The sequence below is a fragment of the Brachybacterium massiliense genome, assembly GCF_900184245.1.
Lineage (GTDB): Bacteria > Actinomycetota > Actinomycetes > Actinomycetales > Dermabacteraceae > Brachybacterium > Brachybacterium massiliense.
On sequence record NZ_FXXB01000008.1, the window covers coordinates 847,939 to 905,609 of the forward strand.

Below are 57,671 nucleotides of genomic sequence, written 5' to 3' on the forward strand. Positions count from 1 at the left end.
GCCGATTTCGCCTCCCGCGGCTGGATCCGGCTCGAGGCGCGCGCCGTGCTGATCGCGGACGTGGAGCGCCTGCGCCGCCGCGCCCGCTGACCCCGCCGCCGCGGGGTGCGCGACCCTCGCGGGGCACGCGCATCGAGACCACCGATCCCTTCCCGATCTGGAAGGGATCGGTGGTCTCGCCGTGTCCGGCCCGCGTGTCGGGGCGGGGCGCCGCGGCGCGCGTGTCGGGATGGGAGCGCAGCGGCGAGCGGTGGCTCAGTGGCCCTCGGCGAGGTGGTCGAGAGTGGCGCGGAGGTTCCAGCGCGCGGCATCCCGCAGCTGCTCGGGCAGCTCGGGCCCGTAGACCACGCGCAGCAGGCGGTCCATGGTGAGCACGCCCGCGGTCCGGGCGCGACGCACCTGCTCGATCCGCTCGCGGCGGTGGGCGAGGGACTGCTCGAGAGCCTCGATCACATCGAGCGGCGACTCGTAGGCGGGCCCGTGCCCGGGATGGATCGCACCGATCCGCCCGTCGACCGCCATCGCGCGCAGGATCGCGAGGGACTGGAGGTACTCGGTCAGCGAGCCGCCGTCCTCGGGCACGATCACGGTCGAGGAGCCGCCCAGCAGCGTGTCCCCGCTGAGCAGGCGCCCGCCGTCCACCAGCACCCCGACCGAGTCGGAGGTGTGGCCGGGCAGGTGGATGACATGGCCCACGGTGCCGTGATCGCCCTCGAGGGTCGCGGGCAGGGGCCGGGAGCCCGGCACCGCCTGCTGGTCCGCGGCCCACAGGGGCACCTCGAGCCCGCTGCGGGCGGCGAGCTGCCGGGCCAGGGTCGCGGCGCCGGCGGTGTGGTCGGCGTGGCGGTGGGTGACCAGCACCCCCTGCGGGCGTGCGCCGTCGCCGCAGGTCATCAGCAGCTCGGCGAGGTGCTCGGGGTCCTTGGGGCCGGGGTCGACCACCCACACCTGCGCCCCGTCGCGCAGCACATAGGAGTTGGTGCCGTGCAGGGTCATCGGGCCGGGGTTCTGCGCCCGGACGGTGATCAGCTCGACCGCGTCGGCCTCGGGGTCGCGCTGCGGGACGTGCTCGCTCACGGCATCTCGCTCAGGCCGCCGGCGCGGCCGGACCGTCGAGCTCCACCAGCAGATCGAGCTCCACCGGTGCGTCCATGGGCAGCACGGCCACGCCCACGGCCGCACGGGCGTGGGACCCGGCCTCGCCGAAGACCTCGCCGAGCAGGGTGCTGGCCCCGTTGATCACGGCGGGCTGGGCGGTGAAGGAGGGGGCGGAGGCGACGTACCCGGTCATTTTCACCACGCGCGTGATCCGGTCGAGGTCACCCACGAGCGCCTCGATCGCCGCCAGGGCGTTGAGGCAACAGGTCGCGGCGAGCTCGGCGGCCTGCTCCTGGGTGACGGCCCCGCCGACCTTGCCGGTCAGCGGCAGCGCGCCGTCGACGAAGGGCAGCTGCCCGGAGGTGTGCACGTGGTTCCCGGTCGCGACGGCCGGCACATAGGCGGCGACCGGGGCGGCGACGGTGGGCAGGGTCAGCCCGAGCTCGTCGAGGCGGGCGCGGATCCGGGCGCTGCCACGGGGTGCGGCCGTCATCGGCTCAGCCCTCGCCGAGGGGGCGCTTGAGGTAGGCGACCAGGTTCTCCGGGTTCGGTCCCGGCACCACCTGGACCAGCTCCCAGCCCTCCTCGCCGTAGTTGTCGAGGATCTGCTTGGTCGCGTGGATCAGCAGCGGGACGGTCAGGTATTCCCAGCGGGTGTGAGTGCTCATGGCGCGAGCCTACCGGGGCCGGGGCCGGTGCGTGCGGGCCCGGACGTCCCGTCCGCAGGCCCGGGCTCGCACTGGCGGATCAGAGAGCTTCCGCCGGCCGGGGGCTCAGCCTCCGACGGCCTGCTTCTCGGCACGGCGCAGCGCCTCCGACCAGTCGCGCACGTCGGGGTTGCGGCGCAGCAGGCGGCGGCGCTCACGCTCGGTCATCCCGCCCCACACCCCGAAGTCCACCCGGTTGTCCAGCGCGTCGGCCAGACACTCGGCCCTCACCGGGCAGGCGCCGCAGGCGGCCTTGACGGCGTGCTGCTCCGCGCCCTGCACGAAGAACCCGTCCGGGTCCATGCTCACGCAGGCTCCTCGCGTCGCCCAGCTGGAGTCCGCCGTGATCGGAGTTGCCCCGATGGTCATGCTCGTCCCCTCTCAGGTCGAATCGACGTTGATCCGTACACGTGCCCAACTGTATGGAGACGACCGCCACAGTGCAAAACGGTGCGATATCCGTGCGGGATGCGCCGGTGCGTGATAGTTCGCCCAGCACGGCAGAGACCCGGGAGAACCCCGACAGGAGCACGGGGGATCCGACCTCGCGAGCCTCGCGGATCTCGGTCGCGCATCGGGTTCGTGAAGATTCCGCAGTGGTGGCATGCCTCATGGCCTCCACCACCGGGCTCCCCGTACTGTGTGACCATGGCCCGCACCACGTCCGCGCCCACGTCCGGTCGCTCCCTTCCCGTCGCTCTGCTGCAGACCGTCTACCTGCTGCTGGGGCTGCTCGCCGTCTCCGCCCTCGCCGGGGTGCTGCTGGCGGCGTTCTTCCTCCCGGTGGTCTCCGCGAGCTCTGCGGTCGCCAAGGACGGCGTGGACCTGTTCGACTCCTACCCCAGCGAGCTCGAGGTGGAGCCGCTGAACGAGGCCAGCCGGATCGAGGCGGCCGACGGGTCTCTGCTGGCCACCTTCTACACCGAGAACCGCATCATGGTGCCGCTCGAGGAGATCTCGCCGCACATGCAGCATGCGGTGATCGCCGTCGAGGACCGCCGCTTCCACGAGCACGGCGGCATCGACCCCCGCGGCATGCTGCGCGCCTTCGCCTCGAACGCCGCCGGCGGCGCCACCCAGGGCGGTTCGACGCTGACCCAGCAGTACGTGAAGAACGCCCTGCTGATGGACGCCGTCCAGCGCGGTGACCAGGAGGGCATCAACGAGGCGACCGAGCACACCTACGGCCGCAAGCTGCGCGAGGCGAAGCTCGCGCTCTCGCTCGAGAAGCAGTGGTCCAAGGACGAGATCCTCAACGCCTACCTCAACGTCGCGCAGTTCGGTCCCTCGCAGTACGGGGTCGAGACCGGTTCGCGCCACTACTTCTCCAAGAACGCCAAGGATCTGAACCCGGGCGAGGCCGCTCTGCTGGCCGGCATCACCAACGGCCCCAACCAGTACGACCCGGTCTCCCACCCCGAGGCCGGGGAGAAGCGCCGCAACGAGGTGCTGCGGGACATGCACCGCGACGGGCACATCACCCAGGAGGAGCTCGACCAGTACACCGAGCAGCCGGTCGAGGAGATGCTGGAGATCCAGAACGTGCGCGCGGGCTGCGCCGACGCCGGCACCAGCGGCTTCTTCTGCGACTACGTCACGCGCTCGCTGCTGAACGATCCCGCCTTCGCCCCCACCTACGAGGAGCGCCGCAAGCTCCTGTACGGCGGCGGCCTGACGATCCGCACCACGCTGGACCCGTCCACCCAGGCGGAGGCCGTGGACATCCTCCAGCGCAAGGTCCCCGGCGATGCCCAGCACGGCTTCGGCCACTCGATCGTGACCGTCGAACCGGGCACCGGCAAGATCCTCACGATGGCCGAGAACCGCTCGTTCAACCCCCACCAGGAGGTGTCCCCGGGCGAGACGGCGATCAACTACAACGTCCCGCAGGCGCTCGGCGGCGGCAGCGGCTTCCCCGTCGGCTCGACCTTCAAGCCCTTCGTGCTGCAGCAGTGGCTGGAGTCCGACCGCTCCATCTACGACCGGGTGAGCACCAAGCGCGAACCGATCACCTATGCCCCCGCCAAGTGCCTGGGAGGCGGCGCCTGGCGCGAGTCCTCCGGCTGGAACCCGGACAACGCCGTCTCGGTGCGCATCGCCCCGATGGAGACGGTGCTGAACTCGACGAAGTTCTCGATCAACACCAGCTACACGGACATGGCCAGCCAGCTGGACCTGTGCGAGATCGCCGATACGGCCCGCAACATCGGCGCGGTCCCGGCGACCTACAACCCCTACGATCCGACCACGTGGGAGATGCCGATCGAGGACATGTACGGCACGGAGCTCGCTCCGGCGGTGCTGGTGCTCGGCGAGCTGCGCGTCTCGGCACTCGACATGGCCGGCGCCTACGCCACCTACGCCGCGGGCGGCACCTACTGCAAGCCGCAGTCCATCACCGAGGTGATCGACCGCAACGGCGATCCGATGGAGATCTCGGGCGCCGAATGCCATCAGGCGGTCGAGAAGGAGGTCGCCGACACGATGGCGTGGGTGCTCCAGCAGGATCTCGAGGATCCGCGTGCGACCGGCAAGGGTCGGGTCGTCGAAGGCCATACCGCCGGCGGCAAGACCGGCACGTCCGGCGAGCAGTTCCACACCTGGTACGTGGGCTTCACCCGCCAGATGTCCACCGCCGTGTGGTTCGGCCATCCGCAGGCGAACGTGCGCCCGGGCGGCTTCGCGGTGGACGGGCAGATGCTCCGCCGCGGCAGCGTCTGGGGCAACACCGTCTCCCTGCCCACCTGGCAGGAGTACATGTCGCGCGTGCACCAGGGCCTGCCCAACGAGCCCTTCCCCTCCGCCCCCGGGCGCCCGGCCGCCCCCAGCGGGGACGTGGTCCAGGAGGGTGTGGTGCCCGACGTCTCGGGCATGGTGCTCAGCCAGGCCACCGCCACGGTCGAGGCTGCGGGCTACCAGGTCCAGGTGCAGAACGAGCCGAGCAGCTCGGTGGAGCAGTGGTACGTGATCGGCACCGATCCGGCCGCCGGCACGAACCTGCCCGAGGGGCAGACCGTGACCATCCGCCAGTCCACCGGACGGGGCTGAGATGCGCCTGGCCTCCCCCGCGGCACGGGCCGCGGGCGCCCTGGGCGCCCTGGGCCTCGGCACCGCCGCGGCGGCGCACGTCTGGGCGCGCCACATCGAGATCCACCGCTACACGCTGCGGGAGCTCGCGCTGCCGATCCTGCCCGCGGGCGCCCGCACCATCCGGGTGCTGCACATCAGCGACATCCACCTGATGCCGGATCAGCATCGCAAGCTGGCCTTCCTCGACCACCTGGGGACGCTGCGGCCGCACCTGGTGATCAACACCGGGGACAACATCGCCTCCGCCGCCTCGGTGCCGGTGCTGGCCGAGGTGCTCGAGCCGCTGCTGCGCCGACCCGGCGCCTTCGTGCTGGGCTCGAACGACATGTTCGCCCCCATGCCGAAGAACCCGGCCCGATACCTGCTGCCGGATCCGCGCCCGGAGGGGATGACCGAGCCGCGCGAGCCCACCCTGCCCACCGCGCAGCTCGTGGCACGGCTGTCCGCGCACGGCTGGAAGGACCTGACCAACACCCGGGCCAGCATCGAGCTGGGCGGGCTGGAGGTGCGCCTGTCGGGCGTGGACGATCCCCATCTCGAGCTCGACCAGATGCCGCAGCGAGCCACCCCGTCAGCGCCTGCGCCCGCGCACGGGAACGTGCTGCGCGTGGGGGTCGCGCACGCGCCCTACCGGCGGGTGCTGGACTCCTTCGTCGCCGACGGTTCGGACCTCATCATGGCCGGGCACACCCACGGCGGCCAGCTGCGCCTGCCCGGCATCGGCGCGCTGGTGACCAACTGCGATCTGCCCCGTCAGCAGGCGCGGGGGCTGTCCGACTGGGACGGTGTGCCCCTGCACGTCAGCGCCGGGATGGGGGCCAGCCCCTATTCGAACTACCGCTTCCTGACCCCTCCGGAGGCGACGTTGCTCACGTTGCGCGCTCCGGAGCGCTCACGGGGGAACTGAGCACGGCTGGAGCCTGCTAATGTTGCTCCTCGGTGAACCGCTTCGGCGGAGAGCCTCCGGGGTGTGGCGCAGCTTGGTAGCGCGCCTCGTTCGGGACGAGGAGGTCGCAGGTTCAAATCCTGTCACCCCGACCGGAGACGAAGGGCCGTGGGATCGAGAGATCCTGCGGCCCTTCGGCGTTCCGGCCCTCCTCTCCCCGGCCGGCACGACATTCGTCGGCACGGCACCGGGCAGCGGGAGGACCGAGCGGCGGGAGCACAGGGAGACGCACGGCACCGGGCGGCGAGGGCGCGGCGAGGCGCGCCGCAGCGGACTCCGCCGACGAGAACCACCCCTGAATAACAGTCGCGTAACTACCGCAGCGCAGCACCGTTATTCAAGGGGAACACAGGGCAACATCCCGGTTTTTCCTAAAATCTTGGCAAAGAGCTGGACGGCGACTGGCAATCCCCCCTGTGGGGTCCTGATGACCTGCACATACAGTGGCGGACGGTGCCGCTGTACTCGAGCGGCGCTCACCGGGTTGCCGCCTTCCCGTCACCGGCCCGGTCGCTTCCTCCGCTTCCCTGGGTGACGGGCGCCGACCTCGTGCGCGACGCTCACGCCGCCGCACGGTCCCCGGCGTGGCGACAGAGAAGGAGATCACCACTGATGTTCCGCTCAGCACCACGAGGCACGCACCGGGCCGCCGGCCGTGCCGTGATCGATTACCGGGGCCTCGCCGTCCCGGTGGGTCGGGGAGTCGGAGGGGCCGCCGTGATCGGCGCCGTCTCCGCCACCGCGGCGCTCGCCGGAGGGGCCACCGCCACGGCCCAGGGGCCCGCCTCCTCCGCCGTCGGGACCGTACGCGGCGCCGCACCGTCCATCGCTCCTGCCTCCCAGTCCCAGTACACCTCCGTGAAGCTCCGCCTCGGTGCCCGCGGGGCCGCTGTGACCTACCTGCAGAAGCAGCTCAACGCCCACGGCGCCTCCCTCACCGCGGATGGCGTCTTCGGCTCCGCCACCCTGCGGGCCGTGAAGAACCAGCAGTCGCGCGCCGGGATCGGCGTGGACGGCGTGGTGGGCCCCAAGACCTGGAGCGCCCTGACCGGCGCCTCCTCCGCGCCTGCGAAGCCCGCCTCCGGCAGCTCGCAACCCAAGCTCCGTCCGGGCAGCCGCGGCGCGGCGGTCACCGATCTGCAGAAGCAGCTCAACGCCGCCGGTGCCTCGATCTCCGTGGACGGCGTCTTCGGCAACGGCACCGCCGGTGCGGTCCGTGCGCTGCAGTCCGCCGCCGGCATCGGCGTGGACGCGGTCGTGGGTCCCAAGACCTGGGCCGCGCTCAGCAACGGCACCCGGATCGGAGGGTCCGCGCCGTCGGCCCCCTCGCAGCCGTCCAAGCCGTCGTCCCAGCCCACGCTCCGCCAGGGCGATCGCGGCGACGCCGTGCGGACCCTGCAGGGCAAGCTCAACGAGCGCGGCGCCTCGATCTCGGTGGACGGCATCTTCGGCCGCGGCACCGCGAACGCGGTCCGTGCGCTGCAGTCCGCCGCCGGCATCGGCGTGGACGCTGTGGTGGGTCCCAAGACCTGGGATGCCGCCAACAGCAATGTCCGCATCACCGACTCCGGCGCGAGCCGTGGCGAGGGGCGCCCCAGCAGCGGCACCTCGGTCAACGGCCAGGCGATCATCAACGCGGCCCGCTCGCAGCTGGGCGTGCGCTACAAGTGGGGCGGCTCCTCGCCGTCCTCCGGCTTCGACTGCTCCGGCCTGGTGTACTACGCGTACAACCAGGGCGGCACGAGCATGCCCCGCAAGACCGCCAAGGGCTACACCTTCGGCGGGCGGATCATCTCGCAGTCCGAGGCGCAGCCCGGTGACCTCGTCGCCTTCACCGGCAACGACTACGGCCACATGGGCATCTACGTCGGCAACGGCCGCATCATCGATGCCTCCGGCTCGCGCCAGCAGGTGGTCGAGCGCTCCATCTGGAACGCACCGCACGTGTTCGTCACCTACCGCTGATCCCCTCAGCGTCCGGCAGACGGATATAAGGCCACGTGGGCCTGCTCGACGCGACAGCGTCAACGGGAAGGAGCAGGGCGACGTGAGGGAGCCCGGTCGGCATCGCCGACCGGGCTCCCGTGCATCTGCCGGCGCGCCACGTGATGCGCGTCTCCGTGGCACACTGGGGCCGATCACGATCGCTGTCATCGATCCAGGAGTTCGCATGCCCGACCCCATCGCTCTCGTCCCGCTGCCCCGCTCCGTCGTGTGGTCCGAAGGCGTCTGGCAGACGGATGATCCGTGGGAGGGGCTGTCCGTCGGCCTGAACGACGCGCTGCCGCCCACCGAGTACGCGCTGTCCATCTCCCCCACCGGCGCCTCGCTGAGCGCCGGCAGCGAGGCCGCCCTCGCCGACGGCCGCAACACCTTCGCCCAGATCGTCACCGGCGCGAGCGGCCAGATCCCTTGCGTGACGATCTCCGATCGGCCGAAGTACGCTTGGCGCGGCCTGCACATCGACGTGGCCCGCCACTTCCTGCCGATCGAGGAGCTCGAGACCTTCCTCGATGCGATGGCGCTGCACCGCCTGAACGTGCTGCACCTCCACCTCACCGACGACCAGGGCTGGCGCATCGAGATCAAGGGCTACCCGCGGCTGACGGAGGTGGGCGCCTGGCGCGACCAGACTCTGATCGGCTCGATGGAGACGCCCGAGGAGTCCTGGACCTTCGACGGCACGCCCCACGGCGGCTTCTACACCCAGGCCGAGCTCGAGGGCCTGGTCGAGTACGCGCGTCGGCGCGGCATCATGATCGTGCCGGAGGTGGATCTGCCCGGCCACATGCAGGCCGCGGTCGCCGCCTACCCCGAGCTCGGCAACTTCCCCGAGAAGCAGGTGGGGGTGCGCGAGGTGTGGGGCATCTCCGACCACGTGCTGGGCGTCTCGGACGAGGTCTTCGACTTCCTGCGCGATGTGCTCACGCAGGTCGCCGGGATCTTCCCGGCCCCCTACGTGCACATCGGCGGGGACGAGTGCCCGCGCACCGAGTGGGAGCGATCGCCCGCCGCGCGTGCCAAGCTCAACGAGTGGGGGCTGACCCGGATCTCCGAGATCCAGGGCCGCTTCACCCAGTTCGCCTCCGAGGTGCTGCGCGAGCACGGCAAGCGTGTGATCGCCTGGGACGAGGTGCTCGAGACCCATCTGCCCGATGACACGATCATCATGAACTGGCGCGAGGCGGCGGGGGTGCGCACCGCGGTGGACCGCGGCTTCCAGACCATCATCTCCACCCACGACCAGACCTACCTGAACTACTCCCAGGCGGATCCGAAGGACGAGCCGGTGGCGCTGGGCTCCCCCCACACCGTCAAGGACGTCTACACCGCGCAGTTCGAGCCCGCGAAGCTCTCCGAGGACACGCAGAAGCTGGTGCTGGGCCTGCAGGCGCAGCTGTGGTCCGAGTACCTCCCGGACGCCGCAAGCTTCCAGTACATGGCCTTCCCCCGCCTGTGTGCGCTGGCCGAGCGTGCGTGGGGCTCTCCCGAGCAGAGCTGGGAGGAGTTCGAGGAGCGTCTGCGCGGTCATCTCCCCCGCCTGGACGCCTTCGGCATCCGCTACCGCCCCCTGGACTGAGATGGCCTCCTCCCACCGCGATGCCCACCCGTACGGACGCTCCGCCGATGACGTGCGGCGCCGGGATCAGCGCCTGCGCCGCACGCGGCGGATGCGGGCGATCCAGCTGACGATCTTCTCCGCCCTGACCGTCGCGGTGATCGCCGTCGGCGTGTACGCCGTGGGCGAGCTGCAGGAGCCCTCGCAGGAGCCCGGGGTGATCGCCCAGAAGACCTTCGGGGCGGCGCCCGCCGAGCTCGCCTGCCCGGAGCCGGGCTCCGTGCCGCTGCCGCCCGAGGAGGTGTCCGTGACGGTGCTGAACGGCACCACCCGCGGCGGGCTCGCCGGGGATGTCTCCGAGGAGCTCGCCGAGCGCGGCTTCACGCTCGGGGACCCGGGCAACACCAACCAGGCCTCGGGCCCCGCCACCATCGTGCACGGCCCCGAGGGCTATCTCGCCGCGCAGTCGGTGCGGGTGCAGGTGCAGGAGGCGCAGCTGCGGCTGGACGAGGACCGTGAGGGGGCGGCGGTGGATCTGCTGCTGGGACGCGGCTACACGGGGCTCACCGAGGAGACTGCGGCCACCGCGGCCCTCGAGGAGCCGGTGGCGATGCCGGAGAGCTGCTGACCCTCCCGGGCGGGCGCACCTCGGGCGCGGCGGGCGCTGCAGGCTGGGCGCGGTCCCCGAGGTCAATCCTCCCAGGCGCGGCGGTCGGCTTCCATGCGGGTGCCGATCCACAGGCTGACGCTCCCGGCGAACAGCAGCAGCGCCACGATCGTGCCGAACACGGCGGCGGTGCTCGGGGAGGAGGGCAGCAGCCCCACCATGAGGCTGTTGATCCCGGTGACCTCCGGGCCGCTCTCGGCATCGGCGCTCAGGCTCGGGTCGACGTCCACGGCGAGGCTCGCGCTGACGGGCACGCCCTCGCTGTCGAGCACGTGATATGTGATCGCGGAGGTGCGTCCGGTGAAGCCCTCCTCGGGGGTGAAGGTGATCGCGCCGTTCTCCGCCACCTCGTACTTCCCCTGACCGGGCACCAGCAGCCGCTTGCCGCGTCCGTTCTCGAGCTCGGTCAGGTTGGTGGCGTCCAGCGAGCTGATCTCGACCGAGGCGGGCACGAGCGGCTGCGAGCCGTGGCCGGCGGTGTCGTTGCCGAGCACGTCCACGGTGAGCGGGGTGGCCGGTGCGGTGCGGCCCTCGTCGTCGCGCAGCGTGGCCACCACCGGGGAGAAGACCGCCTCGAGGGTGGCGTCCGCTCGGTTGTCGGCGTAGACGCCGCGCGCGGTGACGCCCACCGAGGCCGTCGGCTCGGCGAAGCCCCCTGCGGGGAGCATCCGCACGGTGCCGGTGGCGAGGTCGATCTGCCAGGTGCCGACGTCCGGGATGGTCACCGAGGTGCCGTCGTCCGCGAGCTCGGCGTCGGCGGGCAGGGAGGCGGGGTCGAAGGCCAGGGAGTCCTCGCGCACGTCCCGCAGGCCCGCGCCGAGGTCGAAGCTGATCTCCTCCCCCGGCGTCCCGGCCTGCGCGCGGGACATCATGATCGGGTAGGCGGTGCTCAGCAGCGCGGTCGCGGCGCGGGAGCCTTCGCCGTCGCCTCCGGTGATGCCCATCGGGGCGGTGGCGCGCACCTCCGCGCTCTCCGGGGAGAAGCGGACGGTGGCGGCTGAGCGGTCCAGCACCCAGGTGCCCTGCCCGGGCACGACGACCTCGGCGCCGTCCTCGGAGATCTCGTGGGAGTCGGGGTCGCCGAGGGGTTCGAGGCGCAGCGTGCGCGGGTCCACGTGCTGCTGCCCCTCGCCGACCACGAACACGATGTCCTCCCCGTAGGGGGCGGACCAGTCGAGGTCGGAGATGATCGGGACGGTGAGGGTCACGCGTCCGGCGCGCTCGACCGCGCCCTCCTCGTCCTCGACCACGAAGCGGACGGGGTCGATCTGCCGGCCCATGCTGGGGCTGGAGGGGGTGAAGGTGAGCGCGCCGCCGTCGGCCGCGAGCTGCCACACCCCCTGGTCCGGGACGGTGACGCGGCTGCCGTCGGAGAGCACGGTGGAGCCGGCGGGCAGCCGCACCAGCTCGAGGCGCAGCGCGCCGTCGGCCGGGACGTCCCCGGTGACGTCCACGCGGATCGGTTCCCCGGCGGAGCCGTGGGCGGTGATCTCCTCGAGGTCGAGCGCCTCGGGGGTGAGCACCACGGGCAGGGAGCGGGTCTCGTGATGGCTCGCGATGGTCAGCGCCACCGGGGTCGTGGGGTGCTCCGCGCCCGGCTCCGTGGTGAACACCAGGGAGTCGCCCAGCAGCGACCAGGTCCCCTCCCCCGCGATCTCGAGGCTGCGGCCATCCTCGGCGAGGGTGATGCTCTCCACGAGACCGGCCTCGAGATCCTGGGGCACGGCCAGGCGGGCGGTGGCGAGGTCGAGCTCGGATTCGAGGCCGTCCTCGATCAGCGCCACCAGCGGGGTGCGGGTGACGGAGCCGGGGACCGTCTCGAGGGTGGTCGTCTCGGCGGGGAAGTCGAAGGGGCCGTTCTCGCCGAGCGCGGCGGCGGGCAGGGCGGTGGACAGGGCGATCCCGACGGCCGCGCACAGCGCGGCGGCGCGCGCGGCGAAGTGTTTCGATCGCGCGCGCGAGGGGCGATGCGACCGCGGCTCGAGCACCGGGCCAGGGTAGCAACGCCCGCCGGGAACTTTACTTTTCCGCCCCGGGGTCGGGCGCCCGATCGTAGAGTGCACGCCATGGACGAGATGCGCTCCCCCGCCGCGGCGCCGGCCGGTGCCCTCGACGTCTCGACGCTGCCGCCGCTGGGTGAGCTGCTCGAGATGCTCACCGCGCAGCTCACTGCCTGGATGCCCGCGCAGCGCTGGTACGCCCACAAGGGGGCGGGCGCTCCCGAGATCGGCATCCGGGGCTGGGCACCACTGCGGGTGGCGCCGGATCACGTGGTGGTCCTCGCCGCGGTCTCGGTCTCGCTCGCCCCTGCGGAGGGCCGGGCGCAGGAGGCGCTGTACCAGGTGCCGCTGGTGCTGCGGCATCCCGAGGCGCCGACGGGAGGGCGCGAGGAGGGGTCCGAGGTGGGGGTCCTCGCGGTGCCCGGCGGGCCGCTGCGGGTGGACGACGCGGTGCGCGACGCCGACGGCCGGGCGGCGCTGCTGGCCGTCCTGCTCTCCGGGGACGGGGCGGCGGGCCCCTCGCTGAGCCTCGCCTCCCATCGCGTCCGGCCCGCCGCGCCGCTTCCGCTGGGGAGGCCGATGCGCAGCAGGCCCCTGCGCGGGGAGCAGTCCAACAGCTCGATGATCGTCGAGACCGAGGGCGCGGCGCCGCTGATCGTGAAGCTCTTCCGACTGCTGCAGGACGGCGAGAACCCCGACGTGCTGCTGCAGGGCGCGCTGACCGCCGCAGGCAGCGAACGGGTGCCAGCGCTGGTGGGCTCGGCGACGATCGCGGTCACGGGGATCCGCACCCATGCGCTGCTGGTCCAGGAGTTCCTGCCGGACGTGCAGGATGCCTGGCGAGTGGCGCTGCGCCGTGCCGCCGCCGGCGAGGGGATCGAGGAGCCGGCCCGCCAGCTGGGCGAGGCCGTCGCGGAGGTCCATCGCGGGCTCGCGGCCGCGCTGGGCACCGTGCCCGCTGATCCCGGCACGGTGCAGGCGGCGGTGGCGCGGATGCGCGAGCGCCTCGAGGCGGTCGCCGCGGAGGTGCCGCAGGTGGGCGCTCACCGGGAGCGGATCGCGGCGCTGCTGGAGGTGGCGGCCGGCGTGCCCTGGCCCGCGCTGCAGCGCATCCACGGGGACCTCCACCTGGGCCAGGTGCTGCACGTGGCCGAGCGCGGCTGGGTGCTGCTGGACTTCGAAGGGGAGCCGCTGCGGCCGCTCGCCGAGCGTAACCTGCCGGACTCGCCGCTGCGGGACGTGGCCGGTCTGCTGCGGAGCCTCGATTACGTCGCGGGCGCAGTGCGCCTCGAGCACGGCCGGACGGCGCAGCAGTGGGCCGCGGACGCCCGTGCGGCGTTCCTGCACGGCTACGCCGAGAGCAGCGGCTGGGCGCTCGAGCACGGGCCGCTGCAGGTGCTGCTGGCGGCGTTCGAGGCGGACAAAGCCGTCTACGAGGCGCTGTACGAGGCGCGGAACCGTCCCGACTGGCTGCCCATCCCGCTCGCGGCGCTCGAGCGGATCAGTGCACCAGGCGCGGCGGAGGGGTCAGCGGGCTGAGCGCCGAGACGGGGCTGGTGCTCGCGATCGGGGTGAGGGAGCCGGGCAGGAACGGGGCGCTGATGGCCCGCACCGCGACCCGCACGCCCACGAGCACCTCGAGCAGGTCCCCGCTGGGGTCGATCCAGGTGGTGCCGCGGGTGCCGTGGGCGTCCTGCTCGGAGCGCCGGCGCATGCCGCGCGCGTCGGCGATTCGCTGCACCGCCGCGAGCAGGCTGGTGGTCGCACTCGCGGACTCCGCGGGCGCCCCGGAGCTGGTGAGCAGAGCGCTGACGTGGCAGAGGGTCTGCAGGCCGTGCCAGGAGTCCCCCGAGGAGCGGTCGCGCTGGGGGCGGTGGTCCTCGAAGGAGAGCAGACCGGGCTGCTCCTCGAGCACCGCGCCGGTGACGGCGCCGAGCAGGTCGCGGATGCGGGAGTGGGTCTCGTCCTGGCCCGGGATGCCCTCGGAGGGGTGCGCGGGAAGAGCTGACATGTCCACCTCTTCCTTCTGCGCCTCACCGCGGCCTGGGACGGCCCCGCACCGTCCCATCACGACGGTGGCGACCAGGGTACCGAGCCCGGGCCGTGCTGCCGATGGGGAGAACTCCCCATGCCCCGCCCGGCAGGGGGCGGGGCGCCCGGCTCACTCCTGGACGGGCACGAACTCCACCGGGGCCACCGAGGAGTAGCGGTCCTGCCGGATGGAGACCACGCCCACGCCGCCGATGAACGGGGCGAGGGCCTGCGGGTTCTTGCCGGGGTTGGCGAGGATGACCTGGAAGCCGAAGTGGCGGAAGGACTCCATCGCCGCGGTGATGAACTTGCCGGCGCCCTTGGAGAAGGCCTCGTCGATGATGATCGGCGCGTAGCGGGGCACGTCCTGCCCGGTGCCCGCGAGCTGGTAGCGCAGCGCCGCGGCGAGGCAGAAGGTGGCCAGGCGCTCGTTCTGGCCGCCCGAGAGCGGACCGCCGGACTCGTGGGCGTGGACCACGGTCCCGGCCGCATCGACCTCCTCGGCGTGGAAGTGGACGTGCCGGCGCACATCGAGGATCACCCGGGAGACCTGGTCATCGCGCGTGCGAGCCGCACCGATCATGTCCATCAGGTGGCGCAGGGACACGAAGCGCTCCTCCGCGAGCTCACGATCGCGGGAGATGTCGTGCAGAGCGGTGCCGGCCACGGCCTCCTCGAGGGCGCGCTTGAACTCGTCCAGCGCCGCCAGGTGCACCGGGCGCATCGACAGCTGCAGGTAGCGGCCCGAGTGGAACTCGACCTGGGCGAGCAGCGCGTTGATCCGCTGCAGGCGCTTGCGGATCTCGGAGGGCTCGCGGGCGATCGCGGTGGCCAGCGCCTGCACGTCGCCGAGGGTGTTGCCGGTGAAGAACTCGAAGAAGCGGTCCTCGACCTCGGGCAGCTTCTCCTCCTCGATCCTTTGCAGGATCGCGAGGTAGTCGGCCACACCCTCGAGCGTGGGCGCGGTGTCCCCGGCGGTCGCGGGCCAGCGGCGGGAGAACTCGCGCATCGCGGTGCGCATGTCCTCCTCGGCGCGGGAGGTGCGGCGGGTGAGGTCCATCAGCTCCGCATCCAGGGTGGCCGAGGCGTCCTTGGTGACCTGATCGATCGTGGAGAGCACGAGGGTGGGGGCGATCGCGGCGAAGCGCTCGGCCAGCTCCTGCTCGACCTCGGGGTCCAGGCTCGAGCCCTCGACCCGCTCGCGGGCCTCGGCCAGGCGCTCCTCGGCCCGCTCGGCCTGCTCGGCGAGCTTGCCGGCGCTGCGCACCACCTCGAGCAGCTCCTCGTCGCTGCCGGCGATGGACTGCTCGATATCCTCGATCTGGCGGGCCAGCTCGGCCAGCGCCGCGGAGCCGTCCTCGGCGGCGCGCACCATGTCGCGCAGATTCGCCACGCGCCGCGCCACGGAGGCGGCGTCGATGTCGTCCCAGGTGACAGCGCTGATCATCTGGAGGGCGTAGAGCCGTTCGCGGCGGCGCTCGCGCTCGTCCTCGACGTCCTTGCGCCGGGCCTGCGCCTCGAACAGGGCCTGCTCGGCGCGGGTGCGCTCGGCCTCGAACACGGCCCTCTTGGCGCGGTTGTCGAAGCCGAGCACCCACTGGGAGCGGTCGTTGATGTACCGGTCAGCGTTCTTCTCGTGCCGGGCCGCGGAGTGTTTGATCTGTCCCGAGCGCAGCACCGCCCGGTTCAGCCGGGTGAACTCCTCGAGGCTCTCCGCGCAGGTGTAGTCCATGCGGGAGGCGATCTCATGGGAGAGCCAGACGTGGAACTCACCGTCCTTGACGTCGAGCTTCGCGGCCAGAGAGCGCTCGTCGATGTTCTTCGCGGGGCGGCGCAGGTCGGTGTTGACCCGGTTGTAGGAGATGCGGCGGCGCAGCTTGGTGCGGTCGATCACCGCGGCGACCTCGCGGTAGATCCGGTCCGGGACCAGGATCGAGCGGGCGAGCCCGCGCAGGGCCTGCTCGGCCGCGGCGGTCCACTCCTCCTCGCCCTCGCGCACCTGCAGCAGCTCGGCGGCGAAGGGCAGCTCGGTGGGGGCGATGCCCACCTCGGAGGCGATGTGGTCGCGCAGGGCCACGTCCTCGGAGTGGAGGTTGGAGGCGCGAGTGGTGAGGGAGGTGAGCTCCTCGCGGGTGCGGGCGAGGGTCTGGGCGAGCTCGCGCACGGAGGCCTCGGCCTCCCAGCGAGCGACGTCGGCGCCCTTCTCCTCGCTCTCGAGGCTCTCGCGCAGCGCGGAGACCTCGCGCTGCAGGGCGAGGAACATGTCCTCTCCCGCCGGGGTGCGCAGCTCGACGGTCGCGAGCTGGGCGGCGAACTCGGTGCCCCGCTCGCGGCGGCGCTCCCGCTCCACCTCGAGGCCGGCGATCTGCTGCTTCCAGTCGTCGATCTCGCCGCCGCCGGCGCGCCGACGCTGCTCCTTGAGCTGGGCGAGGTCGGCGCGGGCCTCGGCCACGTCCTGGGTGAGGCGGCGCTGCTGGGCGGCGAGGCGGTCGCGCTCGAGCTGGAGGTTCCCGGTCTCCTCCCCCAGCAGGCGCACCAGGTGCTGGGCGGCGAAGACGTCGATGTCGGCGCGGCGGTCCACGAGGGCGCCGCCCCGCTCGCGCATCGCGGTCCAGTTCTCGTGATCGGTGCGCAGGCCGCGCAGCAGCTCGCGCTGCTCGCGCGCGGTCACCAGCGCCTCGTACACCTCGGAGAGGTTGTGGAAGTTCGCGAGCGCCTGATCGGCGAGCTCGAAGGTGCGGGGGGCATCGAGCATGTAGTCGCGCAGCAGGGCGTTGACGTCGCCGAGCTCCTTGGCGGACTGGATCTTGTGCAGCAGTCCCAGCGCCTTCTCGTCGGGGATGCCCAGGAGCTGGCAGAAGGCGGCGCGGTACTCACGGAACTGGCGGAAGGTCTGGGTGCCGGGGTGCGCGGCCTCGAGGGCCTTGCCCTCGATCTGGGTGGAGACGAATTTGCGCAGGTCGGTGACGTCCAGCGGGGTCCGGGCGATGACGTACAGGCTCTTGACGTCGGAGTCGGCGGTGTGGCCGGCGTGCAGCAGGAGCAGCCGGGAGAGCTGGACCGTGCCGCCCTGCCCGTCGCTGTAGCGCAGCGTGAGCACGGACAGGGTGGTCTTCTCCCGCAGCACCTCCTGGCTGAACTCGCCGGTGGCCTGGTCGTAGTGCATCGCCCAGGCGCCGCGCACGTAGCTGGCCACGGTGCGGCGGTACTTCGAGCGGTTGGGGCCAGCGTCGGAGGCGGCCGCGTTGAACTGGAGGGTGCGCGGCGGGGTCAGCAGGGCGCTGATCGCATCGAGCAGGGTCGACTTGCCGGTACCGGGACCGCCGGTGAGGAAGAAGCCCTTGGAGGAGATCGCGAGGTCGTGGGTGCCGTGGAAGGTGCCCCAGTTGGAGACCTGCACGGCGACCAGCCGCCACTGCCCTGGGTGAGGATGCTCGGGGTCGCGCTGGCCCGCGTCCGCGGCCTGGTCGGGCGCGGGCATCCCGGGCAGATCGAGGCCGTCCTGGGCGGTGTCGGTCATGGAAGTCACCCGTAGAGACTACTAAGGAGCGGCCTGTGCCGTACCCCGTCGGGTCGACGCCATCCTCACAGTCAGCCTTCGGGGCGGCCCTCGCGCCAGTACCCCATGAAGGAGACCTGGCGGCGGTCGATGCCGAGCTCGGTCACCAAGTGGCGGCGCAGGCCCTTGATGGTCGCGGCCTCGCCGGCGAGCCAGGCGTAGAAGGCGCCCTGGCCGGTGGTGGTCTCCCACAGGATGGTCGAGTCGATGTCGATGTCCTCGAGCTCGGGGCTCTGCGCTCCTGCGGCACCGGTCCCGGCGCCGCCCGCCTCCGTGCGGAAGGCCTGCGCCCCCTCGCACATCAGCCGCTGCACCTCGGCGCGCATCAGCTCGCCGTGGGGGCGCTCGCCGCGGGCGAGCCAGGTGATCTGCACGCCCGAGCGGGTGGGCACCACCTGTTCGTCGGAGGCGTCGGGCACCTCGATCACGGCGTGGCCGCTGATCGAGGCGGGCAGCGCCTCGAGGATCGAGCAGATGGCCGGCAGGGCGGTCTCGTCGCCGGCCAGCAGCACGGTGCGGGCGCTGCCGGGGCGGAACTCGATGCCGCCGTAGTCGGGGCCGATCAGGTGCTTGTTGGGGCCGAGCATCGAGAGGGTGTCGCCCACCTGCGCGTCCCGTGCCCAGCGGGCCGCGACCCCGCTGCCGAAGGTCTCCTCGGGCTCGAGGTGCAGTACGAAGTCGATGTCGATCTCGGGGTGCTCGCCGAGGTTCCCGGGGTGTCCGGCGCCGCGCATCTCGCGCACGCTGTAGGTGCGCATCCAGCCGCGGTCGGCGGGGTCGATCTGCAGCCAGGTGCGGTACCAGTCGGCGTGCGTGGCGGGGTCGAGCATCGCGCCGGGGCGCACGGAGGCGAAGTGGTCCGCGCTCGCCTCGGGGCCGGGGATGATCAGCTTGATCCGCAGGTCCAGGGGGTGGCCGCCGGTGCCGAAGTGCACCAGGTCCGGGGAGGTGAAGGTCAGGCGCACCAGGCTCCTGCCGAGCGGACGGACGGCGCCGACGCGCAGCGTGTAGACGAGCTGGGGGCTGTGCTCGAGCGCGGGCACGAGCTCGGCGGCGGGCTGCGTGGCAGTGGTGGTCATGGGTTCCTCCTGCGGGGTGGGCGTGGGGGCGGCGTCGCGCCCCAGGGGGAGCACCATCGGGGTGCCGGTGACGGGGTCGGGGACGACTCGGGAGTCGAGGGCGAACACCTCGTGGACCATCTGCTCGGTGATCACCTCGGCGGGCGCGCCCTCGGCGTAGATCTCGCCGCGGCGCACGGCCACCAGGTGATCGGCGTAGCGGGAGGCGAGGTTGAGGTCGTGCAGCACGATCCCGACGGTGGTGCCGCGCTGCTGGTTCAGGTCGCGCACCACGTCGAGCACCTCGAGCTGGTGGGTGACGTCGAGGAAGGTGGTGGGCTCGTCCAGCAGCAGCACCTCGGTCTGCTGGGCCAGCGCCATCGCGATCCAGACCCGCTGGCGCTGCCCGCCGGAGAGCTCCTCGAGCAGCCGGTCGGCGAGATCGTCGGTGCGGGTGGCGGTGAGCGCCTCGGCGACGGCGGCCTCGTCCTCGGCGCGCCACTGCTGGAACAGGCCCTGGTGGGGGAAGCGGCCGCGGCGCACCAGTTCGCGCACGGTGACGCCGTCGGGCGCGATCGGGGTCTGCGGCAGCAGGCCGAGGCGGCGGGCGAGGTCCTTGCCGCGCAGAGAGCGGATGTCCTTGCCGTCGAGCACCACTGCTCCGTCGCGGGGGCTGAGCAGGCGGGACATGCCGCGCAGCAGGGTGGACTTCCCGCAGCCGTTGGCGCCCACGATGATCGTCACCGCACCTTCGGGCAGGGACAGGCTCAGGTCGCTGACGATGTCGCGCCGGTCATAGGCCAGGTGCAGGTGCTGCGCTTGGAGCAGGGCCATCGTCGATCACCTTCCGTTCTGGGAGGTCGGGGTGCGGGTGAGGAACCACAGCAGGAACGGGGCGCCGAGGGCCCCGGTGATGACGCCGGCGGGCATCTCGACCCGCCCGAAGGCGTTCTGGCCCAGGAACTCGGCGACCAGCACGATCACGGCGCCGATCACCGCTGCGGTCGGGAAGTGGGGCCGGCCCACGAGCATCCGTGCGAGCGGCCCGGAGAGGAAGGCCACGAAGGAGAGCGGCCCGGTCACCGCGACGGTCAGGGCCGAGAGCATCACCCCCACCAGGATCAGGGCGATGCGGGTGCGCGGCACGGCCAGGCCCAGGGAGGTGGCGGTGTCATCGCCCAGCTGGAGCACTCGCAGGCGCGCCACCAGCACGGCCAGCAGCGGGATCAGCACCGCCAGGGCGAGGGCGAGGACCAGGGCCCGCTGCCAGGTGGCGGCGGAGAGCGAGCCGATCATCCAGTGCATGACGTCGCCCGCGGTGCGGGTGTCGATGCGGGTCATCAGGTAGCTGATCAGGGCGCTGAGCGCCGCGCCGACGGCGATGCCCACCAGCACGAAGCGGTTGTCGACGGCGCTGCCCGTGCCGCGTCGGCCCGCACCGGCGGCGGCGAGGGTCACCGCGGCGGCCAGCAGCCCGCCGCCGAGCGCGCACCAGAACACCGTCGCGCCCGAGGCGCGGAGCACGGCGATCGCGATCACGGCGCCGGCGGAGGCGCCGAGGGTCACGCCGATCACGTCGGGGCTCGCGAGCGGGTTGCGCAGCAGGGTCTGGAAGACGGTGCCGGAGAGCCCGAAGGAGATCCCGGCGAGGATCGCGACGGCGACGGTGGGCAGGCGCGAGTCCATCACGATGAAGGAGATGCCCGGGATCTGCTCGCCCAGGAGCACCGCGAGGGCGTCGCCCGGTGCCACCACGGGGGTGCCCAGCAGCACACCGGCCACGGCCGCGATGAGCAGCAGCGCGCCGAGGCACAGCAGGGAGATTCGCGCGCGGTTCATAGCCCCGCCTGCCGGCGGGAGCGGATCAGCACGATGAACACGGGCACGCCGATCAGGGCGGTCATCACGCCCACCTGCACCTCGGCGGGCGGGGCGATGACGCGGCCGATCACGTCGGCCAGCAGGATCAGCACGGGCCCGGCCAGCAGCGTGAGCGGAATGATGCGCCGGTAGTCGCCGCCCACCAGCAGCCGGGCGGCATGGGGGACGACCAGGCCGAGGAAGCCGATCGGGCCGGCGAGCGCGACGGCCGCCCCGCACAGCAGCACGATCGCGATGCCGAGCAGCACCCGAGCGGCGGTGACGTTGACGCCGAGCCCCACGGCGGCGTCGTCCCCGAGGGAGAGGGCGTTGAGGGTGGGCGCGGCCAGCAGCACGAGCAGCACGCCGGCGGCCATGAAGGTGCCCACGGTGGCGACCTCGCCGAGGCTGCGGGCGCCGAGCGTGCCCACCTGCCAGAAGCGCATCCGGTCCAGCGAGGCCTGGTCCAGCAGCACCAGGGCGTTGATCACCGAGCCGAGCCCGGCGGTGACCGCGGCGCCGGCCAGGGCGAGCTTGACCGGGGTGGCGCCGTCCCGGCCGAGGGAGGAGACGGCGTAGACCGCGACGGTGCCGAGCGCGGCGCCCACGAAGGCGAAGAGCATGAACTCGGTGACCGAGGAGATCGACAGCAGGTAGATGGCGGTGACCACGGCCGCGGCGGCGCCCGCGTTCAGCCCCAGGATCCCGGGATCGGCCAGCGGGTTGCGGGTCATGCCCTGCATCGCGGCACCGGCCACGGCGAGGGAGGCGCCCACGGCGATGCCGGCGACGGTGCGCTCGAGGCGGGCATGGATCACCACGTGGTCCGCCTGCGCGGCGTCGAAGCGCACGAGCGCCTCCCACACCGTGGCGGGGTCGACGGCGCGCGCCCCGACCAGGAGGGAGAGCCCTCCCGCCACCGCCAGGGCGAGGACCCCGGCGGTGAGGGCGAGCAGGGGCGGACGACCCACCTCAGGCCCGGGCGGCCTGGACCGCGTCCAGCACGGAGGGGACGACGTTCTCGATCGCCCAGGGCAGGCTCAGCGCGCTCGCGGCGGAGACCGACAGGGTCAGGTGGTCGTCGTCGGTGATCACCAGCGCGCCGCTGGCCACGGCGGGGATCTGCGCGAACAGCGGGTTGTCCTGGAAGCTCTCGACGGTGTCCCCCGCGGCGCCCCAGGTGTAGAGGATGTCGCTGACCAGCTCGTCGGACCGCTCGGCGGACCAGGAGAAGGCGAAGGTGCTCTCGTCCTCGGTGTTCTCGGTGACCACCTCGGCCTGGGTCATGCCGAGCGCGGTGAAGAAGCGGGGGCGGGTGTCCCCGGCGGTGTAGATGTTGATCGAGTCGTCGGAGAGGCCGAGGGTCCCTGCGATGAAGGTGGACTCCTTGACCTCAGGGTTGTCCTCGCCCACGGCGGCGAGCTGCGCGGTGACGTCCTCGATGATCTGCTCGGCCTCGGCGGAGCGGCCGGTGGCGGCGCCGATCACGCTCAGGGTGTCCTGCCAGGAGGAGGTGTAGTTCGGGGAGACCGGGCCGATGGTGGGGGCGATCCGGGTGAGCTGGTCGTAGTCGTCCTGGGCCAGGCCCGAGTAGGCGGCGACGATCAGGTCGGGGGTCAGCGCTGCGATCTCGTCGACGTTGACGCCGTCGTTCTCCGAGTAGGTGGTGGGGGCGTTCTCGCCGCCCCAGCCGGCGCCGAGCTCCTCGAGCGCGGAGTCGATCCAGTCGGTCGAGCTGTTGTCGTTGCCTCCCCATTCGATCAGGGGCATGCCCACGGGCACGATCCCCAGGGCGAGGACGCTGTCGGCGTTGACCCAGGAGACGGTGGCGATGCGCAGCGGTTCCTCGGCGATCTCGGTGGTCCCGTAGAGGTGCTCGACGGTGGTCGGGAAAGCGCCGGGCTCCGCGGAGCCTGCCGTGGCGGGCTGGCCGGTGTCCTCGGAGCCTCCGCAGGAGGCCAGGACGGGGGCGGTCAGCAGGGGCAGCGCGATCAGTGCGCGGCGCGAGAACTTCACGGGGTCTCCTCGAGGGATGGTGGGCCGGCCGGGTTCCAGCCGCCGACGTGGCGGGCGCTGCACGGCGCAGAGGGGACTGCGCGAGGCCGCGGGGACCGTACGGAACAGTAAGGCGAGCCTGACCTTATTGCGCAAGCCCGGTGGAGCGCAATTGCCTCTCCACGATCCGGCGGTCGCCCGATGCCTCGCGACGCCCTGATCAGGCGCTCGTCAGTCGCCCACCGGACACGTGGCGGCCCCAGATGGGATGCAGGTCACGTCAAGCCCGGGAGTGAGCGCACCCCCACGAGACCTCCGCCACCGCCGTGTTGCTCCTCGTTCACCTGTAGTTCACGTTGATATAGTCGCGAGGCTCTGGCCCTGGCGACGTGACGCAGCGGCCGGTGCGCACCCGTTCACCCCGGCCCACCCCGAGAGACAGACAGCCGGTGACCGAGCCCGGTCCCGCCGACATCATCAGGAGGACGGATGCAGGACGCTTCCCGCGGCCGTCCACCCGGCGCAGCGGCGCCGCAGGGTGACCCGTCGGCCGGAGCGCCGCAGGGCGACTCGTCGGCCGAGGCGCCGCGCACGGTCCTCCAGGCCTCCGACCCCACCGCGACCCCCGCGATCTGGGGCGAGGCCTTCCCCGTCGCCGTCTGGCGCACCGTGCTGGGCGAGCGCCCGGTGGCCGTGAGCTGCGAGGGCGAGGGCGCCTTGCTGCACGGCGCGCGCGAGGGCCGCGCCGTCCGCCTCGGCACGCTGCCCGTCGGCGGCCGGATCCTCACCCCGGCGGAGCGCGCGCTGGAGTGGCTCTGGGTCGAGGGGGCGCACGGACCGGTCACCTGGAGCATCGCCGAGCAGGTCACCCTCCCCCCGGTCACGGTGGTGGTGCCCACCTTCCGCCGTGAGCGGGATGCCCTGGCCCAGGTGCGCCGTTTCCTGGCGATGGAGACCGTGACCCGCGTGGTGGTGGTGGATCAGGGCGGCACCCTCGAGGCGATGCCCTCGTTCCGGGCGCTGCAGGCCGCGCATGAGGAGCTCCATCTGGTCTCGCAGTCGAACCTGGGCGGCTCCGGCGGGTATGCGCGGGGCATGCTCGAGGCCGCGAGCGATCCGGGCGCGGCGATCCTGCTCTCGGACGATGACGCGGTGCTCTCGGCCGAGTCGCTGCACCGGATGGTCACCTATCAGGCCCTCGCCGCGCGCCCCACCATCCTCGGCACCCCGCTGTTCTCCGCCCATCGCCCCTCCCGGCTGCTCACCCACACCGAGGCGGTGCGGCCGGGCTTCTTCCAGTGGGCCGCGGCCGACGGGATGCGCCGGGCGGCGGACCTCGAGGGCACCACCCCCGAGCGGTGGACCTTCCTGGCCCTGCACGAGCAGGCGAACTACACCGGCTGGTGGGGCACCCTGCTGCCGCCGAGGACCCCGCAGCTGCTCGGCCTGCCCGTACCGCTGTTCCTGAAGTGGGACGACGCCGAGTACGGGCTGCGCGCGACGGCGCACGGCCTCGACCACGCCGTGCTGCCCGGCACCGCCGTGCACCATCCGCCGTGGACGGCGTACCGCACCCAGATGTCCTGGACCGCGCGGGTGCTGCACCGCAACCGGCTCGCGGTCGCCGCCGCCTACGGCGTGGGACGGGGCGTGATCGGGTCCTCGCTGATCCATCAGCTCAAGCACATCCTGGCCGGGCACCTGCTGACCGCCGAGCTGTGGGAGTCGGGGATCGAGGCCGTCCGTGCCGGGCCCGAGGCGTGGATGGGGCAGGACCTGCGCACCGTGCGCGCCGAGAGCACCGAGGTGCTGCGGCGCTGGCACGGCGAGCACGATGCCCTCGCCCCGCCCGAGGCGACTCACCGCGCACCGCTGCCCCTGCCGCGCGCCCTGGCCCGCGCCGCGGCACGGATGCTGCTGCCGGACCGGGCCCCGCGCGTGGTGCTCGAGGTGCCCGCGCCGCGGGTGCACTGGCGCACCACCCTGGGCGGCGACGTGCTGCGCATCACCGATGCGGCGGGCGCGGTGGAGAGCGCCATGACCGTGCGGGGCTCCGCGATGCGGCATGCGCTGGGGCGCACCCTGCGCTCGCATGCACAGCTGGCCAGGAGCTGGGGCGCGCTGCGCGAGCGGTATCGCGCGGCCCTCCCCCAGCACACCACCGCCGCCTCCTGGACCGCGCTGTTCGAGGCGGCCAGCGACGACACGACAGAGAGGATCTGACGATGCCGGCACGCGGGAACGCGCTCAGGCGCCGGGTGCGCAGCACCGGCGGGAAGCTGCTGCGGCGGCTGCGTCTGCTGCCGGGCGGCATGCCCGACGGCATCGGGGACGACGCCGCCCTGCAGGACGCGACCCTCGAGGGCGAGGTGGTGGTCTACTTCCCGGACACCACCGACAGCCTCTACCAGCTGCGCAGCTGGTACGGGCCCCTGCGCGAGCTCCATCGCGCCCAGGGCGTGACCGTGGTGTGCATGGACTCCCGCACCGCCCAGGCGATCCGCGAGGAGCTCGGGGTGCCGGTGGTGACGATCGCCCTGGACGCCACGCTCGATGCGATCATCCTGCGCAGCGGCACCAAGCTCGTGCTGTACGTGAACTACAACCCGCTGAACACCGCCGCGCTGCGCTCCCGCTCCGCGATCCACGTCTCGCTGCTGCACGGCGACTCGGACAAGGTGGTCTCGGTCTCCAACCAGATCAAGGCCTACGACTACTCCTTCGTGGCCGGGCAGGCGGCGATCGACCGGCTCGAGCGGTACACCACCCTGTTCGACGCGGCCTCCCGCTGCATCCCGGTGGGCCGCCCCTCCCTGGACACCGACCGGCAGGACATCGCGCCCCGCGAGGGCACCCGGCCGACGGTGCTCTACGCGCCCACCTGGGAGGGCGGGCAGGCCTCGGCCGCGTACAGCTCGCTGCCCAGCCACGGCACGCGGATCGTGCGCTCCCTGCGCGAGGCGGGGCTCGAGGTGATCTACCGTCCCCACCCGCTGACCGGGGTGAGGGTCCCGGAGGTGGGCGAGGCCGATGCGGAGCTGCGCCGGATGCTCGAGGCGGGCGGCGGCGTGGTCAGCACGGACCGCCCCGTGCTGCAGGACTTCGCCGAGGCGGATCTCATCCTGTGCGATGTCTCCGCGATCGCCAACGAGTGGCTCCCCACCGGCAAGCCCCTGATCATCACCAGCCCCTCCGACCCGCGCACGAGGGATGCAGCCACCGCCCTGCTCGAGACGGTGCCGCGCCTGAGCGAGGCGGAGGCCCACCGGGCCGGGGAGATCGCCCGCGCCCAGATCGAGCACGACCCCCAGCGTGAGCAGCGCCTCGAGCTGATCGAGTACTACCTGGGCGATGTCACCCCGGGGCACTCCCTCGCACGCTTCCTGGAGGCCTGCGCGCGCCTGTCCCGCAAGCGCGACGAGCTGTGGCGGCGCCTGCAGGAGAACGAGGCGCCCGCTCACGATGCGGGCTGAGCCTCCCCGCTCGCGCGACGCCCCGGAGGGGGCGCTGCGCGGATCCGCTCCGCACGACTTGTACAGTGAACGCCACGCGTCACCCAGGTGACATCCAGATGAATTCGACGGATGCGGTGCAGCGTGGCGCACCCCGCCATCGCCGCGCCGCCGACCCGCACGAAGGAAGCTCTCCATGTACTCACTCATCCTCCTCAACGGCGGGATAGGCAGCCGCACGGGCGCGAATCAGCCCAAGCAGCTGCTGAAGCTCCGTGGCATCCCGATCCTGGTCTACGCCCTGGTGACCGCGGATCGGGTTGAGCAGATCTCGCAGATCGTCGTGAACTACCCGCCCGACTGGCGCGAGCAGGTCGAGGAGGTGCTCGCCGCCTACGCGATCTCCACCCCGGTCACGCTCGTGGAGGCGGGCAGCTCCCGGCACTCCTCGGTCGCCGCGATGCTGCCCCACTGCACCAACGATGACGTGATCATCCACGAGTCCGCCCGCCCGCTGGTGCGCGAGCGCGACTTCCAGAACCTCATCGACTCCGAGCACCGCAACGTGTCGCTGATGTCGGAGATCTCCTTCACGGTGGCGCCGGTGGATCCGGAGACCTCCGCGGTGACCGGCTCGCTCGAGCGGGACCGTCTGCGCAACGTGCAGCTGCCCCAGAAGTTCTCGAAGTCCGATCTCCAGGCCGCGCACGACCGCGCCGTGGAGCAGGGCGTCGAGTTCACCGAGGACGCCACGCTGGTGGCCGACAGCGGGTTCCCCGTCCACTTCATCGACGGCTCGGATGAGAACTTCAAGGTCACCACGAAGACGGATCTCAAGATGGCAGGGTTCCTCCTGCGACCCGAGGAGGGCGACGATGAGTAAGACCGCACTCGTGACCGGTGCGTCGCGAGGCATCGGCCTCGAGACCCCCCGCCGCTTCATCCTCAACCACGACGAGATCACCACCGTGGTGATGTTCGCGCGTGACTCCGAGGACTTCGACGAGAACGTCGCCGCCCTGGAGGCCGAGCTGCCGATCGGTCGCCGCCTGGTGCCCTACCGGGTCGACGTGGGAGACCGCTCGGCGCTGAAGAAGGCCGTCAAGCAGGCCTACGACGAGGTCGGCAACATCGACATCCTGGTCAACAACGCCGGGTACACGAACCCGGTGCCGCTGCAGCAGGTCAAGATGTCCGACTTCGAGAAGACGATGAACGTGAACCTCTACGGTCCGTTCACGATCGTCAAGACGCTGCTGAACCGCGGCAACCGCTTCGACCTCATCGTCAACATCGCCTCGACCGCCGGCATCAACGGCCGCTCGGGCTGGCTCACCTACTCGGCCTCCAAGGCCGCGGTGATCAACATGAGCCAGGTGATGCGCGAGGAGCTGTCGATCTACGGCACGCGCGTGGTGTGCCTGTCCCCCGGTCGCACCGCGACCGCGCTGCGCCGCACGCTCGCGCCCGAGGAGGACCCGAGCACGATCATGCAGCCCGAGCATGTCGCCCAGGTCATCTACACGCTGTGCTCCCCCGTGGGTCGCTTCATCGACTCCGAGAACATCGTCGTGCGCCAATGAGCTGAGGCCTCGCGCCGACGCCGCACGCAAGAGGGCGTGCCCCGATCGAGGATCGGGGCACGCCCTCTTGCGTGGGTCCGGGGAAGGCGGCGCGGGACCGGACAGCGGTGACGGGCGGCAGGGCCGACGGCGCGGCCAGCCGCTCCCCACAGTTCAGCCTGCGGCCTTCGCCTTCTTCTTCGCGTCCACGAAGGTCTTGTAGGCGCCGCACACCTCGGCCGGGTCGCCGTCCATCACGAGCTTGCCGTCATGGATCCACAGCACACGCGTGCACATGCTCTTGACCGTCGCCAGGGAGTGGCTGACCAGGAACACGGTCCCGGCGGACTTCCGGATCTCGTCCATCCGCGCCTTGCTCTTGGCCCGGAAGTGGGCATCGCCGGTGGCGAGGGCCTCGTCGATCATCAGGATGTCCGGCACCGCGGAGGCGGAGATCGCGAAGCGCAGGCGGGCGCCCATGCCGGAGGAGTAGGCCTTCATCGGCAGGTTCACGAACTCGCCGATCTCGGCGAAATCGACGATCTCCTGGAAGCGCTCCTTGACCTGCTTGGTCGTCAGGCCCAGCGCGAGGGCGCCGATCATGATGTTGCGCTCGCCGCTGAGGTCCTTCATGAGCACGGCGTTGACACCGAGCAGAGCCGGGTTGCTGGCCACGTGGACGGTGCCCGAGACGGGTGGGATCAGCCCGGCGATGGCGCGCAGCAGGGTCGACTTCCCCGAGCCGTTCTCGCCGATGATGCCGATCGCCTCACCGTGGCGCGCCGCGAAGGTGACGCCCCGGATCGCCTTGACCTCGCGCACCGGGGGCTGCTTCGCCCCCCGCCGCGCGAGCCTGCCCAGCACGCCCCAGTCGCGGCCCGGGCCGTGCCCCACCTTCTTCGCGCCGAAGACGCGATAGGACACGTGCAGATCGTTGACCATCAGGGAGAGATGCTCGGAGGGGACCTCGATCACCGGGGTGGTGTCGAGATCCTCTTCGTCGACCTCGAAGTCGATCTCCTTGTCGGCGTCAGTCACGTCCGTACCTCTCCTCTCCGCTCCAGAACACCAGGAACCCGGCGACGGAGAACACGAGCGCCCACACCACGCCCAGGACCCACATGGTCGGATCCGGGATGTAGGCGGGCTCGTCCAGGATCGAGGAGCGCACCAGGTAGAGATACACCGCCACCGGCTGGTACTCCATGATCCACCCCCAGCTGAACTGGCTGAGGTAGCGATCGATCGAGAAGATCACGCCCGAGGCATACATCAGGATCCGCATGAAGTGCGGCAGCAGGTTGTCCAGGTCCGGGGTCATCGCCACCCAGCGCGCGACCATGAAGGCGCATCCGGTCGAGAAGATCCACATCAGCAGGATGGCCGCCGGCAGGAGCAGCCAGTAGGCGTCGATCGTGACCGCACCGGCGAAGGGCAGGAACCCGGAGAGGTAGGAGATCAGGATCATCACCACGAGCGCCGGCCCGAGGATCGTCAGCTCCGCGAGCACCCCGGCCACCGGCAGCACGGCGCGGGGGAACTTCACCGACCGCACCAGGTTCATGTTGTGGTTCAGGGAGTGGGCGCCGGCCATCACCGAGCGCTCGAAGAAGCGGAACATGAACACGCCGACCACGATGAACGCGATCGTGTTCTCGATCCCCTCACGGCCGATCTGCAGCAGGAAGCCGAAGATCAGCACGTAGACCGAGGCGTTGATGATCGGGGAGATCAGGGTCCACAGCTGGCCGAGATAGGTGCCCTGGTTCTCGGAGTGCGCCTTCGCGACCGCGAGCACGTGGATGAAGGAGCGGCGCGCCCAGAGATCCTTGACGTAGGGGATCAGCCGCGGCCGCACCCCGATCGGCTCGAGCTCGTTGCGGCGCACGGCGTCCTGGACCGCCGCGTCCTCGAAGACGCGCTCGATCGGCGCCGGCACCAGGGATGCCACGTCCGGCTTCGCCTCACCAGTGGTCAAATGACTGCTCCAATCTCGCCGGGACCTCCCGACCCCACGAGGTCACGGTCCGCTCGCCGCGGTGACGGGAGCGCTCCTCCGGCGCACCGCCGGATTCGCGCGACGTCCCACTCTACGGCGAGGCGGCGGGGCCGCCCAGCGACCGTGACCGATTCCCCTCGTCGGCGCGGCGGGGCCCCACTGCTCACACCGTGCCCGTCGGCTCTGCCGTGGGCCGCAGGTCCTCCACCGTGCGCGGATCGATCAGTCCCAGCTCCGCCTTCGCGACCTGCACGAAGCGCTCCGCGTAGCCCTCGCGCGGGATGTCGCCGAGGTAGTAGGTCGCCCAGCGCTTCCGCTCCTCGCGGCCGGGGTCGGCGACGATCAGGTCATCGAGCCGTGCATCGAGATCGACCAGGCGCTGCCCCTCGACCACGAGCACGTAGGCGGCACGCGCCATCGGGAACTGCTCGGTGAACTCCTCGGCGCCGGTGCGCGGGGAGACCATCGCCAGCGGCTTCCCGGAGTGGAGGAAGTCCCCCACCACGGCGGAGACGTCGGAGATCATCGCGTCGGCCGCGTTGAAGCAGTCGGTCACGCTCATCTCGGTCTCCGCGACCTCGCCGAAGAGGTGCTCGCGGCCGGTGGCCGCCGCATCCGCGGCCAGCAGCGCACGGATCTCCTCGCACGCGGCCCGCAGCTCCGGGGAGCGGGAGCTGTAGGGGTGGGGGCGGAACACCACGCGGCAGCCGCGCTCCAGCAGGCCCTTCACGATCGCGGGCCCCACGGGCAGCGAGGAGTAGTTGGTCTCGGCCTGGTAGCCGAGCCAGGTGGGCGCGTACAGCACGGAGGGGTCCTCGAGCTCGCCGATCGGGCCGCGTTCGCCGTGCACGTCCTCCACCTGGGGGCGGCCCACGATGCGGAAGATGTCCTCGGGCATGGGCACGCCGAACTTCTCGAAGCGGTCGATCGCGGCCTGCCCGGCCACGAAGTCGCGGTCGTACATGCGGATGATCGGTGTGGCGCTCGAGGCCTTGTCGGACTCCCCGTGCAGCAGCTGGATGTGGGTGAGCTCGGTGTAGCGCACCATGTGGTTGTTGCGCATCGCGTTGTTCACGTAGAACACGCCGCGCGCCGAGGGCACGATCAGCGCGTCGAGGTCGGTGAGCGAGCGGCGCAGCAGCACGGGATGGTCGGTCGCCTCCGCGAGCTGGCGGAAGTTCGGGACCGTGCGGGTGACCAGCACGAAGGGGACGCCGAGCCGCTCGAGGTAGGGCAGCCACATCGTCACCTGGAAGGCGGAGCGCGGCGGGGCGTTCCAGTAGAGGTAGAAGACCGGCCCCATCTCCTCGAGGATCTCGGGCAGCGCGGCCTGGAAGCGGCGCCGGATCATGATCCGGCGCACGATGTCCGCGCCGGCGAGCGCCGCGACCACCAGGGCCGCGGCAGAGAGCACGAGGGAGACGGCCATCAGCACGGCGGGGGCGAGCTGGCCGAGCACCGCCGCACACAGTCCCAGCAGGTTCAGCGGGAAGATCCAGCCGTAGGGGAACGCGGGCCGGTTCCGCTCCTGCCGGCCCGGGAAGCCGGAGGCGTAGGGCACGGCGATGCCGTTCGCGGAGCGCAGGATCGGCTCGAGCACGAGCGCGGCGAGGCCGAGCAGCAGGGCCACCGCAGCGAGCACGCCCAGCTCACCGGCGATGACGAGCTGCGTGCCCACGCCGGTCAGGAGGATCAGCCGCGCGGCGAGGTAGCGCCCGATGCCGCCCACCCCCGCCGGCACCCGCAGCAGCGTGCGACGCTGGCGCAGCAGGATGAGCACAAGCGGCACGAGCGGCGCCACCCCCGCACAGGCGGTCCCCTCGAGACCCACCATCGCGAACGCCGCGAGCACGGCCAGGGTGTTCACCAGCGCGGGCCACAGGGACATCATGTCCATGGCCTTGCCGGCACTGATCATCTTCACGCTGTGTCACCTCGTGTTCCGGGCCCCGGAGGTCAGGCCCTCCCGCGCGGGGAAGGGGGGATGTAGGAGATTCTGCACCGTCAGGACCCACAGGACGGTCGGTCCGTCGGGCCCGTCGGCGTCGGGCTCAGGAGCGCTTCAGTCCCAGCCGCCGTGCGGCCGCCCCGAGCACGCGCCCGCCCGAGGCGGGCGCGCGACGGTCCCGGCGCTGTGCCGGCGCGGGCTCGAGCCGCGCATCGCCGCCGGCGAGCGGGACGGGCCGCGGCAGGGGCTGGATGATCCGACCGTGCGCGTTCTCGATCACGAGGGCATCCGCGTCACCGGGCACCGTGACGGCGAGCAGACCGCCGTCCAGGTGGGCGAGAGGGATCTCCTGCGCCTCGGCATGCGGCGCGGTGGAGTCGAGGGCGGTGATCCGCAGGGTGTCCGCGGCATCTGCCCACAGCACCGCGATCCGTCGACCGGGCTCCGTCTCGAGCACGCCCCGCAGGACGGTCTCGGGGCCGGAGCGCGCGATCTTGGTGTATCCGATGTCGAGGGAGACGTTGCCGTGGCCCTTGGTGAAGTAGACGATGCCGAGGTCCCTGCGGGCCTCATCCGGCGTGATCAGCAGGCGGCGCTGGTCCCCCACATGCTCGGAGCGGTGCCGGCCGAGCCGGTTCTCGAGCTCCTGGTGCCCGAAGTGCTGGACGACCCACAGGTCCCACACCCCGCGCTCGAGCTGCGCGGTCTCGATCCGGCTGCGGAAGCGCAGGGCGGGCAGGTCCTCGTGGGTGACGTGCGCGAGATCCTCGGCGGGGAGGTCGAGCAGCTCGTCGGTGCCGCGCAGGCGCAGGCGCAGCACGGCGTCGTCGGCTGGGGTGATGCCGTCGCGCACATGGGTGCTCACCTCGAGGCGGACCTCCCCGCCGCTGACCTCGAGGTCTTCGAGGACAGGCACGCCCACCACCTTCACGTCGCGGAGCAGGTCGTCCTCGATCCCCTCGGCGAGAGGGGCGGGCAGGTCCAGGCGGAAGCCGTCCTCGGTGCAGGTGAGCCGCGTCCGGCCGCCGTCCGCCTCCCAGCGGATCACGGCGCGCAGCTGCTCGAGCTCGCCGGCGAGGGCGAGACGGGCCTTGAGGCGGTCGAGCGAGGAGAGGTGCGCGGCCACGGCGTCGTTGAAGTGGGGGCCCATCACGCGCTGCATCTCGGAGACGATGTGCTGCTGCGCCTGCGCATCCTCCTCGAGGAAGCGCGGGTGCAGCGCCTTGCGCAGCGCACCCTTCACGGGGCGCTCGAGCACACCGTCACGCAGCTCGCCGGGCTCGGACCACGTGATGATCACGTCCACCACCGCGGTGAGCAGGTCCGAGTACTCCATCGCCGAACGGGGCCGGGAGGTGACGTTCCGGCCGTCCTCGCGCTTACGGATCAGCACGAAAGGCCTGTCCGCTCGCACGCTGATCTTCTTCGCGACCAGGTAGCACGCGGCGGTGAAGGGCTGATCGGAGCCGGTGCGCAGGTGGACCGGGTTGTGGGCGCCGGTCTTGTGCACCAGCTCGGTGCGGAACAGCTTGATCGCGGTGAGCGAGTTGAACAGCCGGTCCTCGACCAGGTGCGCATCGGCCTTGGTCCGCCTGAACATCGAACCGGGGGCGTGGCGTCCGTTCAGTCCCGCCATCTTCGCCAGCACGATGTCCGATCCGTGCTTCTCCGCGTAGGCGACGAGATCGGCGAGGGCCCCCTCGGTCAGCACGTCGTCGGAGCCCACCACGAAGAAGTACTTGCCGGTCACGGCCGCGATGCCCTTGTTGCAGGGATCGGCTGGGCCGCCGGAGTTGGGCTGGGTGATCAGCCGGTAGTTGGGGTGTCGCTCGGCGTACTCGGCGAGCACCTCCTCGGAGCCGTCGTCGGAGCCGTCGTCGACCAGGATGACCTCGAGCTGCTCCTCGTCCAGCCCCTGCGTGGCGATCGCGTCGAGGGTCTCGACGAGATACGGCATCGAGTTGTACACCGGGATCACGAGCGAGACCAGCGGGGTCTGTGCGGTCTTCTGGGACACGGCGGACCTTTCTCTCTCCTCCGCATGTCTCGGAACTCGACGCACACGGGGCATTTCGACGGAGCGCCCACGCTATGGCCTGCACGGCGCTTCCTCAAACACCCTCACCACCCTGCGACAGGCATCTCACGTCGACGAGAAGACCGCCACGCCCGGCGTCCCACGCACGCGGGATGACCCCGGAAGGGCGGTCGGATCAGGCCGGCCGCGGCCCCGGGGGCGCCCCACCGCAGGTGCTCGGGCCGCTCCTCACGAGCGGCCCGAGCACCGTCTCACTGCCGGCGGTCGTAGGCGGCCTGCTGGATCTCCATGAACTCGCTCAGCCCGATCTCCTCGAGGGTCTGTGCGAAGGTGTCCCACTCCGACAGCGGCAGCTGGCCGGTGATGAACCCGGCGCGCGACTCAGCGAGGTACTTGCCGATCTCCGCGCCGACGGTGCCGAGCACATCGGACTCCTCCGGCGTGAACGTGAAGGCGGACCACACCTCGGGAATCGCATAGGGCTCCATCGCCTGCGAGCTCTCCATCGCCTGGGGCATGCTCTCCACTCCCCCGAACCACCGCTGCGTGACCCAGCCCGGGTAGCTTCCGCCCATGAAGATCGAGTGCGGCTTCAGGCCGTCGTCCACGGACTGCCCGTCGGTGATCTCGGGCAGCAGCTTGTACTCGCCGTCGACCTCCTCCCAGCTGTCGCCCTCGTTGCCGAGGAAGAACTGCCGGGCGCCCTCCTCGCTGTACCAGTAGTCCATCCAGCGGGCGAGTGCGACGGGGTGCTCGCAGCGATCGGTCATCACGAAGTGTCCGATCGAGGCGAGCTCGGAGCGGACGGCGTGCCAGACGGGAGTGTTCCCGGCTTCGGTGACCAGCGGAGGCAGGACGACATAGTTCTCGCCCTCGGCCCCGAAGTATCCGGCCGGCGCGGCCGTCGAGCAGGCGGCGATGAGCCCGTCGCTGCCCTGGGCGGTGAAGGTCGCGCGGTCCGAGGAGAAGATGTCCGCCGGGATCAGCCCCTTGCTGTAGAGACCGTGGAGGTAGGTCATCATCTCGCGGTACCCGTCGGACAGGGGGAAGTACCGCACCGCTCCCGTGTCCGGGTCGAGATCGATCTGCCCTGCGGCGGTGCCCTGGTTCGCCACACCGAAGGTGCCGTAGAGGGTGGGGTACGTCTCTCCCAGGTTCACCGGGTCGGTCAGGCCGATCGCGCCGTCGATCGTGTTCACGGCCTCCTCGAGGTAGGCCTCGAACTCTTCGGTCGTCTCCGGCACGGCCATCCCGAAGCGGTCCAGCCAGTCCTGGCGTGCGAAGAGCTTGAACATGTACCGCAGGCCCGGGAAGCTCGGATCGTAGATCTGAGGCGTGGAGTAGATGTTGCCGTCGGGGAAGGTCAGGCCCTCACGGATCTGCGGGCTCGCCTCCATCAGGGCGGTCAGGTTCGGCATGTGCTGCTCGAGGAGGTCGTTGAGGGGGATGAACGTGCCCCGCTCGCCGTAGGTGGCCAGATCCCCGGTCCCGATCCCGTTGCGGTAGAACGCGCTCGGGTAGTCACCGCTGCTCAGCGCGAGGTTGCGTCGTTCGGCCGCACCGTCCTGGGGGACCAGGCCGAAGTCGATGTGGATGTTGGTGAGCTCCTCGGTCGCCTTGATGACGGAGACCTCGTTCCAGTCCTCCGCGGTGGTGGAAGGGCGGGCGCTGAGGAAGTCGATCGTGATCTTCTCCTTCACGATCGGCATGCCCTCGGGGGTGATGTTCTCGTCAGGGTTCTCGATCTGGTCGAGGGTGTCGACCTCGTCGCCGTCCCCTCCGCAGGATGCGAGGACGGCGGTGGTGGCCAGGGCGGCGCCGGAGGCGAGGGCGGCGCGACGGGTGAACGGGTGCAGGGTCATGGAGCAGGGTCCTTTCAGGGGTGTGGGTGATGCAGGGATCGCAGTGACGGTGGGGTGGCAGGGTCAGGGGAAGGTTCGTCGCAGGCACCAGGCGGCGGCCACGAGAGGGATGCTGACTCCGCAGACGGGCAGCAGCCCCGGCCAGCCGCTGGCGATCAGCGCCAGCGGCCAGACGATCAGGGGGACCAGCAGGGACAGGGTCAGCAGCGGGCGGCCGACGCCGATCGCGAGCGCGGCGGCGAACACGGCAGCCACACGGGGCGGGGCGCCGTCGATGTCGCGTCCTGCGATCCAGAGCAGGTGCGGCATCATCGCGACCATCAGCAGCAGGGCCAGCAGGGCAGGGCCCTGCGTGAGTGCGGCGGGGACGGGCGGCAGACTGCGGGAGAGCCACCAGGTCACGCTCAGGGAGCCGCACAGGGCGAGCGCGAGCAGCGTGACGCAGTTGGTGAGCCGCCACCCGTCCCGGAACTGCCACCACATGGTGCGGCCGACGGGCAGGTCCCGCTCGCCGCGCATCCAGCGCTGAGCCACCTCGAGCGCCGCGGAGGTGGCAGGGCCGATGCCGAGCAGGATCCCGCCTGCTGCCGTGAGCGCGAGCCAGCAGGTGTTCAGCCACACGAGCCGCACCACCCAGTGCAGTGCGCCGTCGAGTCGGGTCGTCATCTCGGGCTCACCCCTTGACCGAGCCGATGAGGACGCCCTGGGTGAAGAATCGCTGCAGGAAGGGGTAGATGACCAGCAGCGGGAGCGAGGCCACGATCATGACCGCGTACTTGATCAGGGCGGCCAGGCGCTGCTGCTCGATCAGCGAGCCGGCCGCTCCGGCGCCGCCCTGAGAGGCTTCCTGGGAGACCACCAGCAATTCGCGCAGCACCAGCTGGAGGGTGTACTTGTCGCGGTCGGAGAGGTAGATCAGCGCCTTGAAGTACTCGTTCCACAGTCCTACCCCGTGGAACAGGGCCAGCGTGGCGATGATCGGCGCGGAGACGGGGATCGCGATGCGCAGGAAGGTCTGGATGTCCCCCGCCCCGTCGACGGTGGCCGCCTCGGCCAGCTCCTCGGGGACGCTCTGGGTGAAGAACGCCCTGCCCACCAGGATCGACCAAGCCCCGGCGGCCCCGGGCACCACCACCGCCCAGAGGGTGTCGAGCATGCCGAGGTCCTTGACCACCAGATAGGTGGGGATGATGCCGCCGGAGAAGAGCATCGTGAACAGGATGTACCAGGTGACCGCTGTACGGCCCGCCATGGTGCGCCGTGAGAGCGCGTACGAGCAGGGCAGCACGATCAGCAGGTGCAGAGCCACGCCGACGATCGTGTAGACGACCGTGTTGCGGTATCCGGTCCAGATGGATGCCTGGGCGAACACCCGCGCGTACCCGTCGACGTTCAGCTCGACGGGCCACAGCCATACCCGACCGGTCTGCACCGCGTGCGGATCGCTCACCGAGGCGATGAGCACGAACCACAGCGGATAGCCGATCACGACGACCACGGCGAGCAGGAAGACGGTGTTGAGGCGGTCGAACCAGCGGTCCCCGCGCGAGGTGAGCGGGCGGCGTCCGGCCGGCCGGGGCGCGGGAGCGCCCCTGCGGTTCCGGGAGCTTCGGGCGGTCTGAGCGGAAGAAGAGGTCACGGGCTCACCACAGGCTGTTCTCTGAGTAGCGGCGGGCGAGCTGATTGACGCCGACCAGCAGGATGATGTTGATGACGGAGTCGAAGAGCCCGATCGCGGCGGCATAGCTGTACTGCCCCTCGAGCAGGCCGGTCTCGTACACGAAGGTCTGGATGATGTCGGAGGCCTCGGCGTTGAGCGCGTTGTTCATCAGCAGGGCCTTCTCGAAGCCCACCGCCATGAAGCTGCCGAAGTCGAGGATGAACAGGATCACGACGGTCGGCATGATCGCCGGGATGTTCACGTGGCGGATCCGCTGGAGCCGGTTCGCGCCGTCGACCTGAGCAGCCTGGTGGAGCTCCGGATTCACGCCGGACAGCGCCGCGAGGTAGATGATCGTGCCCCAGCCCAGGGACTGCCAGACGCCGGACCATACGTAGAGGTGCCGGAACCAGCCCGGATCCTGCATGAACTGGATCGGTGTGAATCCCGCCAGCTCGATGACGTGGTTGACGAGGCCGATGCGCGGATCGAGGAAGGCGAACAGCATGCCCACCACGACCACGAGCGAGACGAAGTGGGGTGCGTAGGTGAGGGTCTGCGTGAAGCGCTTGAAGACGTGGTTCTTCACCTCGTTGAGCGCGAGGGCCAGGATGATCGGGAGCGGGAACAGGAGCAGCTGGTAGAGGCTCAGCAGCAGCGTGTTCCGCAGCAGACGCCAGAAGTAGTAGGAGTCGAAGAAGCGCTCGAAGTGCTCCAGGCCCACCCAGCGGCTGCCCCAGATCCCGTCGGAGGCGATGAAGTCGCGGAAGGCGATCTGCGCCCCGTACATCGGGACGTAGTTGAAGATCAGGAAGAAGAGGACTGCGGGGGCGACCAGCACATAGAGCTGCCAGCTGTGGCGCAGGGCGCGCAGGATGCGGCGCTTGCGCGTCACTGATCGCATCGGCCTGCCGGGAGCCGGGGGCCGTGCCTCCTGGTGCGCGTCGGCAGCGGCGGCCACCGGCGGCGCGGTCATCGTGCGGGTCCTCTCATGGGAGTGTCTCCTGCTCGGCGCTCATCTCAGAACGTGTCGTGTGTCGCATGACAGCAGGCGTGGGAGCGCTCCCAACAGGAGGCGACCGGAGGCGAGGAGCTGCGTCTGTCGACGACATTGGGGGTCGACGTCACGATCGCCCGCCTCTCCGTCACCGAAGAGGACGGCGCCTCTCTGACCTGCCCTGACAGTTAATCCAGGGAGGTCGGGGCACCACAAGAGTGTTTTATGAAATGGCCTTTCATATACATCTCTTGTTCACCGTCGACCCGACAGGGCGCCCCGACGGGGCAGGTGCGGGGCCAGGCGCGCGCCGCACCGGGCCAGGGTTCGGCCGGTGCGCCGGGTCAGGGACCGGCCGTGCAGACGGCGTCGTCACCGACCGAGCAGGGCAACAGCCCGCTCACGAACCGGATTCCGCCGTCTTCTGGGTCGTCAGTCGGCAGTCGACGAGGAGCCCGCGGCGGTGCCGCTGCCGGCCGGGTCGCTCGGGTCGTCCTCGGCCCGGTCGTCGTCCTCGGCCCGGTCGCTGGGGTCCTCGAGCCCGCTCACCCCGGCCTCGCGGTACAGGGCGATGAACTCGCGGGCGGTGTCGGGGCCGATCATCAGGCGCAGCACGGGCGAGACCTCGTAGTCGTCGCCCTGCTCGTCGAGCAGGCCGGCGCGCTGGATCTTGGCGATCGAGGCGCGCACCTCCTTGGCGAAGCCGGCCTCGTCGGTCGAGGTGGTGCGGCGGTAGGCGGCGAGCGCCTGCTGCAGCTCGGCCTCGGAGACGACGGTGCGCTGGCCGCGCGAGGACTGGGTCAGGAGCATCTGGCGCAGCACCAGCATCAGCACCGAGTCCAGGCGGTTCATCCCCGTCAGGCGGCGCAGCAGCTTGGGCGCGTCCGGGTCCTCCTCGCTCTGGCGCACGAAGGCGACCTGGGCGTCGTCGTCGACGATGAGCTCGAGGAAGAGATCGGCCAGGCGCGCCTCGATCGCGGCGCGGTCGCGCAGCAGCTGGGCGTAGCGGGCACCATCGCGTCGGCCGTCGAGGAAGGGGCCCTGCATCAGGTGCACGAGCACCCGCCGTGATTCGTCGACCAGCGCGGCACCGGGGACGGACGGCGCGCCGTCCTGCTGCGCGGAGTCGTCGGCGCTGGAGGGGGATGCAGAGCTGATCACGAGGCCCCACCTTACCGGCGCGTCGGGTGCCGGACGAGCATTGCGCGACTGAGCGGTCGGTCGATATGCACGCATCCGGGACCGCGATCTGGTCCAATGGCCCCACACGCAGGAAGGCCCCTGTGCGACCGTGCGGGGGTTGTCGACCGCAAGGAGCCGACCATGGAACTGTCCGCGCCCGTCATCATCGGGATCGTCCTGCTGGTGCTGATCCTCCTGATCATCCTGGTCGTCGTGGGGGTGATGGCCTCACGCAAGCGCGAGGCGCAGCAGCAGGAGGCCGACAGGCGGCGCGCCGCGCAGATGCGTGAGGAGGCCTCGCAGAAGGAGCAGGTCGTCCAGGAGCGCGATCTGAAGGCGCGCGAGACGGAGCTCGAGGCCGAGCGCGCACGTCTGGACGCCCAGCGCCGCGCCAAGGAGGTCGAGCAGGAGAAGATCGCGGCCGAGCACCGGCACGCCGAGGCCGCGAAGCAGCGTGAGCAGGTCGATCAGGAGCGCAGCACCGTCCAGGAGCAGCTCGCCGAGGCGGATCGCCTCGACCCTGATTCCGACGACGCTCACCGCGCCGACCGCGACTCTCGCGCCACGCGCGGACACGACCATCGCCCGGGCCACGGCGACGGCGGGCACACCCCCGTCGTCGATGACCGTCACGCAGATGGCTCGGCAGGACGCGACCGTCGCGCGCCCGGTGCGCCGGTGCACGAGCAGCCCGGTGCCGCTCGCCACGACGCGCTGCATGCTGACGACGGTGCACGCCCGCTCGATCAGGAGCCCGCTCCGCACGATCGCTCCGGCGCCGACCACGTCCGCGTCGAGGAGACGCAGACGGTCGGCGAGCACGAGGGCGCGGCACCCTCGCACGGCCGTCGCGCCGCGCGTCCCTCCGATCAGGAGCCGCAGGATCCGCAGCAGCCGCAGGACCTGCCCGGTGAGCAGGACCCGTTCCTGGCGCAGGAGCAGCAGCTCGCGCAGGAGGACGGGGAGCTGCCGCCCCGGGCGCCGGAGTACGGCCGCCGCGAGGACGGCACCGGCACTGAGCCGATCGTGGAGCCCGGCACGGAGCCCGGCCCCGAGCACCGCGGCTGAACGCCTCTCACCACCGGCAGCGGCCCGGACACCTCACGGGGTGCCCGGGCCGCTCCTCGTCGTCACGACACGCGGTGCGAGGGCCCCGTGCCACACTGCGGGGCATGGCCGATCCCACCCCGCGCACCCGCATGGACGACGTCACCGTCGAGCGGGTGCTGCGCGTGGTCGAGGCGATCCCGCCGGGCCGGGTCGCCGCCTACGGCGAGGTGGGGCGGATCGTCGGGGTGGGCCCGCGGCTGGTAGGGCGGATCCTGCGCACCTGGGGCTCCTCGGTGCCGTGGTGGCGCGTCACCAACTCCTACGGCGACCATCCCCTGCTGGCCCGCGCGCTGCCCCACTGGCGCAGCGAAGGCATCACGGTGAAGCCCAACGGACGGGGCTGCCGCATCGGAGACTTCGGGGCGGATCTGGAGCAGCTGCGGCGCGATGCCGCACCGGCTCTCGCCGCGCTCGAGGAGATCAGCGCCCAGGACGCCGCGGAGGCCGCGCAGAGTGCGGGCGCCGACGCCGACCGCTGAGCGCGCGGGCTCAGCCTCCGCGGCGCCTGCCGCTCACTCGACGGGGATGTCCTCGAGGAAGTAGAACGCGGGCACCTTCGCGGCGTAGTCGTTGCCGTCCAGCTCCCGCCAGCCCACGATCTCGCTCGAGCCCTCGCGGGCCTGCGCATGACCGGTGGCCAGGAACATCAGACCGATCACGCTGGCCAGGCCCTGCTCGGCCGGCTTGTGGCGCAGCACGTCTCCGATCGAGGCCTGCCCGGCGAGGCCGCGCACCTCGTTGACGTCCCCGGTCAGGCCCACCAGGTCGATGTCGTTGGTGCGCACCAGGTCCTGCAGCACCTCGACGCTGAGGGCGGTCGCGTCGTGCACCTCCGCCTCGGCGGGCGCTCCCGGATCAGTGGGGTCCTTCAGCCGGTGCTGGGAGACCGAGCTCATCTGCACCCGCGACAGGTCCAGCTCGAGGGTGAAGGGGGCGCGGGTGGGCACCTCGTCCTTCTGCGCGAGGGCCAGGCCCTGCGCCTCCTGGAGCAGCTCGAGCATCACCCGGTGCTGTCGGAAGTCCTGGGAGCGCACGAAGCGGGCCAGGGAGCGGTACAGCTCCGTCTTGACGTCCAGCACCTCCTGCGCAGGCTCGTAGAGGTCGCTGAAGACGTTCGCGAGCTTCTCCCGCTCGTCCCGGCTGAGGGTGCGGGCGAAGTCGCGCTCGAGCAGCCGGTCCACGAGCTCCTGCGTGGTGCGGGTCTGCACCGGGTCGTTGAGCATGCGGAAGAAGGCGGTGAAGGTGCGGCCCACCGTGGACTGGCCCAGCAGATCGTCTCCGGCCAGCAGCTGCTCCAGGATCTCTCCGCGCGAGCCCTCCGGGGAGAGGATCTGCTCGCGCAGGCGCAGGTCCACGGCGCGCAGGTCCTCGCGGTACTGGAGGAAGTCGCCCGAGAGCTCGGCGGCGATCTGCAGGATGTCGCGCAGGCGGTCCACGGAGGCGTCGGCGCTGGGGAGCATCAGCTCCCCTTCGGCGAGCTCGCGGATCTCGGCCTCGATCCGCTCGCGCCGGCGCTGGAGGTCCGCCAGGCGCACGTCGCGGTCGGTCTCGGTCTCCTGTGCGAGGCGCTCGAACTGCTGGACCACCAGCTGCAGGCGCGACTCGGTGGTGGTGGGGCGGTGCTCCTCGAGCGAGGCGATGAACTGGATCGCGTCGATCGTGGCCGGTGAGGGCTCGAAGGTGGTCTCGGTGTGGTGCGGGTCGTCGCGCCGGGTCAGGTAGCCCTCGCGCACCCAGCCGTCCACATACTCCGCAGCGGTGCGCCCGGGACGGGCCTCGCCAGCGGTCTCGACCTCCTCGGATGCTTCGTCGTGATCGCCGCGCTCGTCGGGGGCGTCATGATCGTCGTGCAGGAGGTGCAGGTGCGCGCCCACGCGGGCGATCAGCTCGCTGCGCGGGAGGCGGCGGTCCCCCGACGGGAAGGTCGCCTGCAGGATCGCGAGCACCGCAGGGGCCTTGGTCGCGGCGAGCAGGCGCCAGGTGCTGGCCCGGCGCAGCTGCTCGTAGGTCTCCTTGCGCGCGGACACGGCGTCGCTGCGGCGGTCGGTCCACCGGTTCGGCTCGGTCGTGGTCACGAGAGGAGAGTCTAGCGGCGCGCGTGCACGCGGGAGTGCCGGCCGGGCTGCCCGCCGCTCACGCGGGGCTCGCGGTGCGCAGTCCCTCCCGCTCGGCGGCGGACGTCAGTTCGTGGTCGTAGGTGACGAGCAGGTCGGCGTCGACGGCGAGCGCCGCTGCGAGATGGATCGCGTCAGCGCTGCGCAACGAATGCTCGCCGCGGGAGGCGACCAGCAGATGCGAGCGTTCGATGTCGATGAGGCCGACGGCGCTCAGGAGCTGGTCGATCGTCTGTGCCTCCGCGAAGCCGCGGCGGCGCGCGGCGCAGTGCATCTCGGTGTGCAGGAGGTAGGAGGCGACGATGTCGTGCCCCTCGAGCTGCCAGCCGTGGAACGTCTCGCGCATGGCTCGGGTCTCGGGTTCGTCGATGAGGATCTTCAGTGCCGCCGCGGTATCCAGGTAGACGAGCATCAGCCTTCCCTCGTGCCGCGCAGATCCTCGAGGATCTCGCGACTGCTCGCGCTCGAGGCGAGAGGCAGCGCGTCGACATCGATGTTGAGTGCCTGTGACACCCTGCCGGCGCTGCGGAGCATCTCGAGAGGAGAGCTCGAGTACGGCACCAGGCGGGCGACCGGGCGGCCGTTGTTGGTGATGGCGAACTCCTCCCCCGCCTCGACGCGACGCAGGATCTCCGTGCTGTGATTCCTCAGCTCGCGGTGCGGGATGGTGATCATCTCGACCCTCTCCTTGCTCGCTCGATGTCCGTCGACGCCCGCAGGCGACTTCTGTAGCAGAGCGTAGCAAGGGCGTCGTCGGTGGCATCGTCCCGCAGCTCACGCCCCGCTCACCCCCGAGGTACGCTGACGAGTGAACGTTCACGACCCGGCGTCGTACCCGCCACACCCCAGAGGATCCTCACCGATGAGCACCCCACTGCAGTCCCCCGACAACACCGCCAGCACGGACACCACGCACCGCACCGACCGCTGGTGGGAGGAGCTGCCCGGCGGCCGCAACCGCCTTGCCGGACGCGCCCACCTGCACACCGACGCTCCCACCCTGAACCTCGACGGGACCTGGGAGTTCCGCTACGGCACCCGGGCCGATGGCAGCGATCTCGGTGAGCCTTCCGAGATCGTCGTGCCGGGGCTGTGGCAGCTGCAGGGCCACGGCGCCCCGCAGTACACGAACGTCATCTATCCGATCCCGCGGGAGATCCCCCACGTGCCGGACGAGAACCCCACCGGGCACTACTCGCGCACCCTGACCGTCCCCGAGGAGTGGGCGGGCCAGCTCGCGGGCGGGGCCCGGGTGCTGTTGCGCTTCCAGGGCGTGGACTCGGCCGCGAAGGTGTGGATCGACGGCACCGAGATCGGTGTGACCTCCGGTTCCCGCCTCACCCAGGAGTTCGACGTCACGGAGGCCCTCGCGCAGCCGGGCGAGCACCGTCTGGACGTGCGCGTGGTGCAGTGGTCGGTGAACACCTATGTCGAGGACCAGGACATGTGGTGGGCCTCGGGCATCTTCCGCAGCGTGGACCTGCTGCTGCGGCCCACCGGGGGGATCCATGACCTGGTCACAGTCGCGGACTTCGATCCGGAGACGGGGCAGGGCACCTTGAGCGCGACCGCCTATGACGCCGACGGCGCGGAGGTCGTCGCGACGATCGAGGTGCCCGGGCTCGGCCACTCGGCCGCCACAGGGGTGGATCCCCTCGCGGTGGGTGCGGTGCGCCCGTGGTCCGCGGAGGATCCGCACCTGTACGACGCGACGGTCAGCACCGGCTCCGAGACGGTCACGCTGCGCCTGGGCTTCCGCCGCGTCGAGGTGGACGGCGAGATCTTCCGCGTCAACGGCGAGCGGATCGTGTTCCGCGGCGTGAACCGTCACGAGGCCGATCCGGTGGTGGGCCGCACCCAGCAGCTGGAGAACCAGGATCTCGACGCGGCGATGATGAAGCGTCACAACCTCAACGCCGTGCGCACCTCCCACTACCCGCCCCATCAGCGCTTCCTCGAGGTGTGCGACGAGATGGGGCTGTACGTGATCTGCGAGGGCGACTTCGAGACCCACGGCTTCCACGCGGACTCCACCTGGGGAGAGGACGGCACCGGCGCGGCCGAGGGCCCCGCGCAGAATCCGCTGTTCGAGGAGCTGCTGGTCGAGCGCTCGGAGCGCTTCGTGCGCCGCGACCGCAACCATGCCTCGATCGTGATGTGGTCGATCGGCAATGAAGCCGCCTCCGGCCCGGTCACCGAGGCGATGGTGCGCGCGGTGCGCGAGACCGACTCCACCCGCCCGGTGATCTACGAGCAGGACTACGCCGCGGAGTACGTGGACGTGTTCTCGCTGATGTACTCCACGATCGAGGAGTCCGAGCAGATCGGTCGCCGTGCGCTGGGCCAGGAGTACCAGGACAAGCTCACCCGCATGCTGCGCGGCTTCGCACTGGACGTGCCCGAGGGCCACTTCGCGAACCCGCCGGCGCTGTCCAAGCCGTTCCTGTGGATCGAGTACGCCCACGCGATGGGCAACGGCGCCGGCTCCCTCAAGGAGTACATGGAGCTCACCGAGCGCTATCCGGCGCTGCACGGCGGCTTCATCTGGGAGTGGATCGACCACGGCCTGGAGACCACCGACGCCGAGGGCAACCGGATCTACGGCTACGGCGGCGACTTCGGCGAGCGCCTGCACGATGGGAACTTCGTGGCCGACGGGCTGGTGCTGCCGGACCGCACCCCCTCGCCCGCGCTGCTGGACGCCAAGCACCACTACTCCCCCGTCGGCCTCGCGGTCTCCCCCGGCAGCGCGCGGATCACCAACCGCTACGCCTTCTCGGACCTGAGCGGCCTGCGGGCCGAGGTGTCCGTGGACGCGCAGGCCAGCTGGCAGGAGCTCGAGCTGCCGCAGATCGCGCCGGGCGAGAGCGCCGAGGTGACGCTGCCCGAGCACGACGGGCCGAGCACCACGGTTCGGCTGCTCACCCGCGAGGCGCAGGGCCCGGTCCCGGCCGGTCACCTGATCGTCGCCGCGGATCACGTGGACGAGGCACTGCTGCGCGCGGCCGCCCTCGTGCCGGACGGCGCAGCAGACGCCCCGGTGCAGGCCGAGGACGGGTCCTGGTCCCTGGGCCCGGCCCGTTTCGATGACCTGGGCCGCCTGGTGGGTGTGGGCGAGCTCGAGGTCCGCAGCGCGGGCGTGGATCTGTACCGCGCCCCGGTGGACAACGAGCGGGCCCGCACCCGCGCCCCCCTCGAGGCGCGCTGGAAGCGGATCGGGCTGGACCACGCCCGTCGCCGCCTGGTCGAGATCTCCGCTGCCCCGGATGACGCGGGCACCCTGCGGGTGCGCAGCCGGATCGGGCTGGACGGCTCGGCGCTCGGCGCTGACGTCACCGAGCGCTGGAGCGCCGACGGCGAGGGCATCGGTGTGGAGGTGACGGTCACGCCCTCCGCCTTCTGGCCGAAGGATCTGCCGCTGCCGCGGATCGGGTGGACGTTCGCGCTCCCGTCGGCCCCCGACCAGGTGGACTACGAGGGCTTCGGCCCGCACGAGTCGTATCCGGACACCGGCGGCGGCACCACCTTCGGGCGCTGGAGCTCCTCGCTCGCGGACTTCCAGGTGCCCTACGTGTTCCCGCAGGAGAACGGGAACCGTGCCGGGGTGGTGCGGGCCGCGCTGAGCGGCGGCGAGGGCCCCCCGCTCACGCTGCGGGCGCCGGAGGGTCTGGGCCTGGCGGTGCGGCCGTGGTCCACCGCGGAACTGGATCTGCGGGCGCACGACGGGGCGCTGCGCGCCGACGGTCTCACCTGGGTGACGCTGTCGGCCGCTCTGCACGGGGTGGGCTCGGCGGCCTGCGGGCCCGAGCCGCTGCCGCAGTACGTGCTCACGGCACGGGAGGAGACCTTCCGCTTCCACCTGAGCGCTGCCCGTCCCTGAGATCGACACCTCGCTGTCACCTGGTGCGCGACGGCGCCCGATATCCTGGATCGGGCGTCGTCGTGACGTCACGATGACGCATTCACCGGGAGAAGCATGACTCAGGGGTACGGACGGGATCAGGGGCAGTGGGGCCAGGGCGGGCAGAATCCGCCGCCGCCCGCCCCGCAGTGGGGGCAGGATCCGCAGCAGGCTCCGCCCGCGGCGCCGCAGTGGGGGCAGACCTCCCCCGCTCCGCAGCCCGGCGCGCAGGCTTCCCCGACCCAGCCGCAGTGGGGCCAGGGCTCCCCCGCCGCCGCGCCGGGAGGCTACCCGGGTGCGGCGCAGTCCGGTGCCGCGGGCGGCTACGCGATGCCCGGCCCGGCCTCCGGCTCGGGGGTCGCGAGCCTCATCAAGTGGATGTTCTTCGCGGTCCTCGCGGTGATCGTGGTGCGCCTGATCGGCAACGTGATCGTCTTCGGGATCGGGGCTGCGGGCGGTGCGGCCGGCTCCTCCGCGATGGTGGGCGTCGGCAATCTGGTGGGCCTGCTGGTGCTGGCGGTCAACGGCCTGGTGTCGCTGGCGGTGCTGGTGCTCGCGGTGATGGTGATCGTCCAGGCCTCCGGCAAGGGGCGCACGGGCGCGATCATCGTGGTCGCCACCATGGTCCTCGCCGTCGTCGCCTACTGGATCGTGTACGGGATCTACTCCGTGATCCTCATGAACACCTTCGACATCGGCACCATCGGCGTGATGTCCCTGATCTACCTGGTCGTCGAGATCATCCGCTCCCTGATCGTGTTCGCCGCGCTGATCGTGGGCTCGATGATGTCCCGTCGCTGGGCCGCGCAGAACGCCTGAGCCGCTCCGCTCCGACGGCGCCCCGGACCTCGAGGTCCGGGGCGCTGTGCATTCCGGGGCGGTGCCCGCCGGGCAGGTGGCTGCGCGGGCCGGGGGCCCGGCTCAGGTGCCCAGCAGCAGGGTCTGTCCGTCCACGGTCACGAGGGCTCTTCCCCCGCCGAGGGGGTGAGCGGCCTCGATCCTCTCGGCGACTTCGGTGTCGACGGTGACCTCGCCGCTCGCCGCGTCGAGCACCCGCAGCCGCTCGGCTCCGCGCGGGGTCAGCGGCGTCTGTCGTTCCAGGCTGTCGCGCACCACGGCGGTGCCCTGGGCGAGGCTGCCGGCCACCTCGGCATCCGGGGAGGTCAGCGGCAGGGTCCACAGGTTCGTGCCGTCCACGGTGTCGTAGGCGAGCAGCTGACCGGCGTCGTTGGTGACCACCATGGCGGCGGCATCGATCCCGATCCGGGCGGTGAACGCCGAGGCCTGGCGCACGCCGTCGCCGCCGGGTGCGGCCCAGGCGGCGTGCTGACCTGTCGCGACGATCTCGCCGGCCACCTCGGCGCCCTCCTCGGTGCCGGTGGCGAGCACGCTCGCGCCGTCCAGGCGCACCGACCAGGTCCCGGCCGGGGAGGGCTCGGACTGCCACAGCTGCTCGCCGTCCTGGAAGGCGGTCGCGGTGAGCGCGCCGTCCGGTGCGGAGCAGACCGTCATCACCAGCGCCGCCTCGTGCAGCGGGTCCTGCGCGGTGGTCAGCGGCCGGGTGGGGGTGAGGCGGCAGTCCTCGTCGGCGCCGGCGAGGATCCGGCCGACGGGGAAGCCGGTGGCGGGGTCGAGCTGGGTCCAGCCCTGGGCAGGAGCGAAGCGCAGCGGGATGGTGGGCAGCACGCCGGTGGCCCGGAGGGCGTCGAGCGGGCCGGGCGGCTGAGGGCGTCGAGCGGGCCGGGCGGCTGCGCGGGGCGGGCGGGAATCTCGTGGCCCGCGGGGTCGATGCCGCGGGTCTCCTCGGCGTCCAGGAGCGACCACAGCGGCGTCTCGGGAGCGGTGAGGTCGTGGCCGGTGAGGCGGCAGAGCTCCTCCTCGCAGTGGCGCATCACGATCAGGTCCCCGTCAAGGGCGAGCGGGGCGCCGTCGAGGCTGATCGAGGGCAGGCCGCCGTCGGCCCCGCCGGAAGCGCTGCGGTCCAGGGTGAGCACCTCGGTGGTCTCGGCGGTGACGTGCACGGCCCGGGTGCCGTCCTCGCTCAGCGCGACCACGTCCTCGGGGGCGGCGTCGATGCTCCGCGTACCCTGCGCATCCAGCAGCTGTGCCAGGCCGCTCGCGCGGCGCACCAGCACGGGTGTGTCCGGAGCGGGCAGGGAGTGGACCAGGTCGTCCTCGGCGAGCGGGTCGATCACCACGTCGGCCTGCTGGGCCAGGGGCGGGATGCGGCTGTTGAGCACGGCGGGGACGGTGAGCACGAGGGCGAGCGCGAGGGCGGTCCCGGCCGCGAGGAGCAGCCGCAGTCCGCGCCGGCCCCGGGTGCCGAGGGCGGCGAGCAGTCCCGCGCCGACGCCGGCACCTGCGAGGATCCCGGCCGCCAGGCGCAGCGCCCCGAGCCGGAAGTGGCCGCCCAGCAGCGCGCAGATCCCGGCGAGCGCGAGCAGCGTCACTGCCGCGCCGAGGGCGAGGGTCGCGTCCGCGCCCCGCTCACCGGTGCCGGGGTCGCCGGTGCCGCGCACGTCGGCACCAGAACCGTCAGCGCCGGGCCCCGCCGGTCCCGTCACCGCGGCGAGCCGTAGTAGGCGCCGGTGGTCTCCTCCCGCAGTGCGTCGAAGTCACCGCTGAGCAGGGAGGCGCGGATGCGATCCACCAGGCGCACCACGAAGCGCTCGTTGTGGATGGTGCACAGGGTCGAGGAGAGCATCTCCTTGGCCCGGAACAGGTGATGGACGTACGCGGCGGTGTAGTGGGTGCAGGTGTAGCAGTCGCAGTCCTCGTCGATCGGCGCGAACTGGCGGCGGTACTTCGCGCCGGTGAGGTTGACCCGCCCGGTGCGGGTGTAGACGGCGCTGTTGCGCGCCACCCGGGACGGGGAGACGCAGTCGAAGGTGTCCGCACCCGCAGCGATCGCGACGAACAGGTCATCGACCTCGCTGATGCCCAGCAGGTGGCGGGCCTTGTTCTCGGGCAGCTCCTCAGTCACCCAGCCCACGATCGTGCCGAGGTTCTCCTTCTCGAGCGCCCCGCCGATACCGAAGCCGTCGAAGGACCACCCCTCGACGTCCATCGCGCCCAGGTCGCGGGCGGCCTGACGGCGCAGGTCCTCGTACTGGGCGCCCTGGATCACGCCCCACAGCTGCTGGTAGGGGCGATGGGTGCGCTCGGCGGTGAGGCGGGCGTGCTCGGCCAGGCAGCGGATCGCCCACAGCCGGGTGCGCTCGAGCGCCTGCTCCTGGTAGCCGCGGGAGTTCATCAGGGTGGTCAGCTCGTCGAAGGCGAACATGATGTCCGCGCCCAGACCGTGCTGGATCTGCATCGAGATCTCAGGGGTGAAGCGGTGCACGTCGCCGTTGATGAAGGAGCGGAAGGTCACGCCGTCGTCATCGACGTGGGCGAGGCGCTCCTTGCCCTCGCGGACCGCGTCGTCCTCGCCGTTGGCGGTGCGGGCCTTCGCCCCGCCGGAGAACTCACTCGAGAGCACCTTCTGGAAGCCCGCGCCGAGGCTCATCACCTGGAAGCCACCCGAGTCGGTGTAGGTGGGGCCGGGCCAGTTCATGAACCGTCCCAGACCCCCGGCCTCGTCCACCAGGTCATGCCCGGGCTGGAGGTAGAGGTGGTAGGCGTTGGCCAGCAGCGCCTGCGCGCCCAGGTCGCTCATCGACTCCGGCAGCACCGCTTTGACGGTCGCCTTGGTGCCGACGGGGATGAACGCGGGGGTGGCGATCTCGCCGTGCGGCGTGGTGAGGGTTCCCGCACGGGCCCGCTCGCCGTGGCGGGCGGTGATCTCGAAGCCCACGTCGGCGGGGGACGGCAGGGACGCGGAGTCGGCACTGGGAGCGGTCACCGCACCATGGTCCCACGAGCACGGGCGCCACAGCCCAGGTGCCACGCTCCAGGTGCACTGCGTACGACCAGCTCGTCACTCCTTCGCTGTATCAGGACTGCCCCTCATGACCGCTCCCCTCCGGGAAGCCTCCACGCCCTGCCTGCCACACCTCTTCTCCGTGGTCGCAGCGGCATGCTGAGCGCCCTCTCCGTTCTCGTGGCCGTGCTCGCGGCCCTCTCCGTGCTCGCGCTCTGCCGGGCCTGCCCGTCGTGTGCGATGCGGTCCAGGAGCTCGGGCTCGAGTACGCGCTCGACTTCGGGCCGCGCGAGGTGGGTCCAGGCTCGGCCACCTACCGGGGCCTCGACGAGATCTCGGAGACGGGCGCCGCAGAGGTGGTGCTGGAGGTGGGCGAGGCGAAGCTGCTGCGGATGCTGCCCTGCCGCGGCACGGATGACGAGAGCGCCGGCAGCTGAGATCAGCTGCCGGCGCCCTGTGCGGAGCGTTCGCTCTCAGGCCCGGGGGTCGGCGGCCTCGCGCTGCGCGGCCTCGGCCCACTGGTCCACCACCGCGTCATCCGTCACCGCGTTCTCGGAGACCGGGGGCGCGTAGCTGCGAGTCTGCTGAACATTGCCCGCAGCGCCCGCGGCGAGCACCGGCGCGGCCTCGCCCACGAGCGGGTGCTTCGGCTCGCCGTACTGGAGCAGCTTGACCCGCTCGAGCACGTCCTCCATCAGCACACGGTTGGTGCGCTGGAGGTCGGCGATGATCATCAGCACCAGGGTCAGGAACGAGCAGGTCAGCAGCACCAGGCCGAAGATCAGCGACTGGATGTGGCCGCCGCCCTGCCCCATCACCGCGAACACCAGGAAGCGGATGAAGGGCACCAGGCCCACCACGCCGGTGACCGCTGCGAGCCAGATCAGCACGGTGTGCGGCTTGAACATCAGGTAGGCGCGCACGATCGCGGAGCCGGACTTCGCCATGTGCTGGAAGATGTTGTTGAACAGGCGCGACTCGCGCGTCTTGGGGTTCGTGTCGATCGGCACCGACGCGATCCGCAGGCGCTTGTTGCCGGCCTGGATGATCGTCTCCATGCAGTACGAGAACTGCGTGATCACGTTCAGGCGCATCAGGGACGCCTTGGAGTAGGCGCGGAACCCGGAGGCCGCGTCGGGCAGCTCGGTCTCGGCGGCGATGTTCACTACGCGCGAGCCCACCTGCTGCATGACCTTCTTGAACGGCGAGAAGTGCGCGATCTTCTTGGTCTGACGGTCGGCGATGGCGATGTCCGCGACGCCCGCCACGACCGGGGCCACCAGATCGGCGATCCGCTCCTGCTTGTACTGGTTGTCGCCGTCGGTGTTGACCACGATGTCTGCGCCGTGGGCGAGGGCGTAGTCCACGCCATCCCGGAAGGAGCGGGCCAGGCCCATGTTGCGTGCGTGGCGCACGAAGTGCTTCACACCGTGCTCCTTGGCCACCTCGACGGTGCGGTCGGTGGAGCCGTCGTCGATGATCAGCACCTCGACCGAGTCGACCCCCGGCAGCTCCTTGGGGATCGTGTCGAGCACCATCGGGAGCGTCTGCTCCTCGTTCAGGCACGGGATCTGGACGAAGACTTTCATGGGCACCTTGTCGACTTGTTCTCGATGAGAGAGGACGCCATGTCCTCGGCGGGAGAGATGAAACGGACAGACGCTAACGGAAGAGGGTAGCGGAGGGGTGAACGGAGTGAGGCCGACCGGGGATCACGGTGTGGTGAGCGGCTCAGCGAGCGGCTCGAGGCGGCCCTGCTCGACGAGCTGGTCCTGGAGCGGCCCGGGGTTCACCCACGCGTGATAGCCGTAGCTCTCGGCGTCGCTCAGCAGGCGGGCGCCCTTCTCCGTGCCCTCGGGCCAGATGTCGCAGCCGAGCGTGATCTGGGCATCGGAGACGTTGCGGTCCATGGTGAGCCCCATCGTGGTGGGGTGGATCCAGTAGGCGAGCTTGTTCTGCACCACCGCGTTGTTGCTCAGTCCGGGCGTGCAGGAGCGGTCGAACTCGATGGTCAGCTGGCCGTCGTGCTCGGCCTGCAGGCGGTTGATCTCGTCGGCCAGGGCTGGGCGGCCGCCTTCGATCTGCTGGAAGTGGTCGGTCGCCTGCGTGGCGCTCAGCGTGGCGGCGCTGCCGGCCACGAGCAGCACGCCCAGCAGGATCGCGGTGCCGCGCTCGCGCAGGGCGCCGAGCGCCGTGAGCACTCCCAGCAGCACCAGCGGCGGGAGGCTGGCCAGCAGCCAGAAGCGGTTCTCGTTGGTGAAGGACGGGGTCAGGCCCCAGGGCCACGTCTCCGGGCCGTGCCCCACGGGCAGCGCCCAGAACCATGCCATGACGCCGGGGATGTGCGCGGGGGTGACGTACCCCCAGGTGGGTGCGTGCGGGGCGAGCCAGAACACGGTCACCGCCATCAGCACGGAGGTGAGGCCGAGCGCCGTCGGCAGAAGAAATCGGGCTGCACCGCGGATGAGCACACCCAGTCCGAGCGCGACCAGAAGAGAAGCCACCGGGTCGATGTACCTTCCATACAGCCAGGCATCGAGGCGCCTCCATTCGGCGTGGTACATCGCGTATTCGTTCGACCACTGTCCGATGGAGAGCACCACCACTCCCAGCAGCATCGCGCCCAGCAGGCAGACGGGCCCGATCGCGCGTTCGTGGCGCAGCTCGCGCCACACCAGCACCAGCAGCACAACCAGGCCGACGGCCACCAGGCCGAAGGATCCCGCGGTCTGCTCCCAGGCCTGCCCGATCACCGCACGGAGGATGATCGAGGGTCGCGACTCGAGGTAGTTGTCCACCAGCTTCGAGCCCTGGCTGAACCCTCCCCCGAGGAACTGGTTCATCAGGCCGCCCGACCAGAAGGCGAGGTACCCCAGCGGGGCCAGCACGGCGAGGCCCACGAGCGAGGAGCGCCAGGAGCGGAGCATCATGCACAGCAGCCAGATCACGCATGCGATCAGCAGGGCCGCCGCCCGTGCATGGGTGGCGGCCAGGGCGGCGGCGACGAGCGCGAACACCACCGCCCGGAGGATGGTGGGACGCTCCCAGTAGCGCACTGCGGCGAGCATGGCGCCCACCAGGACCAGGAAGAGGAGCTTCTCGCTGGTGACATACCCGCTCTGCACGGTGCGGGCGGGCAGGCTCATCACGATCGAGGCGACCACCATGGCCTGCGGCATGCTCAGCCCGATCCGGGTCACCAGCCGGGCCAGCGGCCAGATCGTCACGAGCGCCGCGATCACCCCGATGCCGATCGCGAGCCGGTAGGCGACCTGCGGGTCCTCCGTCACCCACCACACCGGCGCCATGAAGAAGCTCCAGGCGGGGAAGTACCCCGCCCCGCGCGGAACCGTCGGCAGCCCCTCCCCCGCTATGTACTTCGCGTATTGCAGCAGGACGATCTCGTCGAAGGCGAACGACGGGGTATGCGCGCCGAGAGCGACCAGTACGTGCAGCACCGCAGCGATGATCACGGCGACGACGGCACCACCACGCCACAGAGAATGCACCATGGCTACGGTATCCTCTCGTGCACTCAGCGTCCCCCCTCTCGCCGCAGTAGGGGTGTCAACGGCACGATCGCCAGAGTTCACCGATTCTCCTTCAATGGCTTGTCCTGCTCTTTGCCGAGAGTCGTGGTGGACGCCGCCGCCTCTGTGTCAGATTCCACCGGCCCGCTTCCAGCCATTGCTGAACCCACCGAACGCGCACTGGCGAACGCAAGTATTGCGAACGGCATGAAGTATGTGACGCCCAGGGCGTAACGGCCAGACGAATCCAGTGGAGACAGCAGGAACACACCGCAATGGAGCGCCATCGGCAATGCCCAGATCCACGCCGCAGGGCGGCGCAGGATAATCGCGGCCGTAGCCAGAAGAATCACCACAACCGTTCGTGCTACACCATTAGTCGGCAGCAGGAGCCACTCATCGGTGCTGAGATCATTGGCCACTTCGTGAAGAGTCTCTCGCCGCTCAAGATTGGTGAAGTCATCGCTCAGTGTCGCACCGTCCGTGATCACCAGCGTCTGGATCGAATCGTCGTTGGTGATCGACGGCCGGTTGTCACTCGCCGGAGTGAAGGGGTCGAAGAATCGGTAGCTCGTCAGAAGCGCGCCGTTGACCACCATGTCAGGTTCGGCAAGAGCCAGTCGTCTCCAGATTCCGTTGAACTCTGAGGCCTCCTGTCTCGTGACCTCTCGCCACTGGTAGGCGCCTTCTCTGAAGCCTGCCCCTCGTACAGGCGCCATGGTTCTGGGCTGGTACCCCTCTATCATCATCTCGACGTCGAAGATCTCGTTCAACGCGCGCTCGTCCTCCGGAGAAAGCGCCCCCGGCCGCTCCTTCAGTGTGAGCGCCATGGACTGGATCTGCAGACCCTTCCCAGCCATGGGGTCTCCCGGAATGATCTTCTCCTGCGCAATCCCAATATCCACGACCAGCTGCGTGAGCAGAATCGGCAGTGCCAGCCCGGCAAGCGCCACCCTCCACTTCGCCCAGCTCACCTGCGCTATGAGCACCATGATCAGAAGGACGGCAAGTATCGGTTGCGCGAACTTTGCGGAGTTCAGCGCCATCACAGCTGGCAGCACCAATTCCAATGCCCTCATCCAGTGCGGGCTCTCTCTGGAGCGCACATGGTCGAAAGCCAGCGCTATGAGCCATACGAAGGCTGCACCGAACAGCGGATTCTTCGCGATCGCGACAGCCCACAGCGCCGTCGGGAACCCGCTGAGTATCAACACTGCGAGAAATAGACTCCGTGCTCCAGGTCGCGTGACCCATCGCGACAGCAGCTCGGAGGCGCGACCGAAGGCGATCAACGTGATCGCGAGCTGAGACATCGTGAGAATGATGAACCCCACCTCGAAGCTCCCGAAGTGTTCGAGGCTCTTTCCGAGAACGGTGCCGTACATCAGCGTGAGGAGCGCGTTGTGATGCTCCGACAGCAGCACCTCGTCATTGGGAACGAGGTAGTGCGCGATGGGGTAGACGTTGAAGGGCGGATAATCAATCTCGCCCCTATCCCCCAACACCTCCCGCGCCTGCATGACCAGGTCGGCGTTCGAGGTGCCGGGGAACTGACCGACTATGAGGGGGGACCACGCCACTGCAAGCAAAGCGCTGAGTCGCCACCAGCGTGCAAGTACCCAATCGACCCCCCGGTTGATGCGCGTGATGACGCGCCGTCCGGGCGCAGAATCGTCGGACCGATCCAGCGCATTTCCGCCCCAGTGGATCAGCGCAAGAATCATCCCGGCGAATATGCCGACGAAGATCAGAAATGTCGCGAGGAGCATCTTCGTATGCGACCCGACGTACTCCAAGAAGAGCAGATACTCCCCGTCGGGGATGACATTGCGGCTGAACCATCCCATCGTGGCCGCCAGCGCCAGAACGCTGACGACGATGATCGGGATGAGGACCGCTGCAACGCTCTCGCCAGCCCCAATCGCAGCCTTGAACCGCCTGCTGAGGACCTCACGGGTCAGCCGTCGCCCGGCGTCAGTTCTGCGATGTCTCCCCATCAGTCTCACGACGAAGACCTCAGCGCCCGCTGCCGGTGCTTCCGGACCGCACCAGCTGGGCGATCAGATCGGCCTGGGCGACCGAGTTCCGCTTCACCTCGGGCAGGTGGCGGTCGAGCTTCTCCTGCACGTCGCCCCGCTGGGCGGAGAGCTTCTCAAAGGTGGTCCACAGATGGTCGGGGGTGAGCTGGTCGTGGCCGAAGGCCCACTCCTCGAGCTCGAACATCTCGAGCACCTCGCGGTACTTGTGGCTCCAGCCGATCACGACGGTTGGCACGGCCATCGCGAGGGAGGAGACCATCGCGTGGAAGCGGCTGGCGACGAACAGGGAGCAGCGGCCGATCAGGTAGCGCAGCTGCTGGGAGCTGAGCTCGCGGTCGATGAACAGCAGGTCATCGCCCGGGGCCAGACGCGCATTGATCTCGGTGCACAGCGGCAGGTCGTTGTTGTGGGTCTTGTCGGTGCCGGTGCGCACGCTGTGCGGCACCAGCAGCACCTTCTTCCCGGCGGTGCGGAGACGCTCGATGAAGGAGACCATCTGGCCGACGTAGTCGCCCTCACGGGCGTCGACCTTCTTCTGCAGCACCACGCTCGGGCACACGCCCACCACATCGCCGCTCTCGAAGAAGTCCAGATCGACCAGCGGGCGCACCGAGTCCGCCTCGGTACCGTCCATCTCGAGGGAGAAGGCGTAGTCCGCCCCGGCGACCAGGTTCTCGAGCCCGAGGCCCACCGCGTGCTCGTGGGTGATCCGGCCGCGGGTGACCAGGGTGTGGGCCTTCGGCAGGAAGATCTTCGAGACGATCCGGTTGATCGGGTTCTTGAAGGGGCCCACGGCCTGGGCGCACTTGAACACGGGGGTATGCAGGTTCAGCGCCGGCAGGATCGAGGCGACGTTGTAGAGCAGGAACTTCTCACGGCCGTCGGTGAAGGTGATGCCGCCCTGGTCCAGGAGCACATCGCTGTCGGCGAGGGCGCGCACCGCGGCGCTGCGCCGCAGCAGGGGGCGCGCGAAGGGCAGCACCCGGTGGGCGAGCGCGAGCGAGTTGATGATCACGCCCAGGCGGAACGGGTCCGCGGGCACGACCTCGAGGTTCGGGTAGTGGTTCTGCGCGCGGTCCTCGTCCGGGTACATGCTCAGCAGCGTGAAGTCCACCTCGCCGAGGCGGGCGTCGAGGGTCTGGATGGCGCTCTCGAGCATGGCCGAGGCGCCCTTGTTGCCGGACAGCGCCGAGCCGATGATCGTGATCCGGGGGCGGGTCATGGGCGGGTCTCCTTCGGGAGGGTCTGACGGACGGTGACGTAGAGGAGCGCGACGAGGGCGTCCCCGAGGGTGGCGAGCAGGCGAGCGAGCAAGCTGATCACGATCGCCTCCGAGGTGGGCACGTACTGGCTGAGCACCACCACGATGACCGCCTCGCGCACGCCCAGACCGCTTGGCACCAGGATCGCGAGGATCCCGATCGCCCCGGCGAGAGCATACGCGGCGATGAACGGCAGCCAGTGCTGGGGGGTGATGTCGCTGACGGTCGCGGCGATGATCACGAAGCCGATGCCGTTGAGCAGGCGCGGCAGCAGGAACTCACCCAGGGAGAGCACGGCGCGCGGGGCGCTGAGGAAGTACTCGCGCGGCACCTCCGCCTTGAGCAGCCTGCGCGCGGGCAGGGCGATCAGCGCGTGGAAGGCGGGCGGGTAGAGCACGACGGCCGCCGGGATCAGCACCGCCAGCGGGGCCAGCAGCAGGGTCGCGTTCGCGCCGAACAGCGACGGCCCCAGGCTCAGCAGCAGGATCACCACGGCGGGGACGATCGAGGCGATCTGCAGGAAGATGTTCTCGTACAGGAAGCTGATCAGCACCAGGGTGCGGCTGATGCCCTTGCGGCCCGC

General features: G+C 71.0%; 47 protein-coding genes and 1 tRNA gene (2 of these 48 only partly in view). 17 read left to right on the forward strand and 31 right to left on the reverse strand.

Annotated elements, in window-relative coordinates; genetic code table 11:
• Positions 1-90 carry the end of a Crp/Fnr family transcriptional regulator gene (locus tag BN4251_RS13965; protein ID WP_087485661.1) on the forward strand. It extends 588 nt beyond the left edge of the window, so only the last 90 of its 678 coding nucleotides appear in the window; its start codon lies beyond the left edge, outside the window; its stop codon occupies positions 88-90.
• A 165-nt stretch (positions 91-255) separates the two neighbouring features.
• On the opposite strand, the gene BN4251_RS13970 is transcribed toward BN4251_RS13965, so the two are convergent.
• The 4 genes from BN4251_RS13970 to BN4251_RS13985 form a co-directional block, all read right to left on the reverse strand.
• Entirely contained in the window at positions 256-1,077 is an 822-nt protein-coding gene (locus BN4251_RS13970) for an MBL fold metallo-hydrolase (protein ID WP_087485662.1), read from the reverse strand.
• A 10-nt stretch (positions 1,078-1,087) separates the two neighbouring features.
• Entirely contained in the window at positions 1,088-1,591 is a 504-nt protein-coding gene (locus BN4251_RS13975) for a RidA family protein (protein WP_087485663.1), read from the reverse strand.
• A gap of 4 nt (positions 1,592-1,595) precedes the next feature.
• Positions 1,596-1,766 (reverse strand): Sp36 family protein, encoded by a 171-nt coding sequence (gene sp36 / locus BN4251_RS13980; protein WP_087485664.1) that lies wholly within the window; start codon positions 1,764-1,766, stop codon positions 1,596-1,598.
• A gap of 105 nt (positions 1,767-1,871) precedes the next feature.
• Positions 1,872-2,174: a WhiB family transcriptional regulator gene (locus BN4251_RS13985; RefSeq protein ID WP_087485665.1), complete on the reverse strand. Its 303-nt coding sequence runs from the start codon at positions 2,172-2,174 to the stop codon at positions 1,872-1,874.
• 279 nt (positions 2,175-2,453) lie between these two features.
• Between BN4251_RS13985 and BN4251_RS13990 the strand changes: the two genes are divergently transcribed.
• The 6 genes from BN4251_RS13990 (at position 2,454) to BN4251_RS14015 (ending at position 10,028) form a co-directional block, all read left to right on the forward strand.
• Positions 2,454-4,853, forward strand: a complete 2,400-nt coding sequence (locus tag BN4251_RS13990) for a penicillin-binding protein (protein ID WP_170931970.1) — start codon at positions 2,454-2,456, stop codon at positions 4,851-4,853.
• 1 nt (position 4,854) lies between these two features.
• Entirely contained in the window at positions 4,855-5,802 is a 948-nt protein-coding gene (locus BN4251_RS13995; protein WP_087485667.1) for a metallophosphoesterase, read from the forward strand.
• A 57-nt stretch (positions 5,803-5,859) separates the two neighbouring features.
• Positions 5,860-5,933: transfer RNA gene (locus tag BN4251_RS14000), tRNA-Pro, on the forward strand.
• A gap of 520 nt (positions 5,934-6,453) precedes the next feature.
• Positions 6,454-7,806, forward strand: coding sequence for a C40 family peptidase (locus BN4251_RS14005; RefSeq protein WP_245810359.1), 1,353 nt, complete (start codon positions 6,454-6,456; stop codon positions 7,804-7,806).
• Between the two features lie 205 nt (positions 7,807-8,011).
• Positions 8,012-9,421 carry a beta-N-acetylhexosaminidase gene (locus BN4251_RS14010; RefSeq protein ID WP_087485668.1) on the forward strand — a complete coding sequence of 470 codons (1,410 nt, stop codon included), beginning with the start codon at positions 8,012-8,014 and terminating at the stop codon, positions 9,419-9,421.
• 1 nt (position 9,422) lies between these two features.
• The gene (locus BN4251_RS14015) at positions 9,423-10,028 is read left to right on the forward strand and encodes a LytR C-terminal domain-containing protein (protein ID WP_087485669.1); all 606 of its coding nucleotides are present in this window, start codon (positions 9,423-9,425) and stop codon (positions 10,026-10,028) included.
• A gap of 62 nt (positions 10,029-10,090) precedes the next feature.
• Here BN4251_RS14015 and BN4251_RS14020 read toward each other — a convergent pair whose 3' ends face one another.
• Complete coding sequence (locus BN4251_RS14020) at positions 10,091-12,055, reverse strand: Ig-like domain-containing protein (RefSeq protein ID WP_087485670.1); 1,965 nt, start codon at positions 12,053-12,055, stop codon at positions 10,091-10,093.
• A 78-nt stretch (positions 12,056-12,133) separates the two neighbouring features.
• On the opposite strand from BN4251_RS14020, the gene BN4251_RS14025 reads away from it, so the two are divergent.
• The gene (locus tag BN4251_RS14025) at positions 12,134-13,606 is read left to right on the forward strand and encodes a phosphotransferase (protein ID WP_087485671.1); all 1,473 of its coding nucleotides are present in this window, start codon (positions 12,134-12,136) and stop codon (positions 13,604-13,606) included.
• Here BN4251_RS14025 and BN4251_RS14030 read toward each other — a convergent pair.
• The 6 genes from BN4251_RS14030 to BN4251_RS14055 all read right to left on the reverse strand — a co-directional run bounded on the left by BN4251_RS14030 (position 13,569) and on the right by BN4251_RS14055 (position 22,591).
• Positions 13,569-14,078 (reverse strand): hypothetical protein, encoded by a 510-nt coding sequence (locus tag BN4251_RS14030; protein ID WP_087485672.1) that lies wholly within the window; start codon positions 14,076-14,078, stop codon positions 13,569-13,571. The two genes, BN4251_RS14025 and BN4251_RS14030, sit on opposite strands and share 38 nt — an antisense overlap.
• Before the next feature lie 150 nt (positions 14,079-14,228).
• Positions 14,229-17,618, reverse strand: coding sequence for an ATP-binding protein (locus BN4251_RS14035; RefSeq protein WP_087485673.1), 3,390 nt, complete (start codon positions 17,616-17,618; stop codon positions 14,229-14,231).
• A 71-nt stretch (positions 17,619-17,689) separates the two neighbouring features.
• Positions 17,690-19,549 carry an SIP domain-containing protein gene (locus tag BN4251_RS14040; protein ID WP_087485674.1) on the reverse strand — a complete coding sequence of 620 codons (1,860 nt, stop codon included), beginning with the start codon at positions 19,547-19,549 and terminating at the stop codon, positions 17,690-17,692.
• A 6-nt stretch (positions 19,550-19,555) separates the two neighbouring features.
• A complete protein-coding gene (locus BN4251_RS14045) occupies positions 19,556-20,554 on the reverse strand; it encodes a FecCD family ABC transporter permease (RefSeq protein WP_087485675.1) in 999 nt (332 codons plus the stop codon).
• A complete protein-coding gene (locus tag BN4251_RS14050; protein WP_087485676.1) occupies positions 20,551-21,546 on the reverse strand; it encodes a FecCD family ABC transporter permease in 996 nt (331 codons plus the stop codon). The genes BN4251_RS14045 and BN4251_RS14050 overlap by 4 nt, the downstream gene beginning before the upstream one ends.
• 1 nt (position 21,547) lies before the next feature.
• The gene (locus BN4251_RS14055; RefSeq protein ID WP_087485677.1) at positions 21,548-22,591 is read right to left on the reverse strand and encodes an ABC transporter substrate-binding protein; all 1,044 of its coding nucleotides are present in this window, start codon (positions 22,589-22,591) and stop codon (positions 21,548-21,550) included.
• A gap of 468 nt (positions 22,592-23,059) precedes the next feature.
• Between BN4251_RS14055 and BN4251_RS14060 the strand changes: the two genes are divergently transcribed.
• The 4 genes from BN4251_RS14060 (at position 23,060) to BN4251_RS14075 (ending at position 27,605) form a co-directional block, all read left to right on the forward strand.
• On the forward strand, positions 23,060-24,793 hold the full coding sequence (locus tag BN4251_RS14060) for a glycosyltransferase (protein WP_087485678.1): 1,734 nt from the start codon (positions 23,060-23,062) through the stop codon (positions 24,791-24,793).
• A gap of 2 nt (positions 24,794-24,795) precedes the next feature.
• Positions 24,796-26,043 carry a glycosyl transferase gene (locus BN4251_RS14065; protein WP_087485679.1) on the forward strand — a complete coding sequence of 416 codons (1,248 nt, stop codon included), beginning with the start codon at positions 24,796-24,798 and terminating at the stop codon, positions 26,041-26,043.
• A 175-nt stretch (positions 26,044-26,218) separates the two neighbouring features.
• A complete protein-coding gene (locus BN4251_RS14070; protein WP_087485680.1) occupies positions 26,219-26,905 on the forward strand; it encodes an IspD/TarI family cytidylyltransferase in 687 nt (228 codons plus the stop codon).
• A complete protein-coding gene (locus BN4251_RS14075; RefSeq protein WP_087485681.1) occupies positions 26,898-27,605 on the forward strand; it encodes an SDR family NAD(P)-dependent oxidoreductase in 708 nt (235 codons plus the stop codon). The genes BN4251_RS14070 and BN4251_RS14075 overlap by 8 nt, the downstream gene beginning before the upstream one ends.
• Positions 27,606-27,758: 153 nt before the next feature.
• On the opposite strand, the gene BN4251_RS14080 is transcribed toward BN4251_RS14075, so the two are convergent.
• From BN4251_RS14080 to BN4251_RS14120, 9 genes are all read right to left on the reverse strand, one after another.
• On the reverse strand, positions 27,759-28,622 hold the full coding sequence (locus tag BN4251_RS14080; protein ID WP_087485682.1) for an ABC transporter ATP-binding protein: 864 nt from the start codon (positions 28,620-28,622) through the stop codon (positions 27,759-27,761).
• Positions 28,615-29,562, reverse strand: a complete 948-nt coding sequence (locus BN4251_RS14085) for an ABC transporter permease (protein WP_245810360.1) — start codon at positions 29,560-29,562, stop codon at positions 28,615-28,617. The genes BN4251_RS14080 and BN4251_RS14085 overlap by 8 nt, the downstream gene beginning before the upstream one ends.
• 184 nt (positions 29,563-29,746) lie before the next feature.
• The gene (locus BN4251_RS14090) at positions 29,747-31,501 is read right to left on the reverse strand and encodes a CDP-glycerol glycerophosphotransferase family protein (protein ID WP_087486393.1); all 1,755 of its coding nucleotides are present in this window, start codon (positions 31,499-31,501) and stop codon (positions 29,747-29,749) included.
• Between the two features lie 133 nt (positions 31,502-31,634).
• The gene (locus tag BN4251_RS14095) at positions 31,635-33,548 is read right to left on the reverse strand and encodes a glycosyltransferase family 2 protein (RefSeq protein ID WP_170931971.1); all 1,914 of its coding nucleotides are present in this window, start codon (positions 33,546-33,548) and stop codon (positions 31,635-31,637) included.
• 272 nt (positions 33,549-33,820) lie between these two features.
• Positions 33,821-35,431, reverse strand: coding sequence for a type 2 periplasmic-binding domain-containing protein (locus tag BN4251_RS14100; RefSeq protein WP_087485684.1), 1,611 nt, complete (start codon positions 35,429-35,431; stop codon positions 33,821-33,823).
• Between the two features lie 63 nt (positions 35,432-35,494).
• Positions 35,495-36,097 (reverse strand): DUF624 domain-containing protein, encoded by a 603-nt coding sequence (locus BN4251_RS14105; protein ID WP_087485685.1) that lies wholly within the window; start codon positions 36,095-36,097, stop codon positions 35,495-35,497.
• Positions 36,098-36,104: 7 nt separating this feature from the next.
• Complete coding sequence (locus BN4251_RS14110) at positions 36,105-37,070, reverse strand: carbohydrate ABC transporter permease (protein WP_212647618.1); 966 nt, start codon at positions 37,068-37,070, stop codon at positions 36,105-36,107.
• Positions 37,071-37,074: 4 nt separating this feature from the next.
• Complete coding sequence (locus tag BN4251_RS14115) at positions 37,075-38,067, reverse strand: ABC transporter permease (protein ID WP_087485687.1); 993 nt, start codon at positions 38,065-38,067, stop codon at positions 37,075-37,077.
• A 453-nt stretch (positions 38,068-38,520) separates the two neighbouring features.
• Positions 38,521-39,249: a DUF4194 domain-containing protein gene (locus tag BN4251_RS14120; RefSeq protein WP_087485688.1), complete on the reverse strand. Its 729-nt coding sequence runs from the start codon at positions 39,247-39,249 to the stop codon at positions 38,521-38,523.
• 162 nt (positions 39,250-39,411) lie between these two features.
• Here BN4251_RS14120 and BN4251_RS14125 point away from each other — a divergent pair, with 162 nt between their 5' ends.
• Together BN4251_RS14125 and BN4251_RS14130 are read left to right on the forward strand one after the other, a co-directional pair.
• Positions 39,412-40,338 carry a hypothetical protein gene (locus tag BN4251_RS14125; RefSeq protein ID WP_087485689.1) on the forward strand — a complete coding sequence of 309 codons (927 nt, stop codon included), beginning with the start codon at positions 39,412-39,414 and terminating at the stop codon, positions 40,336-40,338.
• Between the two features lie 104 nt (positions 40,339-40,442).
• Positions 40,443-40,859: an MGMT family protein gene (locus BN4251_RS14130; RefSeq protein WP_087485690.1), complete on the forward strand. Its 417-nt coding sequence runs from the start codon at positions 40,443-40,445 to the stop codon at positions 40,857-40,859.
• A 33-nt stretch (positions 40,860-40,892) separates the two neighbouring features.
• On the opposite strand, the gene BN4251_RS14135 is transcribed toward BN4251_RS14130, so the two are convergent.
• The 3 genes from BN4251_RS14135 to BN4251_RS18885 are packed head-to-tail and all read right to left on the reverse strand — an operon-like array spanning position 40,893 to position 43,169.
• Positions 40,893-42,455: a DUF3375 domain-containing protein gene (locus tag BN4251_RS14135; protein WP_087485691.1), complete on the reverse strand. Its 1,563-nt coding sequence runs from the start codon at positions 42,453-42,455 to the stop codon at positions 40,893-40,895.
• Positions 42,456-42,513: 58 nt separating this feature from the next.
• A complete protein-coding gene (locus BN4251_RS14140; protein WP_087485692.1) occupies positions 42,514-42,906 on the reverse strand; it encodes a type II toxin-antitoxin system VapC family toxin in 393 nt (130 codons plus the stop codon).
• Positions 42,906-43,169, reverse strand: a complete 264-nt coding sequence (locus tag BN4251_RS18885; RefSeq protein ID WP_087485693.1) for a type II toxin-antitoxin system Phd/YefM family antitoxin — start codon at positions 43,167-43,169, stop codon at positions 42,906-42,908. Before BN4251_RS18885 ends, BN4251_RS14140 begins: the two co-directional genes overlap by 1 nt.
• A 187-nt stretch (positions 43,170-43,356) precedes the next feature.
• Here BN4251_RS18885 and BN4251_RS14150 point away from each other — a divergent pair, with 187 nt between their 5' ends.
• Positions 43,357-46,374 (forward strand): glycoside hydrolase family 2 TIM barrel-domain containing protein, encoded by a 3,018-nt coding sequence (locus BN4251_RS14150; RefSeq protein WP_087485694.1) that lies wholly within the window; start codon positions 43,357-43,359, stop codon positions 46,372-46,374.
• 96 nt (positions 46,375-46,470) lie between these two features.
• Positions 46,471-47,214, forward strand: a complete 744-nt coding sequence (locus tag BN4251_RS14155; protein WP_087485695.1) for a hypothetical protein — start codon at positions 46,471-46,473, stop codon at positions 47,212-47,214.
• 102 nt (positions 47,215-47,316) lie between these two features.
• Here the strand turns inward: BN4251_RS14155 and BN4251_RS18775 are convergent, their stop codons facing one another.
• The 3 genes from BN4251_RS18775 to tgt are packed head-to-tail and all read right to left on the reverse strand — an operon-like array spanning position 47,317 to position 50,239.
• Positions 47,317-47,907 (reverse strand): outer membrane protein assembly factor BamB family protein, encoded by a 591-nt coding sequence (locus BN4251_RS18775; protein ID WP_245810427.1) that lies wholly within the window; start codon positions 47,905-47,907, stop codon positions 47,317-47,319.
• 38 nt (positions 47,908-47,945) lie between these two features.
• Positions 47,946-48,914 (reverse strand): hypothetical protein, encoded by a 969-nt coding sequence (locus BN4251_RS18780; protein WP_245810361.1) that lies wholly within the window; start codon positions 48,912-48,914, stop codon positions 47,946-47,948.
• A 41-nt stretch (positions 48,915-48,955) separates the two neighbouring features.
• Complete coding sequence (gene tgt, locus BN4251_RS14165; protein ID WP_087485696.1) at positions 48,956-50,239, reverse strand: tRNA guanosine(34) transglycosylase Tgt; 1,284 nt, start codon at positions 50,237-50,239, stop codon at positions 48,956-48,958.
• A gap of 251 nt (positions 50,240-50,490) precedes the next feature.
• Here tgt and BN4251_RS14170 point away from each other — a divergent pair, with 251 nt between their 5' ends.
• Complete coding sequence (locus BN4251_RS14170; RefSeq protein WP_245810362.1) at positions 50,491-50,694, forward strand: DUF6541 family protein; 204 nt, start codon at positions 50,491-50,493, stop codon at positions 50,692-50,694.
• Positions 50,695-50,730: 36 nt separating this feature from the next.
• Here the strand turns inward: BN4251_RS14170 and BN4251_RS14175 are convergent, their stop codons facing one another.
• The 5 genes from BN4251_RS14175 to BN4251_RS14195 form a co-directional block, all read right to left on the reverse strand.
• Positions 50,731-51,846, reverse strand: coding sequence for a glycosyltransferase family 2 protein (locus tag BN4251_RS14175; RefSeq protein ID WP_087485697.1), 1,116 nt, complete (start codon positions 51,844-51,846; stop codon positions 50,731-50,733).
• Positions 51,847-51,969: 123 nt separating this feature from the next.
• The gene (locus BN4251_RS14180; RefSeq protein WP_087485698.1) at positions 51,970-53,769 is read right to left on the reverse strand and encodes a hypothetical protein; all 1,800 of its coding nucleotides are present in this window, start codon (positions 53,767-53,769) and stop codon (positions 51,970-51,972) included.
• Positions 53,770-53,846: 77 nt separating this feature from the next.
• Positions 53,847-55,784: a DUF6020 family protein gene (locus BN4251_RS14185; protein WP_245810429.1), complete on the reverse strand. Its 1,938-nt coding sequence runs from the start codon at positions 55,782-55,784 to the stop codon at positions 53,847-53,849.
• Positions 55,785-55,803: 19 nt separating this feature from the next.
• A complete protein-coding gene (locus tag BN4251_RS14190) occupies positions 55,804-57,048 on the reverse strand; it encodes a polysaccharide pyruvyl transferase family protein (RefSeq protein WP_087485700.1) in 1,245 nt (414 codons plus the stop codon).
• Positions 57,045-57,671, reverse strand: the 3' portion of a protein-coding gene (locus BN4251_RS14195) for a lysylphosphatidylglycerol synthase domain-containing protein (protein WP_087485701.1). Its footprint extends 390 nt past the window's final position; the window shows 627 of its 1,017 coding nt (coding positions 391-1,017); its start codon lies off the right edge, out of view; the stop codon is at positions 57,045-57,047. The genes BN4251_RS14190 and BN4251_RS14195 overlap by 4 nt, the downstream gene beginning before the upstream one ends.

Coding starts and splice junctions, on each gene's coding strand:
- BN4251_RS13975 (WP_087485663.1), bottom strand. CDS start 1,591: ATGACGGCCGCACCCCGTGGCAGCGCCCGGATCCGCGCCCGCCTCGAC.
- sp36 (WP_087485664.1), bottom strand. CDS start 1,766: ATGAGCACTCACACCCGCTGGGAATACCTGACCGTCCCGCTGCTGATC.
- BN4251_RS13985 (WP_087485665.1), bottom strand. CDS start 2,174: ATGACCATCGGGGCAACTCCGATCACGGCGGACTCCAGCTGGGCGACG.
- BN4251_RS13990 (WP_170931970.1), top strand. CDS start 2,454: ATGGCCCGCACCACGTCCGCGCCCACGTCCGGTCGCTCCCTTCCCGTC.
- BN4251_RS13995 (WP_087485667.1), top strand. CDS start 4,855: ATGCGCCTGGCCTCCCCCGCGGCACGGGCCGCGGGCGCCCTGGGCGCC.
- BN4251_RS14005 (WP_245810359.1), top strand. CDS start 6,454: ATGTTCCGCTCAGCACCACGAGGCACGCACCGGGCCGCCGGCCGTGCC.
- BN4251_RS14010 (WP_087485668.1), top strand. CDS start 8,012: ATGCCCGACCCCATCGCTCTCGTCCCGCTGCCCCGCTCCGTCGTGTGG.
- BN4251_RS14015 (WP_087485669.1), top strand. CDS start 9,423: ATGGCCTCCTCCCACCGCGATGCCCACCCGTACGGACGCTCCGCCGAT.
- BN4251_RS14025 (WP_087485671.1), top strand. CDS start 12,134: ATGGACGAGATGCGCTCCCCCGCCGCGGCGCCGGCCGGTGCCCTCGAC.
- BN4251_RS14030 (WP_087485672.1), bottom strand. CDS start 14,078: ATGTCAGCTCTTCCCGCGCACCCCTCCGAGGGCATCCCGGGCCAGGAC.
- BN4251_RS14035 (WP_087485673.1), bottom strand. CDS start 17,618: ATGACCGACACCGCCCAGGACGGCCTCGATCTGCCCGGGATGCCCGCG.
- BN4251_RS14040 (WP_087485674.1), bottom strand. CDS start 19,549: ATGGCCCTGCTCCAAGCGCAGCACCTGCACCTGGCCTATGACCGGCGC.
- BN4251_RS14045 (WP_087485675.1), bottom strand. CDS start 20,554: ATGAACCGCGCGCGAATCTCCCTGCTGTGCCTCGGCGCGCTGCTGCTC.
- BN4251_RS14060 (WP_087485678.1), top strand. CDS start 23,060: ATGCAGGACGCTTCCCGCGGCCGTCCACCCGGCGCAGCGGCGCCGCAG.
- BN4251_RS14065 (WP_087485679.1), top strand. CDS start 24,796: ATGCCGGCACGCGGGAACGCGCTCAGGCGCCGGGTGCGCAGCACCGGC.
- BN4251_RS14070 (WP_087485680.1), top strand. CDS start 26,219: ATGTACTCACTCATCCTCCTCAACGGCGGGATAGGCAGCCGCACGGGC.
- BN4251_RS14075 (WP_087485681.1), top strand. CDS start 26,898: ATGAGTAAGACCGCACTCGTGACCGGTGCGTCGCGAGGCATCGGCCTC.
- BN4251_RS14090 (WP_087486393.1), bottom strand. CDS start 31,501: ATGATCAGTGCCGGCAAGGCCATGGACATGATGTCCCTGTGGCCCGCG.
- BN4251_RS14100 (WP_087485684.1), bottom strand. CDS start 35,431: ATGACCCTGCACCCGTTCACCCGTCGCGCCGCCCTCGCCTCCGGCGCC.
- BN4251_RS14105 (WP_087485685.1), bottom strand. CDS start 36,097: ATGACGACCCGACTCGACGGCGCACTGCACTGGGTGGTGCGGCTCGTG.
- BN4251_RS14115 (WP_087485687.1), bottom strand. CDS start 38,067: ATGACCGCGCCGCCGGTGGCCGCCGCTGCCGACGCGCACCAGGAGGCA.
- BN4251_RS14125 (WP_087485689.1), top strand. CDS start 39,412: ATGGAACTGTCCGCGCCCGTCATCATCGGGATCGTCCTGCTGGTGCTG.
- BN4251_RS14130 (WP_087485690.1), top strand. CDS start 40,443: ATGGCCGATCCCACCCCGCGCACCCGCATGGACGACGTCACCGTCGAG.
- BN4251_RS14140 (WP_087485692.1), bottom strand. CDS start 42,906: ATGCTCGTCTACCTGGATACCGCGGCGGCACTGAAGATCCTCATCGAC.
- BN4251_RS18885 (WP_087485693.1), bottom strand. CDS start 43,169: ATGATCACCATCCCGCACCGCGAGCTGAGGAATCACAGCACGGAGATC.
- BN4251_RS14150 (WP_087485694.1), top strand. CDS start 43,357: ATGAGCACCCCACTGCAGTCCCCCGACAACACCGCCAGCACGGACACC.
- BN4251_RS14155 (WP_087485695.1), top strand. CDS start 46,471: ATGACTCAGGGGTACGGACGGGATCAGGGGCAGTGGGGCCAGGGCGGG.
- BN4251_RS18775 (WP_245810427.1), bottom strand. CDS start 47,907: ATGACGGTCTGCTCCGCACCGGACGGCGCGCTCACCGCGACCGCCTTC.
- BN4251_RS14175 (WP_087485697.1), bottom strand. CDS start 51,846: ATGAAAGTCTTCGTCCAGATCCCGTGCCTGAACGAGGAGCAGACGCTC.
- BN4251_RS14180 (WP_087485698.1), bottom strand. CDS start 53,769: ATGGTGCATTCTCTGTGGCGTGGTGGTGCCGTCGTCGCCGTGATCATC.
- BN4251_RS14185 (WP_245810429.1), bottom strand. CDS start 55,784: ATGGGGAGACATCGCAGAACTGACGCCGGGCGACGGCTGACCCGTGAG.
- BN4251_RS14190 (WP_087485700.1), bottom strand. CDS start 57,048: ATGACCCGCCCCCGGATCACGATCATCGGCTCGGCGCTGTCCGGCAAC.